The sequence below is a fragment of the Falsiroseomonas sp. genome, assembly GCF_030695085.1.
Classification (GTDB): Bacteria; Pseudomonadota; Alphaproteobacteria; order Acetobacterales; family Acetobacteraceae; genus Falsiroseomonas.
The window spans coordinates 1-55,056 of record NZ_JAUYTS010000235.1 but is presented as its reverse complement, the minus strand read 5'-3'; the positions used below and the strand labels follow the sequence as shown (position 1 = coordinate 55,056).

Annotated in this window: 58 protein-coding genes (1 of these 58 only partly in view); 27 read left to right on the top strand and 31 right to left on the bottom strand. The window is 70.8% G+C overall.

The features are described from left to right. The 3 genes from Q8S40_RS24770 to Q8S40_RS24760 all read left to right on the top strand — a co-directional run. Positions 1-1,107, top strand: part of the annotated coding region (locus Q8S40_RS24770) for a hydantoinase/oxoprolinase family protein (protein WP_305672543.1) (this coding region is incomplete at its 5' end). Its footprint begins 936 nt before the window's first position; 1,107 of its 2,043 annotated nt are in view. Beyond that, the gene (locus Q8S40_RS24765) at positions 1,104-2,060 is read left to right on the top strand and encodes a branched-chain amino acid transaminase (RefSeq protein WP_305672542.1); all 957 of its coding nucleotides are present in this window, start codon (positions 1,104-1,106) and stop codon (positions 2,058-2,060) included. The genes Q8S40_RS24770 and Q8S40_RS24765, both read left to right, overlap by 4 nt. Then, positions 2,057-3,721 (top strand): thiamine pyrophosphate-dependent enzyme, encoded by a 1,665-nt coding sequence (locus Q8S40_RS24760; RefSeq protein WP_305672541.1) that lies wholly within the window; start codon positions 2,057-2,059, stop codon positions 3,719-3,721. The genes Q8S40_RS24765 and Q8S40_RS24760 overlap by 4 nt, the downstream gene beginning before the upstream one ends. 18 nt (positions 3,722-3,739) lie before the next feature. Here Q8S40_RS24760 and Q8S40_RS24755 read toward each other — a convergent pair whose 3' ends face one another. The 3 genes from Q8S40_RS24755 to Q8S40_RS24745 are packed head-to-tail and all read right to left on the bottom strand — an operon-like array spanning position 3,740 to position 7,243. Next, a complete protein-coding gene (locus Q8S40_RS24755) occupies positions 3,740-5,326 on the bottom strand; it encodes an ABC transporter substrate-binding protein (protein ID WP_305672540.1) in 1,587 nt (528 codons plus the stop codon). Next, entirely contained in the window at positions 5,323-6,795 is a 1,473-nt protein-coding gene (locus Q8S40_RS24750; protein ID WP_305672539.1) for a M81 family metallopeptidase, read from the bottom strand. The genes Q8S40_RS24755 and Q8S40_RS24750 overlap by 4 nt, the downstream gene beginning before the upstream one ends. A gap of 34 nt (positions 6,796-6,829) precedes the next feature. After that, positions 6,830-7,243, bottom strand: a complete 414-nt coding sequence (locus Q8S40_RS24745; protein WP_305672538.1) for a nuclear transport factor 2 family protein — start codon at positions 7,241-7,243, stop codon at positions 6,830-6,832. 105 nt (positions 7,244-7,348) lie between these two features. Here Q8S40_RS24745 and Q8S40_RS24740 point away from each other — a divergent pair, with 105 nt between their 5' ends. Then, the gene (locus Q8S40_RS24740) at positions 7,349-8,095 is read left to right on the top strand and encodes a GntR family transcriptional regulator (protein ID WP_305672537.1); all 747 of its coding nucleotides are present in this window, start codon (positions 7,349-7,351) and stop codon (positions 8,093-8,095) included. A gap of 104 nt (positions 8,096-8,199) precedes the next feature. Beyond that, positions 8,200-9,306 carry an NAD(P)/FAD-dependent oxidoreductase gene (locus Q8S40_RS24735; protein WP_304811182.1) on the top strand — a complete coding sequence of 369 codons (1,107 nt, stop codon included), beginning with the start codon at positions 8,200-8,202 and terminating at the stop codon, positions 9,304-9,306. Here the strand turns inward: Q8S40_RS24735 and Q8S40_RS24730 are convergent. From Q8S40_RS24730 to Q8S40_RS24720, 3 genes are read right to left on the bottom strand one after another with little or no spacing between them, the layout of a single operon-like run. Then, complete coding sequence (locus tag Q8S40_RS24730; RefSeq protein ID WP_305672536.1) at positions 9,296-10,006, bottom strand: metal-dependent hydrolase; 711 nt, start codon at positions 10,004-10,006, stop codon at positions 9,296-9,298. The two genes, Q8S40_RS24735 and Q8S40_RS24730, sit on opposite strands and share 11 nt — an antisense overlap. 52 nt (positions 10,007-10,058) lie before the next feature. After that, on the bottom strand, positions 10,059-10,469 hold the full coding sequence (locus Q8S40_RS24725) for a PaaI family thioesterase (protein WP_304811178.1): 411 nt from the start codon (positions 10,467-10,469) through the stop codon (positions 10,059-10,061). A gap of 4 nt (positions 10,470-10,473) precedes the next feature. After that, a complete protein-coding gene (locus Q8S40_RS24720; protein ID WP_304811176.1) occupies positions 10,474-10,659 on the bottom strand; it encodes a DUF4169 family protein in 186 nt (61 codons plus the stop codon). A 39-nt stretch (positions 10,660-10,698) separates the two neighbouring features. Here Q8S40_RS24720 and Q8S40_RS24715 point away from each other — a divergent pair, with 39 nt between their 5' ends. Next, entirely contained in the window at positions 10,699-11,364 is a 666-nt protein-coding gene (locus Q8S40_RS24715; protein WP_305672535.1) for a dienelactone hydrolase family protein, read from the top strand. Between the two features lie 4 nt (positions 11,365-11,368). After that, a complete protein-coding gene (locus Q8S40_RS24710; protein ID WP_304811172.1) occupies positions 11,369-11,587 on the top strand; it encodes a hypothetical protein in 219 nt (72 codons plus the stop codon). A gap of 58 nt (positions 11,588-11,645) precedes the next feature. Here the strand turns inward: Q8S40_RS24710 and Q8S40_RS24705 are convergent, their stop codons facing one another. Then, positions 11,646-12,407: a YoaK family protein gene (locus Q8S40_RS24705; protein WP_305672534.1), complete on the bottom strand. Its 762-nt coding sequence runs from the start codon at positions 12,405-12,407 to the stop codon at positions 11,646-11,648. A gap of 210 nt (positions 12,408-12,617) precedes the next feature. Here Q8S40_RS24705 and Q8S40_RS24700 point away from each other — a divergent pair, with 210 nt between their 5' ends. Beyond that, positions 12,618-13,433, top strand: a complete 816-nt coding sequence (locus tag Q8S40_RS24700) for an SH3 domain-containing protein (protein WP_305672533.1) — start codon at positions 12,618-12,620, stop codon at positions 13,431-13,433. A gap of 24 nt (positions 13,434-13,457) precedes the next feature. On the opposite strand, the gene Q8S40_RS24695 is transcribed toward Q8S40_RS24700, so the two are convergent. The 4 genes from Q8S40_RS24695 to petA all read right to left on the bottom strand — a co-directional run bounded on the left by Q8S40_RS24695 (position 13,458) and on the right by petA (position 17,223). Further along, positions 13,458-14,354, bottom strand: coding sequence for an S-methyl-5'-thioadenosine phosphorylase (locus tag Q8S40_RS24695; RefSeq protein ID WP_305672532.1), 897 nt, complete (start codon positions 14,352-14,354; stop codon positions 13,458-13,460). A gap of 129 nt (positions 14,355-14,483) precedes the next feature. After that, on the bottom strand, positions 14,484-15,281 hold the full coding sequence (locus Q8S40_RS24690) for a cytochrome c1 (RefSeq protein WP_305672531.1): 798 nt from the start codon (positions 15,279-15,281) through the stop codon (positions 14,484-14,486). Next, a complete protein-coding gene (locus Q8S40_RS24685) occupies positions 15,281-16,552 on the bottom strand; it encodes a cytochrome b/b6 (RefSeq protein WP_304813254.1) in 1,272 nt (423 codons plus the stop codon). Before Q8S40_RS24685 ends, Q8S40_RS24690 begins: the two co-directional genes overlap by 1 nt. Positions 16,553-16,614: 62 nt before the next feature. After that, positions 16,615-17,223 (bottom strand): ubiquinol-cytochrome c reductase iron-sulfur subunit, encoded by a 609-nt coding sequence (petA, locus tag Q8S40_RS24680; RefSeq protein ID WP_304813252.1) that lies wholly within the window; start codon positions 17,221-17,223, stop codon positions 16,615-16,617. Positions 17,224-17,614: 391 nt separating this feature from the next. On the opposite strand from petA, the gene hemF reads away from it, so the two are divergent. The 7 genes from hemF to Q8S40_RS24645 all read left to right on the top strand — a co-directional run bounded on the left by hemF (position 17,615) and on the right by Q8S40_RS24645 (position 23,977). Next, positions 17,615-18,508: an oxygen-dependent coproporphyrinogen oxidase gene (gene hemF / locus Q8S40_RS24675; RefSeq protein WP_305672530.1), complete on the top strand. Its 894-nt coding sequence runs from the start codon at positions 17,615-17,617 to the stop codon at positions 18,506-18,508. A 330-nt stretch (positions 18,509-18,838) separates the two neighbouring features. Further along, positions 18,839-19,348, top strand: a complete 510-nt coding sequence (locus Q8S40_RS24670) for a hypothetical protein (RefSeq protein ID WP_305672529.1) — start codon at positions 18,839-18,841, stop codon at positions 19,346-19,348. 67 nt (positions 19,349-19,415) lie between these two features. Continuing rightward, on the top strand, positions 19,416-20,414 hold the full coding sequence (locus tag Q8S40_RS24665; protein ID WP_305672528.1) for a tripartite tricarboxylate transporter substrate binding protein: 999 nt from the start codon (positions 19,416-19,418) through the stop codon (positions 20,412-20,414). A gap of 207 nt (positions 20,415-20,621) precedes the next feature. Further along, complete coding sequence (locus Q8S40_RS24660) at positions 20,622-21,074, top strand: tripartite tricarboxylate transporter TctB family protein (RefSeq protein ID WP_304813246.1); 453 nt, start codon at positions 20,622-20,624, stop codon at positions 21,072-21,074. Between the two features lie 2 nt (positions 21,075-21,076). Beyond that, the gene (locus Q8S40_RS24655) at positions 21,077-22,615 is read left to right on the top strand and encodes a tripartite tricarboxylate transporter permease (protein WP_305672527.1); all 1,539 of its coding nucleotides are present in this window, start codon (positions 21,077-21,079) and stop codon (positions 22,613-22,615) included. Positions 22,616-22,623: 8 nt separating this feature from the next. Then, a complete protein-coding gene (locus Q8S40_RS24650; protein WP_305672526.1) occupies positions 22,624-23,244 on the top strand; it encodes a DedA family protein in 621 nt (206 codons plus the stop codon). Positions 23,245-23,314: 70 nt separating this feature from the next. Beyond that, positions 23,315-23,977: a tyrosine-protein phosphatase gene (locus tag Q8S40_RS24645; protein WP_371136883.1), complete on the top strand. Its 663-nt coding sequence runs from the start codon at positions 23,315-23,317 to the stop codon at positions 23,975-23,977. 10 nt (positions 23,978-23,987) lie between these two features. On the opposite strand, the gene Q8S40_RS24640 is transcribed toward Q8S40_RS24645, so the two are convergent. The 9 genes from Q8S40_RS24640 to Q8S40_RS24600 form a co-directional block, all read right to left on the bottom strand. Then, positions 23,988-24,671 (bottom strand): CatB-related O-acetyltransferase, encoded by a 684-nt coding sequence (locus tag Q8S40_RS24640; RefSeq protein ID WP_305672525.1) that lies wholly within the window; start codon positions 24,669-24,671, stop codon positions 23,988-23,990. A gap of 25 nt (positions 24,672-24,696) precedes the next feature. Then, complete coding sequence (locus Q8S40_RS24635; RefSeq protein ID WP_305672524.1) at positions 24,697-26,451, bottom strand: ABC transporter ATP-binding protein; 1,755 nt, start codon at positions 26,449-26,451, stop codon at positions 24,697-24,699. 42 nt (positions 26,452-26,493) lie between these two features. Further along, positions 26,494-27,819 carry a CCA tRNA nucleotidyltransferase gene (locus Q8S40_RS24630; protein ID WP_305672523.1) on the bottom strand — a complete coding sequence of 442 codons (1,326 nt, stop codon included), beginning with the start codon at positions 27,817-27,819 and terminating at the stop codon, positions 26,494-26,496. Continuing rightward, positions 27,816-28,058 (bottom strand): hypothetical protein, encoded by a 243-nt coding sequence (locus Q8S40_RS24625; RefSeq protein ID WP_304813235.1) that lies wholly within the window; start codon positions 28,056-28,058, stop codon positions 27,816-27,818. Before Q8S40_RS24625 ends, Q8S40_RS24630 begins: the two co-directional genes overlap by 4 nt. Positions 28,059-28,124: 66 nt before the next feature. Further along, positions 28,125-29,123, bottom strand: a complete 999-nt coding sequence (locus Q8S40_RS24620) for a tripartite tricarboxylate transporter substrate binding protein (RefSeq protein WP_305672522.1) — start codon at positions 29,121-29,123, stop codon at positions 28,125-28,127. A 62-nt stretch (positions 29,124-29,185) separates the two neighbouring features. Beyond that, entirely contained in the window at positions 29,186-30,238 is a 1,053-nt protein-coding gene (locus tag Q8S40_RS24615; protein WP_305672521.1) for an NAD/NADP-dependent octopine/nopaline dehydrogenase family protein, read from the bottom strand. Beyond that, positions 30,235-31,686: an NAD(P)-binding domain-containing protein gene (locus Q8S40_RS24610; protein WP_305672520.1), complete on the bottom strand. Its 1,452-nt coding sequence runs from the start codon at positions 31,684-31,686 to the stop codon at positions 30,235-30,237. The genes Q8S40_RS24615 and Q8S40_RS24610 overlap by 4 nt, the downstream gene beginning before the upstream one ends. Positions 31,687-31,753: 67 nt before the next feature. Continuing rightward, on the bottom strand, positions 31,754-32,380 hold the full coding sequence (locus Q8S40_RS24605; RefSeq protein ID WP_305672519.1) for a CoA pyrophosphatase: 627 nt from the start codon (positions 32,378-32,380) through the stop codon (positions 31,754-31,756). Beyond that, complete coding sequence (locus tag Q8S40_RS24600) at positions 32,377-33,009, bottom strand: DUF1285 domain-containing protein (protein ID WP_304813229.1); 633 nt, start codon at positions 33,007-33,009, stop codon at positions 32,377-32,379. Before Q8S40_RS24600 ends, Q8S40_RS24605 begins: the two co-directional genes overlap by 4 nt. 293 nt (positions 33,010-33,302) lie before the next feature. On the opposite strand from Q8S40_RS24600, the gene Q8S40_RS24595 reads away from it, so the two are divergent. Genes Q8S40_RS24595 through Q8S40_RS24565 form a run of 7 tightly spaced genes read left to right on the top strand, consistent with a single transcriptional unit; the run spans position 33,303 to position 41,913 of the window. Beyond that, positions 33,303-34,334 (top strand): AAA family ATPase, encoded by a 1,032-nt coding sequence (locus Q8S40_RS24595; protein ID WP_370690803.1) that lies wholly within the window; start codon positions 33,303-33,305, stop codon positions 34,332-34,334. After that, positions 34,327-35,187 (top strand): DUF58 domain-containing protein, encoded by an 861-nt coding sequence (locus Q8S40_RS24590; RefSeq protein WP_305672518.1) that lies wholly within the window; start codon positions 34,327-34,329, stop codon positions 35,185-35,187. Before Q8S40_RS24595 ends, Q8S40_RS24590 begins: the two co-directional genes overlap by 8 nt. A gap of 27 nt (positions 35,188-35,214) precedes the next feature. Further along, positions 35,215-37,977: a DUF4159 domain-containing protein gene (locus Q8S40_RS24585; protein ID WP_305672517.1), complete on the top strand. Its 2,763-nt coding sequence runs from the start codon at positions 35,215-35,217 to the stop codon at positions 37,975-37,977. 3 nt (positions 37,978-37,980) lie between these two features. Beyond that, complete coding sequence (locus Q8S40_RS24580; protein ID WP_305672516.1) at positions 37,981-40,143, top strand: hypothetical protein; 2,163 nt, start codon at positions 37,981-37,983, stop codon at positions 40,141-40,143. A gap of 52 nt (positions 40,144-40,195) precedes the next feature. Further along, positions 40,196-40,561, top strand: a complete 366-nt coding sequence (locus Q8S40_RS24575; RefSeq protein WP_305672515.1) for a hypothetical protein — start codon at positions 40,196-40,198, stop codon at positions 40,559-40,561. 41 nt (positions 40,562-40,602) lie between these two features. Then, the gene (locus Q8S40_RS24570) at positions 40,603-41,331 is read left to right on the top strand and encodes a hypothetical protein (protein ID WP_305672514.1); all 729 of its coding nucleotides are present in this window, start codon (positions 40,603-40,605) and stop codon (positions 41,329-41,331) included. A gap of 3 nt (positions 41,332-41,334) precedes the next feature. Further along, the gene (locus Q8S40_RS24565; RefSeq protein ID WP_305672513.1) at positions 41,335-41,913 is read left to right on the top strand and encodes an invasion associated locus B family protein; all 579 of its coding nucleotides are present in this window, start codon (positions 41,335-41,337) and stop codon (positions 41,911-41,913) included. Positions 41,914-41,932: 19 nt separating this feature from the next. Here the strand turns inward: Q8S40_RS24565 and Q8S40_RS24560 are convergent, their stop codons facing one another. The 4 genes from Q8S40_RS24560 to Q8S40_RS24545 form a co-directional block, all read right to left on the bottom strand. After that, a complete protein-coding gene (locus Q8S40_RS24560; RefSeq protein ID WP_304813219.1) occupies positions 41,933-42,142 on the bottom strand; it encodes a hypothetical protein in 210 nt (69 codons plus the stop codon). A gap of 19 nt (positions 42,143-42,161) precedes the next feature. Beyond that, positions 42,162-43,355, bottom strand: a complete 1,194-nt coding sequence (locus tag Q8S40_RS24555) for a multidrug effflux MFS transporter (RefSeq protein ID WP_305672512.1) — start codon at positions 43,353-43,355, stop codon at positions 42,162-42,164. A 73-nt stretch (positions 43,356-43,428) separates the two neighbouring features. Next, on the bottom strand, positions 43,429-44,292 hold the full coding sequence (locus Q8S40_RS24550; RefSeq protein ID WP_305672511.1) for a TIGR01459 family HAD-type hydrolase: 864 nt from the start codon (positions 44,290-44,292) through the stop codon (positions 43,429-43,431). Further along, positions 44,289-45,356 carry a quinone-dependent dihydroorotate dehydrogenase gene (locus Q8S40_RS24545; protein ID WP_305672510.1) on the bottom strand — a complete coding sequence of 356 codons (1,068 nt, stop codon included), beginning with the start codon at positions 45,354-45,356 and terminating at the stop codon, positions 44,289-44,291. Before Q8S40_RS24545 ends, Q8S40_RS24550 begins: the two co-directional genes overlap by 4 nt. Before the next feature lie 145 nt (positions 45,357-45,501). On the opposite strand from Q8S40_RS24545, the gene Q8S40_RS24540 reads away from it, so the two are divergent. Beyond that, positions 45,502-46,377 (top strand): DMT family transporter, encoded by an 876-nt coding sequence (locus Q8S40_RS24540; protein WP_305672509.1) that lies wholly within the window; start codon positions 45,502-45,504, stop codon positions 46,375-46,377. 60 nt (positions 46,378-46,437) lie between these two features. Here Q8S40_RS24540 and Q8S40_RS24535 read toward each other — a convergent pair whose 3' ends face one another. From Q8S40_RS24535 to Q8S40_RS24505, 7 genes are all read right to left on the bottom strand, one after another. Then, positions 46,438-47,097 (bottom strand): MBL fold metallo-hydrolase, encoded by a 660-nt coding sequence (locus tag Q8S40_RS24535; protein WP_305672508.1) that lies wholly within the window; start codon positions 47,095-47,097, stop codon positions 46,438-46,440. A 68-nt stretch (positions 47,098-47,165) separates the two neighbouring features. After that, entirely contained in the window at positions 47,166-47,966 is an 801-nt protein-coding gene (locus Q8S40_RS24530; protein ID WP_305672507.1) for a hypothetical protein, read from the bottom strand. Between the two features lie 45 nt (positions 47,967-48,011). Next, on the bottom strand, positions 48,012-48,407 hold the full coding sequence (locus tag Q8S40_RS24525) for an RT0821/Lpp0805 family surface protein (RefSeq protein ID WP_305672544.1): 396 nt from the start codon (positions 48,405-48,407) through the stop codon (positions 48,012-48,014). 21 nt (positions 48,408-48,428) lie between these two features. After that, on the bottom strand, positions 48,429-49,796 hold the full coding sequence (locus tag Q8S40_RS24520; RefSeq protein WP_305672506.1) for an amidohydrolase family protein: 1,368 nt from the start codon (positions 49,794-49,796) through the stop codon (positions 48,429-48,431). A gap of 265 nt (positions 49,797-50,061) precedes the next feature. Further along, entirely contained in the window at positions 50,062-50,490 is a 429-nt protein-coding gene (locus tag Q8S40_RS24515) for a BLUF domain-containing protein (protein ID WP_305672505.1), read from the bottom strand. Positions 50,491-50,567: 77 nt separating this feature from the next. After that, complete coding sequence (gene mutL / locus Q8S40_RS24510) at positions 50,568-52,391, bottom strand: DNA mismatch repair endonuclease MutL (protein ID WP_305672504.1); 1,824 nt, start codon at positions 52,389-52,391, stop codon at positions 50,568-50,570. Between the two features lie 172 nt (positions 52,392-52,563). Continuing rightward, positions 52,564-53,175 (bottom strand): YqgE/AlgH family protein, encoded by a 612-nt coding sequence (locus tag Q8S40_RS24505; protein WP_305672503.1) that lies wholly within the window; start codon positions 53,173-53,175, stop codon positions 52,564-52,566. Between the two features lie 117 nt (positions 53,176-53,292). Here Q8S40_RS24505 and Q8S40_RS24500 point away from each other — a divergent pair, with 117 nt between their 5' ends. The 4 genes from Q8S40_RS24500 to Q8S40_RS24485 form a co-directional block, all read left to right on the top strand. Further along, positions 53,293-53,775, top strand: a complete 483-nt coding sequence (locus Q8S40_RS24500; protein ID WP_305672502.1) for a peroxiredoxin — start codon at positions 53,293-53,295, stop codon at positions 53,773-53,775. After that, a complete protein-coding gene (locus tag Q8S40_RS24495) occupies positions 53,772-54,041 on the top strand; it encodes a hypothetical protein (RefSeq protein WP_305672501.1) in 270 nt (89 codons plus the stop codon). Before Q8S40_RS24500 ends, Q8S40_RS24495 begins: the two co-directional genes overlap by 4 nt. Positions 54,042-54,147: 106 nt before the next feature. Beyond that, a complete protein-coding gene (locus tag Q8S40_RS24490) occupies positions 54,148-54,723 on the top strand; it encodes a GbsR/MarR family transcriptional regulator (RefSeq protein ID WP_305672500.1) in 576 nt (191 codons plus the stop codon). Positions 54,724-54,727: 4 nt separating this feature from the next. Further along, positions 54,728-55,056: cytochrome ubiquinol oxidase subunit I (locus Q8S40_RS24485; RefSeq protein ID WP_305672499.1), on the top strand; the 329-nt coding region annotated here is incomplete at its 3' end.

Sequence of the window (55,056 nt, the reverse complement as noted above, 5' to 3'; positions counted from 1 at the left end):
AAGGTGCCGGTGATCGACCTGATCGAGATCGGCGCCGGGGGTGGTTCCATCGCCCATGTGAATGCGATGGGGCTGCTGAATGTCGGGCCGGAATCCGCGGGCTCCGTGCCTGGCCCGGTCTGCTACGGCCGCGGCGGCACGCGGCCGACGGTGACGGATGCGGATCTGCTGCTGGGCTATCTCTCGCCCGCGTATTTCCTGGGTGGCGAAATGGCGCTGGACCTGGCGGCGGTGGAAGGCGCGATGCAGGAACATCTCGGCCAGAAACTCGGCATGACGGCGCTGGAAGTGGCGGCCGGCATCCACAGCATCGTCAACGAGAATATGGCCGCGGCGACGCGCATGTATGTGGCGGAGAAGGGCCGCGATCCGCGCCGCTACGCCATGCTCGCCTTCGGCGGCGCAGGCCCGGTGCATGCCTATGGGTTGGCGAAACTGCTGAAGCTGTCTCGCGTCATCGTGCCGCAGGGCGCGGGTGTGGCCTCGGCGTTGGGGTTCCTTGTCGCGGCGCCGGCCATCGACCTGGTGCGCTCCGGCGTGCAGCGGCTCACGGCGGTGGAGTGGGACGGCGTCGCGCAGAAATTCGCGCAGATGGAAGCGGAGGCGCGCGCCGTGCTGCTCGATGCCGGCGCCGCGCCGGGCGATGTGCAGTTCCGCCGCAGCGCGGATATGCGTTATGCCGGGCAGGGTTTCGACATCAGCGTGCCGATCCCCGCCAGCGCCGATGCGGAATCCGTCGAAGCCGCCTTCCGCGAAACCTACTTCGGGCTTTTCGACCGTCGCATCACCGGCGTCGCGATGGAGGTGCTGTCCTGGCGCCTGCACGCCACCGCATCCCGCCCCGCAGTGCCGGAGGGTTTCACCCCGCCGGAAGGCGAGGGCGCGGCGTTGAAGGGGCATCGCAACGTGTGGTTCGCGCAGACCGGCCTCGCCCCCTGCGCCGTCTATGACCGCTACCGCCTGCCCGCGGGCCAGCGCATTGCCGGCCCGGCCGTGGTGGAGGAACGCGAATCCACCGTCGTCATCGGCCCCGACGCGCACATCACCCGCGACATCCACGGCAACCTGCTGATCGACATCACCTATCCGGAGGAGACAACCCCATGAGCAAAGCGGCGGATTACGCCTGGCTCGACGGCAAGCTGGTGCCCTGGGCCAATGCCACCATGCACATCTCCACCGAATGCGTGCTGCGCGGCGAGAATGTGTTCGAGGGCATCCGCGCCTATTGGAACGAGGAACAGCAGGAACTCTACACGTTCCGCCACGCCGACCACATCGCGCGCCTGCGCCAGGGCGCGCGCATCATGCGGATGACGATCCCCTACAGCGATGCGGAGATCGAGGCGGCGAGCCTGGAGCTCATCCGCGCCTGCAATTACCGCGAGACCATCCACTACCGCCCCGTGGTCTATTTCGCGGAAGGCGAGCTGACGCATTACCTGCCAAGCGAAATCCGCACCGGCTTCTTCATCCTGGCCTTTGCCATGCCGTCGAAGAAGGTGCAGGAGACGGGCGTGAAAAGCGCCATCAGCACCTGGCGCCGCAACAGCGACCTCGCCTCGCCGTCCCGCATCAAGTCGGGCGCGAACTACCACAACTCGCGGCTGGCCTATATCGAGGCGCGGATGAATGGCATGGGTCCGCCGGTGATGCTGAATGCGGCCGGCAAGGTGGCCGAGGGCCCCGGCGCCTGCGTGATGATCGTCCGTCACGGCAAGCTGATCACCCCGCCCGTCACCGCCGACATCCTGGAATCCATAACGCGCGAGACGCTGATGGAACTGGCGCGGGAGGAACTCGGCATGGAGGTGGTGGAGCGCGATGTCGACCGCTCCGAACTCTACGTCGCCGACGAGGCCTTCTTCTGCGGCAGTGGGGCGGAGGTGCTGCCGATGGTCTCGATCGACCATTACGACATCGGCGACGGCACGCCCGGCGCCGTGACCCGCAAGCTACAACAGCTCTACAACGACGCGGTGCGGGGAAAACTCGAGAAATACCGGCATTGGCTGACACCGGTCTGGCGCAGCAACGCGGCGAAGGCGGCCGCCGAATGACGCGCAGCGTCGGAAGGCTGGTCGCCGAAAGCCTCGCCGCGCATGGCGTGGATCTGCTGTTCTGCGTGCCGGGTGAAAGCTTTCTCGGCCTGACGGATGCGCTGGTCGATGTGCCGGCCTTGAAGCTGGTGGTGTGCCGGCATGAGGGTGGCGCCGCCTATATGGCCGCCGCCGATGGCCGGATGCGGGCCGGGCGTGCCGGGGTGTGCATGGTCTCGCGCGGCCCTGGCGTTTCCAACGCCATGATCGGGCTGCACACGGCGTTGCATGACGCCATCCCGATGGTGCTGATCATCGGCCAGGTCGAACGCCGCGACCGCGGCCGCGGCGCCTTGCAGGAACAGGACTACGGCAAATACCTGGCGGATACGGTGAAGGCCGTGATTCCGGTGGACCTGCCGATCCAGGCCAGCGAGGCCATCGCGCGCGCCTTCCACCTCGCCGAATCCGGCACGCCCGGCCCGGTGGCGGTGGTGCTGCCGGAGGATGTGCTGGATGAGCCGGCCAACGACATCCCCCTCGCCAAACCACGCATCCGTGCCACGCCCGGCCCCGCGCCGGCCCAGGTGGAGGAACTGGCAAAACGCCTCGCCGCCGCGCAGCGCCCGGTGGTGCTGGTCGGCGGCGCCATGGATGGGCCGCCCGCCGCGCTCTCCGCGCTGAAGCGCCTGGCGGAGGAATGGTCGCTGCCCGTGGCACCGACGCATCGCCGCCCGCATCTGTTCGACAGCCACCACCCGAACTACGCCGGCTATATCGGCAACCGCGTGCAGCCGCCGCTGATGGCGGCGCTGCGCGAGGCCGATCTACTGGTCGCGCTGGGCGAGCGGATGACCGATGTGGTCAGCCAATCCTACACCTGGCCCACGGCGCCGGACCCGCAAATGCCGCTGGTGCATGTCTGGCCCGACCCCTCCGAACTCAACCGCGTCTTCCGCGCCGACCTGCCCATGGCCTGCGACCCGGCCCTGCTGGTCGAGGCGCTGCTGGCCCGCAAGACGCCGCCGGCGCCGGCGGGCCGCGCCGCCTGGATCGCGCGGCTGCACGGGCTGCACCGGGATCTGACGGCGCCGCGCTGGGACCCGGCGCCGGATGGCGTGAATTTCTCCGCCGTCTGCGTCGCGGTGGCGGAACGCATGACGGCGGATGCGGTGCTGACAACCGATGCCGGCAACTTCACCAGCTTCGTGCACCGCCATATTCCCTTCCGCCCCGGGCAGATGTTCCTGGGCTCCGCCGTGGGCGGCATGGGGGCGGGGATGCCGATGGCGGTCGCCGCCAGCATCCGGCATCCGGGACGGCAGGTGATCGCGGTGGTGGGTGATGGCGGCGCGTTGATGACGGGCAACGAAATCGCCACGGCGATGCGCCACGGCGCCGCCCCGGTGCTGCTGGTGGCGGATAACCGCACCTATGGCTCGATCGGTATGCACCACGCCAACCGCTACCCGGGGCGGAACTACGCCGATGCGGCCGATCTGGTGAATCCCGATTTCGCCGCCTGGGGCCGCGCCTTCGGGGCGGAGGGTTTCACCATCCGGACCGAGGCCGAAATCGCCCCGGTGCTGGATGCCGCGCTGGCACCACGCAGCGTGCCGGCGGTGGTGCATGTGCATGGCTCGGCACTTCAGGTCACCGCCTGGCGGCGCCTGAAGGGCTGAACCGGCCGGCCGCGCGCCTCAGCCGGGCGCGCGGGCCAGCCAGAACCGCATCCGGCCATCCGCGAAGGCCGGAATTTCGAAGCCCTTGCGGGAGGCCAGCAGCATCGGGTCGCGATACAGCGGGATCATCCAGTAGTTCGCGCGCTCGATGGCGAAGGCCTCGGTCAGCATCGCGGTGCGCCGCGCCGGGTCCATCTCCACCGCAATTCTCTCAACCAGCGCATCCAGCGTGGGGTCGGAGGTGTTGCCGGCATTCCAACTGCCACGTCGCTGCGTGCGGGTGTGCATGACGTTGTTGAGGATGGAGAAACCGTCGAGCTGCGGCGTATTTGCCCAGCCCATCACGTAGATGTCCTGGCTGCGCTGCTGGAAGGCCTGCATGTAGGCCGCGAAGCGGACCCCGCTGTAGTTCACCCGCACGCCGATGCGCGCCCACATCGCCGCCGTCGCCTGGCAGACCCGGTCAATATTCACGAAGCGGTCCACCGGGCATTGCATCGATATGGTGAAGCCGTCCGGGTAGCCGGCCTCGGCCAGCAGGCGCTTCGCGCCCTCCGGGTCGAAGGGGGCGCGCTGCACGGATTGGGCGGGGTCGTAGCCATTGATCTGCTCGGCGATCATCGCATGCGTCGGCTGCGCCAGGCCGCGCATGACGGCGCGCGTGATGCCCGGCACGTCCAGCGCCATGGTCATCGCCCGGCGCACCCGCACATCCGCCAGCGGGTTGCGGTCGCCGCCGCCGCCGATGCGGTGATTCTCGGCGACGTTGAAGCCGTAATACATCACGCGCAGATCCTGCGCCTCGACCAGGGTGATGTTCGGATCGCGCCGCAGCCGCTCCGCATCCTGCAGCGGCGTCGGCGTGATGACGTCGACCTGGCCGGACAGCAGCGCCGCCAGGCGCGTGGCATCATTCGGCAGGGGGCGGAAGGAGACTCGGTCGATATTGTGTTCGCGCTTGTCCCACCAACCGGGAAAGGCCTCCAGCACGGTTTCCGAATCGAGCTCGCGGGAGACCAGGCGGAAGGGGCCGGTGCCGTTGGTGTGGATATTGGCGTAGCTCGCCGCGCCGCGGGCCGGGTCGGTCGGCAGCATCGCATCATGCGCCTGCATCCATCGCTCGCTGAGGATGGCGACGCCGGCGAGGTCGTTGATCAGCACCGGGTAGGGGCCGCGCAGCAGCACATCAACCGTGTCCGGGCCGCTCTGCTCGATCGCGCTGATCATGTGGGTGACGGAGGCATAGGGCGAATTCGGCACGCTGGCGCGGCGGAGCGAGGCGACGACATCCGCCGCCGTCATCGGCGTGCCGTCATGGAAACGCACGCCCTGGCGGATGGTGAAGCGGTAGCGGTCCGGTGCCAGCACCTCCCAGCTTGTCGCCAGGCCGGGTTCGAACTTCAGGTTGCGGTCGAGCCGCACGAGCGTGTCGTAGATGTTGCCGAGCAGGGCCGCATTGGCGGTGCTGAATACGCCCTGCGGGTCCATGGTGGTGACCTCGCCATTATTTCCCCAGCGCACCGTGGTCTGCGCGACGGCGGGAGGGACGAGGCTGAGGGAAAGCACGGCGGCACCCAGCGCCCGGCGCCATGGAAAGCGGGTCATGCGTTGCTCCTGTCCAGCGGGAAGATCGGCCGGCGCACGCGCCGGAAATCGAGGGAATGCAGGTCGAGTGTCGCGACGCCCGGCCCCTGGCAATCGACATGACCTTTGGCCAGCGGCAGGAAGGCCGGGCGATGGTTGGTCTTGGCCTTCAGGATGATGGTGCGGAAGCGCGTCGGCTCCAGCCCGAAGATGCGGTACTGCAGCGGGTCCAGCGCTTCCACCCGGCCCTCACTGACCAGCAGTGTCAGTCGCCCGGTCTCCAGCACCGCGCAGCGGCCGAGATCGACGGGCATGCCGGTGAAGATCGGCCCCTCCACCGTGAAGCGGCCCATCGCCAGCGTGCGCACCGTGCCGGTCAGCCGCAGCGGCACCAGCGGTTGCTTCAGCGCGGGGATCGGCATCTTGGCGCCGATGTCGAGGGTGATGGTGGCGCCGATGCCGGCCTCGATCATGCGCGCCACAGCCTCCGGATCGCATATCGGCCCGGCGAGAATATCCGCCATGCCACGATCGAGCGCGGCGGCGATGACCGCCATGGAATCCATGGTGCCGCCCGAATGGCAGTTGTCCGAGAAGTCGGCGAGGATCACAGGCCCCTCCGTCATCGCCGCCGCGCGGTCCATGGCAGCTTGGAGACTCTCGAAGGGCGCGGGGAGAAATTCCTCCCGCAGCGACCAGGCCTGGTCGGCAACGGTTTGCGCCGCGGCGCGCGCGCGGGCCGCGTCGCCGTGGGCGGTGGCCAGCACCGTCATGCAGGTGTCCTGCGTATCGGCCAGCGGGAATCCGGTGAAGACGGTGACGCTGGGCAGCCCATCGCGCTCCGCCGCATCGGCTGCCGCGATCAGCCGCGACATGGGTTCGCGATCGGTCAGGCACTTCACCATGTCGGGCAGCATCGGCACGCGCGCCGCGACCGTCACCGGGTTCAGCCGTCCCTCCAGCACGTCTCGCAGCAACTGCCCCGCCTTGCGGCCCGTCTCCGGCATGTCGGTATGCGGGAAGGTGCGGTAGCCCGGCATCACCGTGCAGTTCGCGATGAACAGATCGGAGAGATTGGCGTGGGAGTCGAGCGAGGCGCCGATCGGCAGGCCGGGCCGGATCTGGCGGATGCGCGACAGCAGCTCGCCCTCGCCATCCTCCGCGCCCTCCGCAACCATGGCACCGTGCAGGTCCAGCATCATCGCGTCGCATTCCCGCGCCGCGGCACACAGGATGTCGCACAGCCGCTCGAAGACATCGCGCTGCACCGGGCCGGAGGGCAGGCAGCGCGCGGCGATCGGCACCGTCACCTCCGCCCCCATCGCCTCCGCCACATCGAGCAGGCCGGACAGGCTGTAGCCGGAGTGGCGGAAGGCGCGGTAGGCGGCCTCGCCGAAGATCGGGCCGCCGGGGCCGAAATCCTCCCACCGCGTCGGCACGGGCGAGAAGGAATTGGTCTCGTGCTTGAACATGGCCGCGGCGATCTTCATGCGAATCATCCCGGATGGTTGCGGTGGCGGCGGATCAGTCCGGGCGGACGATCTTCCAGTAGGTGTCCTTGTTGTGGACCAGGCCGTCGCGGAATTCCCACAGGTCGCAGCCCTGGTAGTTCAACTCCGTGCCATCCGCGGATTTGCCGGTGACGCGCCAGACGGATACGGCGCGGTCGCCGGCGACGTATTCGTATTCATGGGTCCAGGCCATGTCCGGAATGACCTTGAAGCGATCGGCGAGCACCTTCCGCACCGCCTCCTTGCCGCGCACCGCGCGCCCCACCGGCTCCGGCCCGCTGGCCATGAAGAAGGTGCAGTCCTCGGTGAAGTAGGACATGATCCGGTCGGCGTCGCGGCTGTTGAAGGCGTCGGCGATTTCCAGGATCAGCGCGACATCGACGGTCCGTCCGGCGCGCCCGGTCGGCACGGCTGCGGTCTGGCTCATGGCAATTCCTTGCGTCATAGGGTCCGGTGGCTGGCGGATGGGACTGTGCTGCTGCGATCCGGTCCGGTCAATGTTTTTGAAGACAATCTCCGCGATGAGCTTTCCATGACCCGTGCGCCCTATCTCAGCCTGCCCGCGATGCCCCCCGAGCCGCCCGATCAGCCGGGCGGCCTGCCCGACTTCGTGGCGGCAAGGCTGCGAGACGCAATCCTGTCCGGCGCGATCGAGGCGGAGGCGCTGCTGCGGCAGGAGGATATCGGCCAGCGCTTCGGCGTCAGCCGCCCGCCGGTGCGGGAGGCGCTGCGCCAATTGGAGGCGGAAGGCCTCGTCGTCTCCCGCCCCCGCCGCGGCTACGTGGTCGCGCGGCTCGATCCGTCAGAGATCGCCGAGATCTTCGACATCCGCATGGTGCTGGAAGCCCAGGCGGCAGAGCACGCGGCGCTGAAGCGCAGCGAGGCGGATCTGCGTGCCATGGAGGGACTGGTCGTGCAGATGGAGCAGATCCGGATCGAAAGCGCCGAGGATGGCCAGCGTTTCGCCCTGCTCAACCGGGACTTCCATGCCCGGATCTGCGAGGCCGGCGGCCGCCGCTTCTCCGGCCAGGTGCTGGTGACCTTGCGCAACCAGGTGGAACGCTATGTGCGGCTGGGCTCGGCCCTGATCGGCAATGTGGATCGCGTGAACCGCGAGCATCGTGGAATCCTGGAGGCCTGCCGCGCCGGCGACGCGTCCCGCATGGCCGCCCTCAGCCTGTCCCATGTGCAGGAGACGGGGCGGCGCCTGCTCGCGGGGCTTGCCCATGCGCGGGAGGATGCCGCGGTGCCGGAAGCCCGGGCGGATGGGGGCCGATAGGCACCGCCGGCCCGGATCGGGCGTTCGGACTGCTGTTGGCCGCCTACCCCCTCCCCGAAGGCCGCGTTTTGCCATACCCATCGCTCAACAGGTTGGGGACGCCAATGGACCAGGTGGATTGCGTGGTGGTGGGGGCGGGCGTCGTCGGCCTCGCCGTGGCCCGGGCGCTGGCCCAGGCGGGGCGGGAGGTGCTGGTGCTGGATGCGGCGGAGGGCATCGGCACCGAGACCTCCTCCCGCAATTCGGAGGTGATCCACGCCGGCATCTACTACAAGGCCGGCAGCCTGATGGCGAAGACCTGCGTCGCCGGCAAATGGAAGCTGTACGACTACTGCGAGAGCCACGGCGTGCCGCATCGCCGCTGCGGCAAGCTGATCGTCGCGACCAGTGACGCGGAAGCCGAGCAGCTTGAGGGCATCCGCCAGCGCGCCGCCGCCAATGGGGTGGACGACCTGCGCTTCATCTCGGGCGCCGAGGCGCGGGCGATCGAGCCGCATCTGTCCTGCACCGCCGCGCTGGTCTCGCCCTCCACCGGCATCATCGACAGCCACGCCTATATGCTGGCCCTGCAGGGCGATGCCGAGGATGCCGGCGCCATGTTCGCCTTTCACGCCCCGGTGCTGCAGGGCCGCGTCGCCGGCCGGCAGATCGAGCTGCAGGTGGGTGGGGCGGAGCCGATGGCGCTGTCCTGCAACCTGCTGGTGAACTCGGCCGGCCTGCATGCGCCGGGCCTGGCGCGACGGATCGAGGGGGTGCCGGAAGCGCACATCCCCGGCGCCTTCTACGCCAAGGGCAACTACTTCAGCCTGACCACGAAATCCCCGTTCAGCCGGCTGATCTACCCGGTGCCGGTACCGGGGGGCTTGGGCACGCACCTGACCATAGATCTCGGCGGCCAGGCGCGCTTCGGGCCGGATGTCGAATGGATCGACCGCATCGACTACAATGTGGACCCGCGGCGGGGGGAGCTGTTCTACGACAGCATCCGCCGCTGGTGGCCCGGCCTGCCGGATGGCGCGCTGGCGCCCGGCTATTCCGGCATCCGGCCGAAGACCGTGCCGAAGGGCGCGCCGGGGCAGGATTTCGTCATCCAGGGCCCGGCGACCCATGGCGTGCCGGGGCTGGTCAACCTGTTCGGCATCGAAAGCCCCGGCCTCACCGCCTCCCTCGCCGTGGCGGAGGAGGTGATGGCGGTGGTCCCTACAGCGTAAACGCCACGCCGATCTCCGGCACCAGGACCTTCGCCTTGGCGCCCGCCATCTCCCGCTCGAAGGCGGAGGCATCGGGGGCGATCATCGGGAAGGTGCCGAAATGGCACGGGATGGCGGTGGTGACGGTCGGCAGGAAGCGCTTGACCGCCAGTGCGCCGCGCTTGCCATCCATGGTGAAGCGGTCGCCCACCGGCACCATCGCCACCGTCGGGCTGTGCAACTCCCCGATCAGCGCCATGTCGCCGAAAACCTCGGTATCGCCCATGTGGTAGACCACCGGCTCGCCCTTCGCCTTCGGCGTGATCACCAGCCCGCCCGGCAGGCCGAGATCCTGGGTGATGCCGTTCTCGTCCATCACGGCGGAGGAATGGAAGGCGATGGTCAGGGTGACCGAAAAATCATCCTGCTGCGTGGTGCCGCCGGTGTTCATCGGGTCCATGGCCTTCAGCCCCTGGCGGGCGAGCCACATGCAGATTTCGAAATTCGCCACGACCTTGGCGCCGGTGCGCTGATGGATCGCCATGGTGTCGCCGACATGGTCGCTATGGCCATGCGTCAGCAGGATGTGGGTGGCGCCCGCGCTCGCCGCCTCGACATCGCCCTTGAACACCGGGTTGCCGGTCAGGAAGGGGTCGATCAGCACGACCGAATTGCCGAATTCCAGGCGATAGGCCGAATGCCCGAACCAGGTAATTTTCATATGTCGTCTCCGTCTGTCGCTGGCGCTTCTTAGCCCGGACGGGCGCGCCACGTCACCGCGGGGCGAGCAGCTTCCAGATGCCGGTGGCCGCGATCACGGTGGTATCCCCCGCCCGCAGCGTGCCGCGCACGAAGACTACGCTGCGGGTCTGCCTTGTGATCTCGCCCGCGCCCACCAGGAACATCCCCGGCATGGCGGCGGCCAGGTAGTGCAGGTCGAGCTGGATGGTGGCCAGGTTCATACCGCCCCCGGTCGCGGCGCGGACCATCAGCCCCAGGCTGTGGTCCATGAAGGTGGCGAGAATTCCGCCATGGATCACGCCGCGGCCATTGGCGTGGTCCGCCCGGGCCTGGAAGCCGTATTCGGCGCCGCGCTGCCATAGCGGGTTGGCGGTCTCCGGCAGGCCGGAGGGGGTGACGATGTGCCAGCCATGTTCGGCCGGGTCGAAATCAGGGTTCTGCATCGGCTCAGTCTTCCGCGGATTCCCGCTTCGCGCCATCCAGCAGCGCCGCGCGCCTTGCCTCCGCCGCACGGTCCGCCAGCTTCTCCGCCCTGGTGCGGCCGTGCTTCACGCGGTTGGCGGCGGCCTCGGCCTCCGCCTGCCGCTTCGCCTGCGCCTTGCGCGCATGGTTGAGGTTGACGAGCTTGCCCATACGGGAACACTAACGCGCGAAACCTGCGCGGGAAACGTCATGCAGATCGAGCTGAATGCCGCCGATGGCCACCGCCTGAACGCCTACCGCGCCGGCCCGCCGGACGCCAAGCGCGCCCTGGTGGTGGTGCAGGAGATTTTCGGCGTGAACCGCCACATGCGCCATGTCTGCGATGCCTTCGCAGCCCAGGGCTACGCGGTGATCTGCCCGGCCCTGTTCGACCGCGTCGAGCGCGGCGTCGAGCTGGGCTACGCGGCGGAGGATGTGGCCCGTGGCCGCGACCTGCGTGCCAAGGTGGATGAGAAGGGCACGATGCTGGATATCGAGGCCGCCGCCGCCGCGCTGCCGGGCAGCGCCGCGCGCGGCATCGTCGGCTATTGCTGGGGCGGCACCATCGCCTGGTGGGGCGCGACCCGCAGCACCAGTTTCAAGGCGGCCTGCGGCTGGTATGGCGGCGGCATCGCCGGCACCCGCACCGAAACCCCGTCCTGCCCCGTGCAACTGCATTTCGGCGAGGTCGATGCCTCCATCCCGATGACCGATGTCGATCTGATCCGCCAGGCGCAGCCGGGCGTCGAGATCTTCGTCTACAAGGGCGCCGGCCACGGCTTCGGCTGCGAGGAGCGCGGGTCCTACAAGCCGGCCGATGCCGATGTGGCGCAGGCCCGGACGCTCGCCTTCTTCGCCAAGCATCTGGGGGGCTGACGCCATGCTCGGCTACTACATCACCTCCGGCATCTGCCTGGGCTTGCTGGTCATGATCCCGATCTGGAGCCCGAATGGCGCGCAGCCGGCCTATCCCTTCTGGGTGATCCTGCTGCTGGCGCTGATCGTCCTCATCGTCCCGGTCGTGCTGCGCCGCCGCAAGCGGGAGGGCGCGGCCCAGGCCGGCGATCTGGCCGTGCGGCTGGAGGAAGTGAAGGACTGATCCGTCGGGGCCGCATCCGCGGCCTCGGCCATCGCCGATGGCCGCAGCCTGCGGCCGGTCACGGCGCGCGCCGCCGCAGCACCGCCGCGGCGGCGGCCGGCGCGGTGCCAAGCAGGCCGAGCAGCAGCGCCAGCGGCAGCGCGGCCGCGGCGCCGACATGGCTGAATCCCAGCGCGCCCAGCACACCGCCGCCGATGAAGGCGCCGAGCATCGCCGACAGCAGCCGCAGCTTGGCACGGTCCGCCCTGACGCGCGGCGCATCGCCCCGGTTTTCCAAGGCCCGGTTCCAATAGGCCAGCTTGCCGAGTTCGATGCCGATATCCGTGACGATGCCGGTCACATGCGTGGTCCGCAGCCGGGCGCCGGAGACCTTGGTGATGGTGGCGTTCTGCAACCCCATGATGAAGCACAGCACCGGCACCCCGACCGCCGCCGCATAGGGGCTTGCCCCCACCACCATGCCCGCCACACCCAACCCCGCGAGAACCACCCCTTCCAGCAGCAGGGGCAGGGCGTATTGCCGCCGCCTGTCGTTTCGCCGGCCCCAGTTGATCAGCCAGGCGGAGCTTGCGGCGCCGGCCGTGAAGCTGAACAGCGCGACCAGCCCGGCGCCCACCAGCACCCAGGCGCCAAGCGCGGCGAAATCCGCGATGGCGGAGACGATGCCCGACATGTGCGAGGTGTAGTGCCCGACGGCGAAGAAGCCGCCGGCATTGATGGCACCGGCGATGAAGGCCAGCGCCAGTGCCAGGTTGCGGTCCCCATCCTCGCTGCGCTGACGCGCCACCAGGCGGTGGGCGAACAGGATCGCGGGGGCCATCGGAGGCAGCAGTCGGGCCGGCATCAGCCCGTTGCCGGCCTCTGCCGCGTGGAAGGTGTCGCGCGGGACATGGAGCGATACGCCGTGCGGTGAGGCCGCCGAACCTACGCGCCGGCTTCCGATGCGGCAACCGCGCGGGCTTCGCACGGAACCTTTGGCGTAACGGTGCGTCTTTGGCAGCAGCACCAGCCAGGAAGCGGCCCAGCCAGCATGCACAAGGCCATTCCACCCATTCTCGCCGTCGCCCTGCTGTCGGCCGGCGCCATAGCCGCGATTTCCCTGGAATGGGGCAGCGGCCCCGCCGTGACGCCGGAAGTGGCGCAGCCCGGCCAGGCGAGCCGCACGCCGGAGGAGGCCGCGATCGCCGCATTGCGCGCGCATCTGGGCGGCCAGGGTGGCGAGACGCTGACCGCCATCCAGACCTATCCGCTGGAGGAGCCTGGCGCCTTCGCGGTCTGCGCCCGGATGGGCGGGCCGTCCGGGCCGGATGTGGTGGCGCGGGTGATCCCGGCGCTCGGCATCCTGCCCGGGGCGGGCGGGCGGCAGCCGGAGCGGGACCTGGCCCGCAGTTCACGCAGCATGGTGGTGATGGAGGATGGCCCCGGCCTCTGGCGCGGCGGCGCGCCGGGCCTGCCGAGGCAGCGCTACTGCCAGGCCGTTCCATCCGCCGCGACGGCGTCGGCCGCCGGATCCCTGGCCGTCCACGTGACAACCCCACCGGCCCGCAGCGCGGCCGAGGATCTCGCCCCGGTCCCGGGCCAGGTTCCGGTCCCGGTCCCGTCCCCGGTCCCGGCCCAGGCCACTGCCACCACGGCCGATCCGGGCGGGGCCGGCGGCAGTGTCACCGTGCTCAGCCCCGTGCGGGTGCGCGCGGCGCCGAGCGGCCAGTCGGAGATCCTGTGGGTCGCCGAACGTGGCCGGGCCTTTACCGTGCATGGCCATGCGCCCGGCGGCTGGGTGCAGATCGGCGATGCGGGGGCACCGGCCGGCTGGGTGCATTCCAGCCTGCTGGATTCCGACATGTAGGTGGCCAGTGTCCTGCGGGCGCCCTCAGCCCCGCAGCACCCGCCCGGCCACCGCATCCAGCTTCGCCAGCAGGGCGGGGTCGCGCATCTCGGGTGCCGTGATCAGCGCATGTTCCAGCGCCCGGTCGCAGCCGGCGGGGCAGGGGCCGCGCGGCGCGCCGAGGCGCGGCACCACATCGGCAACCAGGCCGCGCGCCTTGTCGGCGTTGCCGAACAGCACCTTCACCACCTGGTCCACCGTCACCGCCTCATGGTCCGGGTGCCAGCAGTCGAAATCCGTCACCATGGCAACGGTCGCGTAGCAAAGCTCGGCCTCCCGCGCCAATTTGGCCTCCGGCATGTTGGTCATGCCGATCACGGAGCAGCCCCAGCTCCGGTACAGCAGGCTTTCCGCCTTGGTGGAGAATTGCGGGCCTTCCATGACCATGTAGGTGCCGCCGCGGGTCACCGGCAGGCCAAGCTTTTCCGCCGAGGCCTGCAGCGCATCGCCGAGCCGCGGGCAGACCGGGTGGGCGACGGAGACATGGCCGACGCAGCCGGTCTCGAAGAAGGATTTCTCCCGCGCGAAGGTGCGGTCGATGAACTGGTCGACGATGACGAAATGCCCCGGCGGCAGCTCCTCCTTCAACGAACCCACGGCCGAGAGGGAGATGATCTCGGTGCAGCCGGCGCGCTTCATCGCATCGATATTGGCGCGGTAGTTCAGACGGGAGGGCGGCGTCGGGTGGCCGCGGCCATGGCGCGGCAGGAAGCGCACCGGCACGCCGGCCAGCGTGCCATGCAGGATCGCGTCGGAAGGCTCACCCCAGGGGCTGGCGACGCGCTTCCATTCGCGGCCCTCGAGGCCCGGAATGTCATACAGGCCGGAGCCGCCGATCAGGCCGATGACGGGGGTGACGGTTTCGGCGAGAGGTTCGGACATGGGGAAGGCTCCTCGGTGCGCGGGGCTTCTACAATGGGATGCGCGCGGCTTGAAGCGCTGCCGCAAACAGCGAAAAGGGCCGCCCCCCTGCGGGAGCGGCCCTTGTGCAAACCGGCCGGGAGGCTGGCTTCAGTGCTTCACGTCGGCCCAGACCTTCCGCTTCACGGCGTAGGTCAGGCCGCCGAGGACGATCAGGAACAGCATCATCTTGATGCCCATGGCGCGGCGCTGCTCCGTCTCCGGCTCCGCCGCCCAGGCGAGGAAGGTGGTCACGTCGCGGGCCATCTGGTCCACCGTCGCCGCGGTGCCATCGGCGTATTCCACCTGGTCCGGGTTCAGGACGTTGGGCATGGCGATCTGGTGGCCGGGGAAGTAGGCGTTGTAGTGCATGCCATCCGCCAACGCGAAGCCGGGCGGCGGGTCGACATAGCCGGTCAGCAGCGCATGCAGGTAGTTGGCGCCGTTGGCGCGCGCCTTGGTGATGGTCGACAGGTCCGGCGGATAGGCGCCGTTGTTCGCCGCACGCGCCGCCAGTTCATTGGCGAAGGGGCGGCGGAAGCGGTCGGACAGGCGGGCCGGGCGGTCGAACATCTCGCCCATGTCGTTCGGGCCGTCCCGCACTTCCACCGATGCCGCGATGGCGCGGACCTGGTCCTCGCTCAGCCCGATCTCGGTCAGGTTGCGGTAGGACAGGTGGTACATGCCGTGGCAGGCGGCGCAGACTTCCTTGTACACCTGCAGGCCGCGCTGGGCGGCGCCGCGGTCGAAGGTGCCGAAGAAGCCGGCGAAGCTGAAGCCGGCATTCGGCAGCGGGATGGCTTCCCCGGCCGCCTGGGCCGGGGTGGGCAGGGTCGCGCCGAGGGTCGTGGCGGCGCCCAGTACCAGGGCGCCGATCAGGTTGCGGAAGCCCCGCTTGACGTCACGCATCAGGCTTTCTCCATCGGCTTCGCCGCGGCGCCCGCCAGGACCGGTCCGCCACCGCGGAGGACAGGCATGGCGATGCTCTCGGGCAGCGACAACGGCCGTTCGAGGCGGCCAAGCAGGGGCAGGATGACCAGGAAGTAGGCGAAGTAGTAGGCCGTCGCGATGCGGGAGATGGTCACATACGGCTCATCCGCCGGCTTGGCGCCGGCCCACATCAGCACGAAGAAGGACACCAGCCACAGATACAGCGACCACTTCGCCACCGGGCGGAACCGCATGGAGCGCACCGGGGAGGTATCCAGCCAGGGCAGCACGAACAGCACGGCGATGGAGCCGAACATCAGCAGCACGCCGCCCAGCTTGTCCGGCACCGCGCGCAGGATCGCGTAGAAGGGCAGGAAGTACCATTCCGGGACGATGTGCGCGGGCGTCACCAGCGGGTTCGCCGGGATGTAGTTGTCCGCATGGCCGAGGTAGTTCGGCATGAAGAACACCAGGAAGGCGAAGACGATGAAGTACACCACCAGGCCGACGCTGTCCTTCGCCGTGTAGTACGGGTGGAAGGGCAGGGTATCCTGCGGGCCCTTCGGGTCGATGCCCAGCGGGTTGTTGGAGCCGGTGATGTGCAGCGCCGCCACATGCAGGAACACCACGCCGGCGATCATGAAGGGCAGCAGGTAGTGCAGGCTGAAGAAGCGGTTCAGCGTCGGGTTGTCCACCGAGAAGCCGCCCCACAGCCAGATCACGATGCTCTCACCCACCAGCGGGATGGCGGAGAACAGGTTGGTGATCACGGTGGCGCCCCAGAAGGACATCTGGCCCCAGGGCAGCACGTAGCCCATGAAGGCGGTGGCCATCATCAGCAGGAAGATGACAACGCCCAGGATCCACAGCAGCTCCCGCGGTGCCTTGTAGGACCCGTAGTACATGCCGCGCCAGATATGGATGAACACCACGATGAAGAACATCGAGGCGCCGTTCATGTGCACGTAGCGGATCAGCCAGCCATAGTTCACGTCGCGCATGATGCGCTCGACGCTGTCGAAGGCGTGGGCGGTGTGCGGCGTGTAGTTCATGGAAAGGAACACGCCGGTCGCGATCATGATCATCAGCGTGACCATGGCGAGGGCGCCGAAATTCCAGAAGTAGTTGAAGTTCCGGGGCGTCGGGAACGTCCCGTATTCCTTCTGCATCATGGTGAACACCGGCAGGCGCTGGTCGACCCAGCGAAGCACGGGGTTCTGGATGGTGCTGTCGTGAAGGCCGATGGCCATCTTGCCTGGCTCCCCAGTGGATGCCGAAGGGCGGGCGCGGAGGATACCGCGCCCAGGCGCCTTCAGCCGATCCGGATTTGCGTGTCAGATGTAAAGGTGTAGTCCGGAACCGGAAGGTTCAGCGGCGCGGGACCGATGCGAATTCGTCCCGAGGTATCGTAGTGGCTGCCATGGCAGGGGCAGAACCAGCCATCGAAATTGCCCTTCGCATCCGTCGGCCGCTGCCCGAGCGGGACGCAACCGAGATGGGTGCAGACGCCGACCACCACCAGCCACTGATCCCGCTGCACCCGGGACTGGTCCGGCGCAGGGTCCTTCAGTTCCGAAAGCGGCGTGGCGCGCGCGGCCTGGATGTCCTCCGCCGTGCGGTGGCGCACGAAGACCGGCTTGCCGCGCCAAACCACGGTGACCGCCTGGCCGACCGCGATCGGCGACAGGTCGACTTCCGTGGAGGCCAGCGCCAGCACGTCCCGCGCCGGGTTCATCGAGCTGATGAACGGCCACACCACCGCGCCCACGCCAACCGCTGCGAAGGCGGCTGTCGTCAGCGTCAGGAAATCGCGCCGCGTCTCGCCTTCCGCGGCGCCGCCATGCGAACCGTGGGGCGCGCCATGTGGTGCCCCGGCGGGCCCACCAGAGGTCACCCCTGGGGGCACCATTGTTTCGGCCATCTCGTCGTCCTTCTCCGCCTGCCGCCTGCGGGGCCTGCCGACCGGCTGGACCCCGACCGGCCTGACCCGCTGTCCAGGGCACCATGCCGGTCCATCCTGGGGACCCGCCGGGCGACCCGCATCGCCGCGAAACATCCGCACCAAACCGGGCTGTCGGGTGGCTCCTCGCTTGCGCGATGGGTGCCGGGGACCTCCACTGCCGGAATTGACGCTGCGCCGCATATAAAGGGTGGGTTGTGGCGGTGTCCATCCGCTGTCGTGCCTGAATTCTTGGGCGCAGCCCGCCGGGGAGCATCCTGGGCCCGGAAGGGTCGCCATCCGGTTAAGCCCCTGCCAATCTTGCGCCGGCGCGCGCCCCGCCAGGGGGCGTCCATCCGAGGAAAGTCCTGCCATGCCTGAAACGCCCGCCCAGCCCCCCAGCCATCCGATGGTCGAGCCTGCCCGCGCCTGGTTCGAAAGCCTGCGGGACCGGATCTGCGCGGCGTTCGAGGCGATCGAGGATGAACTGGCCTCCGGCCCGCATGCCGGCCTGCCCGCGGGCCGCTTCGTCCGCACGCCCTGGACCCGCCCGGAAGGCGGCGGCGGCACCATGGCGGTGATGAAGGGACGGGTGTTCGAGAAGGTGGGGGTCAACGTCTCCACCGTCTTCGGCGAATTCTCCCCTGACTTCCGCAAGCAGATCCCGGGGGCGGAGGAAGACCCGCGCTTCCTCGCCACCGGCATCAGCCTGGTGGCGCACCAGCGCAGCCCGCGCGTGCCGGCGGTGCACATGAACACCCGCTTCATCCTGACCACCAAGGCCTGGTTCGGCGGCGGCGGCGACATCACGCCGATGGACCATGCGGCGCCCCACAGCATCGAGGACGCCGCCCACTTCCACGCCGCCTACAAGGCGGCCTGCGACCGCCACGACCCGACCTACTACCCGCGCTTCAAGCAGTGGTGCGACGAGTACTTCTTCCTGCCGCACCGGAACGAACCGCGCGGCCTCGGCGGCATCTTCTACGATTGGCTGGGCGACCGCACGCCGGGCCATGGCGTGGAGGCGGATTTCGCCTTCACCAAGGATGTCGGCCTGGCGTTCCTGGAGGCCTATCCCGGTATCGTCCGCCACCGCATGCATGAGCCCTGGACCGAGGCCGAGCGCGCCCACCAGCTGATGCGCCGCGGCCGCTATGTGGAATTCAACCTGCTGTATGACCGCGGCACCATCTTCGGGCTGAAGACCGGCGGCAATGTCGAGGCCATTCTGATGTCGCTGCCGCCGGAGACGGGTTGGCCCTGAAGGCCTGGCCCCGGCGCGCCTCCTCTGGCTGCAAAGAGTTGCTCGACAGCACGCCTGGCGTGTCGGCAATCTGGGTACCAGAGGGGCCGCAGGAAGGCCCGCTCCAGGAGGCTCCGATGGTCGAGCTCACTGTGAACGGCGCGTCCCCGCCAGGTGGATGTGGACGGTGGTATCCCGGTGTTCCGGGTGCTGCGGGACAGGTTGTGCAGCGCGCCGCCAAGCAAGGACCGGGACAGGCTAACAAACGCCAAGTTACCGGATTACGCGCCGGCAACCTTGATGCGGCCGCGTACGTTACCAAATTTACATCCAAATGGAGGATCGACTCGCATGGCCATGACTCGCAGGGAAGAACAGCGCCTTCTGTCGCATGAGGAGGCGACGATGGTGGCACCGAGCCATCATCCGGAGCTGGGCCAGCTTTCGGCCGATGACCTGCGGGCCCTGGCGGAGCGGATTCGTGCCCAGCAGCGCCGCGCCCGCGACCTGGTGCGGGAAGCCCAGCGCGCCCGCCGCGGCAAGGGCGAAGCGCGCGGCGCGGCGAATGCGGCCGAGCGGCTTTCTGAGAAGAAGCAGGTCTTCGCCGCCGCGCTGCGCCGGGTGAATGCCCAGTTCGCGCGGGCCGAGGATGCCCGCAAGCAGACCCGCGCCGCGCAGGGCCTGCGCCAGGCGCTGGAACGCCGCCGCGCGGCGCGCCCGCATCACCCGCAGCCCGGCCGCACGGCCGGCAATGGCATGCGCGACACCAGCCATACGCAAGCGCATCCGGGTCCGGACCCGCGCGCCATCGGCAGCATTTCGCAGGCCACGCGGAACAACCAGGCGCGCCGCGACGGGTGAGTGGTAGCGGCGGCGGCAAGCTGCCGGTATCCTGCGCCTCGCCTACCACGTCCAGGAGACACCAATAATGACCATCAGCCGCCGCGCCCTTCTGGGCACGACGCTCGGCGCGCCCTTCGCCGCCACCCTGCTGCCGCTCGCAAGCCCCGCTCTGGCGCAGGTGCAGTGGCCGAGCCGGCCGGTTCGCGTGATCGTGCCGTGGCCCCCGGGCGGGTCCACCGACGTGCTCGCGCGGCTGCTGTCGGAGCAGCTGTCCCAGAAGCTCGGCCAGCCCTTCGTGGTGGAGAACCGGCCTGGCGCCGGCGGCAATATCGGCCACGACGCCATCGCCAAGAGCAACCCGGATGGCCACACCATGGGCCCGGTGACGGTGGGCGGCTGGTCGATCAACCAGTATCTGTATGCCCGCCTGCCCTATGACCCGGAGAAGGACATCCAGCCGATCTCCATGCATTGGGAACTGCCCAATGTGCTGGCGGTGCCCGCGGCGCATATTCCCGCAACCAACCTGCGGGACTTCGTGACCTGGGCCAAGGCGAAGCAGGGCGGGGTGAATTATGGCTCGCCGGGGGTCGGCACCACGCCGCATCTCTCGGGCGCCATGTTCACCAGCCGCCTGGGAATCAACGCCGTGCATGTGCCGTTCCGCGGCGCGGCGCAGACCATTCCGGCGCTGCTGGGCGGCGATATCGACTTCGCACTGGACAACCTGGCCTCCTACGTCCCGACCATCGCCGGCGGCCAGATGCGGGCGCTGGCGGTGACCAGCGCGGAACGTTGGCCGACCCTGCCGGATGTGCCGACCATGGCGGAAGCTGGGGTGCCGGATTTCGTCGTCACCTCCTGGTGCGCCATGGCCTTCCCGGCCGGTGTGCCGGCCGCCATCACGCAGCGCGCGGCCGCGGCGATCAAGGAAGTGTCCGAGACGCCTGCGATGCAGGAGCGCTTCCTGCGTACCGGCGCCCGCGCCCTGTACGGCACGCCCGAGGAAGCCGCCGCCCGTGCGGCGCGCGAGCGGCCGATGTGGCGCGAGGTGGTGCAGCTTTCGGGCGCACGCCTGGAATAGCTTTGGTTCCAGCGGCCTTGCGGCCGGGCGCGCTGCCGATCGGCAGCGCGCCTTTTTTATGTCCGATGCGGCCAGGGCTGCGAAGCCGACATGACCGGTCGCTGGACAACCTTCACACTTTCCACTTTGCAATGCGTGGCCCATGTGGCAGGGACGTTATCCCCTGGGAGTAGCCCCCCTACGGGCAAGCAATGCGTGAGGACTGGAATGTATCGGCGCGACTGGACTGACATCATCGGGGGGCTGCTGCTCCTGGTCTTCGGCGTGTGGTTCCTCTGGCACGCGCAGACCTATTACAATCTGGGTGAGATGCGCCGCATGGGTCCTGGGGCCTTCCCGGCCGGCCTCGGGGTATTGATGGCCATTTTCGGTTTGCTGATCATGATTCCGGCCTGGTTTCGCCCAGGCGATTTGCCAGTTCCCGCCATCCGGCCGCTGATCTGCATCATCGGCGGCGGGCTGGGCTTCGCCCTTGTCGTCGAGCCGTACGGCCTGGTGCCGGCGACCTTCGCGGTGGTCTGCATCTCCGCCCTGGCGGAGCGTGAACTGAGGCCGGTCCGAACCTTTATCCTGGCCGTGGCGCTTGCCATCATGGCCGTCACCGTCTTCTCGAAGGGCCTGGGCATTCCCGTGCCCGCCTTCCGCTGGGGGAGCTACTGAGCATGGACACCCTTGGCATGCTCGGGATGGGGTTCCTCGTCGCCCTGTCCCCGGAAAACCTGTTCTACTGCTTCCTCGGCGTCTTCCTCGGCACCTTCATCGGGGTGCTGCCGGGCATCGGGTCGCTGGCCACCATCTCGATGCTGCTGCCGCTGACCTTCCATGTGCCGGCGACCACCGCGATCATCATGCTGGCGGGCATCTACTATGGCGCCTCCTATGGTGGCTCCACCGCCTCGATCCTGCTGAACTTACCAGGAACACCATCAGCCGCGGTGGCCTGTCTGGATGGCTACCCGATGGCGAAGCAGGGACGCGCCGGTGTGGCGCTGTTCATGACCACCATCGCCTCCTTCGTCGGCGCCAGCCTCGGCATCGTCATCCTGACGCTGTTCGCGCCGGGCCTGGCGGAAGTCGCGCTGTCCTTCGGACCGGCTGACTACTTCGCCATGATGCTGCTGGGCCTCGTCGCGGCGGCGACGCTGACGCAGGGCTCGCCGGCCAAGGGCATCGCCATGGTGCTGTTCGGCCTGTGCCTCGGCATGGTCGGCACCGATGTGCAGACCGGCCAGCAGCGCTTCACCTTCGACATCCCCTATCTGTCGGATGGCGTCAGCCTGGTGGCGATCGCCATGGGCATCTTCGGCGTGGCGGAGGTGATCGGCTCCATCGGCCGGGTCACCAACCGGGAAGTCACCTCTCAGAAGATCACCATGCGGTCGATGATGCCGACCAAGGCCGATTGGAAGGCCTCGTGGAAGCCGATGCTGCGTGGCACCGGCGTCGGCAGCTTCTTCGGCGCGCTGCCGGGCGCGGGTGGCACCATCGCCTCCTTCATGTCCTACGCGGTGGAGAAGAAGGTCGCGAAGGATCCGTCCCGCTTCGGCAAGGGCGCGATCGAGGGCATCGCCGCACCGGAATCGGCCAACAACGCCGCCGCCCAGACCGCCTTCATCCCCACGCTGACCCTCGGCATCCCGGGTGACTCGGTGATGGCGCTGATGCTCGGCGCGCTGATCATCCAGGGCATCCAGCCCGGTCCGCGGCTGATGACGGAATACCCGGAACTGTTCTGGGGCCTGATCGCCAGCTTCTGGCTCGGCAACATCATGCTGCTGGTGCTGAACATCCCGCTGATCGGCCTGTGGGTGGCGATGCTGCGGATTCCCTATTCCATCCTGTACCCGGCCATCCTGCTGTTCATCTGCATCGGCGTGTTCAGCATCAACAACAGCCATTTCGACGTGCTGGTGGTGATGTTCTTCGGCGTCCTCGGCTACATCATGATCAAGCTGAAGTTCGAGCCGGCACCCTTGCTGCTGGGCTTCATCCTCGGCCCGCTGATGGAGGAACACCTGCGGCGCGCCATGCTGCTGTCGCGCGGCGACCTCGCCGTGTTCTGGGAGCGGCCGATCAGCGCCGGCTTCCTGAGCGTCACCGCGGTGCTGCTGTTGTTCGCGATCTATGCCACCATCCGCGGCCGCAACGTTGCCGCGGCGCTGCGGCGGTCGGCGGCCAACAACCCGCCGGCGGGGGCCTGAACCGGTAGATGGAAGCCTTCACGGCATCGGTGATCGCATGGGCCGAGGCCCATGCGGCCTGGGCGCCGCTGATCGCCTTCGGCATCGCCTTCATCGAATCCCTGCCGCTGATCGGCATCTTCCTGCCCGGCTCCGCCCTGTTGCTGGGGCTCGGGCTGCTGATCGGCACCGGGGTGGTGCCGGCCTGGCCGGTGCTGCTGGCCACTATCCTGGGCGCGGTGGTGGGGGATGCGCTGGGCTTCTGGCTTTCCCGCTGGCTGGGTCCCGGCTTCGTGCGGACCCATCTGCCGCGCCGGCACCGGCGCATGTATGGGCGCGGCGTGCTGGCCTTCCGCAAATGGGGCATCTGGGCGGTCTTCGTCTCCCGCTTCATCAGCCCCTTGCGGGCCGTCGCGCCGATCATCGCCGGCGTGTCTCGCATGCGGGAATGGCGCTTCCAGGTGGCCAATGTCACCTCCGCGCTGATCTGGGCGCCCATCCTGCTGCTGCCCGGCACCCTTGCCGGGTATCTGGCGACGGTGCTGGATGACCGGGGCGATACGCTGCTGCTGGTGGGCCTGGTGCTGGCCGTGCTGGCCGTCTGGTGGGGGCTGCGGGCCTACTGGAACCGGGCGACCGCGCCGCAATAGGGCATTACGGTTCGGACGCGATCCAGCTTGGCGTCTGGCCTTCGGGGCGCGCAGCGGCCATATCGGGGCGGTGAACCTATTCTCCTCTGCCGGGCGCCGCGCCGCCTGGATCAACAGCCTGCTGGTGGACCACGCCGCGTTGCGCATTCCCTGGCGCAATTGGGGGGTGGTGGAGGCCGGGCGGCTGTACCGGTCGAACCACCCGCTGCCCTGGCAGCTGGATGCCGCCAAGCGCCGCTTCGGCCTGCGCGCCGTCATCAACCTGCGCGGCCACCGCCAGGATTGCGGCAGCGATGCGCTGGCACGGGCACGGGCCGGGGAGCTTGGTCTGATCCATGCCGATGCACCTTTCGAAAGCCGCGGCGCACCGCATAAGGACCGCATCCTGCGCCTGGTGGATCTGCTGGCGGAGGTGCCGGAGCCACTGCTCATCCACTGCAAATCCGGTGCCGACCGCACCGGCCTGATCGCCGGCATCTGGCTGCTGCTGCAGGGCCGCCCGGTGGAGGCGGCGCTGGATCAGCTGCACTGGCGCTTCGGCCATGTCTCGGCCAGCCGCACCGGCATCCTGGACGCCTTCTTCCGTGACTATGCCGCCTTCCAGGCCAAGCACGGCCCGAAGCCGTTCCTCGACTGGCTGCGCCAGGATTATGACGAGGCCGCGCTTCGCGCCGCCTTCCAGAGCCGCCCCTGGGCGGACCGGCTGGTGGATGGGGTGCTGCGGCGGGAATAGCGGCGCCGGGCTACGCCTCGGCCGCCGCAAAATCCTCCAGCGCCGTGACACCGCCCTTGGCCAGCACCGGAATGGCGCGCGCGATCCGCGCCGCCGGCCAGTCCCACCAGGCCAGCGCCACCAGCCGCGCGGCGTCTTCCTCGGCAAAGCGCCGCCGCCGCACCACCGCCGGGTTGCCCGCGGCCACGGCGTAATCCGGCACATCCCGCGTCACCACCGCCCGTGCGCCGATCACCGCGCCATGGCCGATGCGCACGCCGGGCATCACCAGCGCCTCCATCCCCAACCAGATGTCATGGCCGAGCACCGTGTCGCCGGATTCCCGCCACGGGTAGTCCGCCAGCGGCAGCGCGCTGGCGAAGGCGCCGCCCATGATGCCGAAGGGATAGGTGCTGGGGCCGGCCATCGCGTGCATCGCATCCGGCATCATGAAGCGCACGCCGGTGGCCAGGGCGCAGAATTTGCCGATCTCCAGCCGCGCGCCGCTGGCCTGGAAATTGTAGATCACGTTGCGCCGGAAGAAGTCCTTCGCGTGCAGTGGGTCGTCGTAATAGGTGAAGTCGCCGACGGCGCAGTTGGTGATGCCGGGCATGGTGGCCAGCAGCGGCTTCAGGAAGACGATGCGCGGCTTGTTCGGCACCGGGTGTAGCGCATCCGGGTCCGGCAGCGCCGCCGCTTCGGCCTTGGATCTCATGCCGCGAACGATCCTTTGCAGTTTCTCAAGCGGCGAAGGCCTGGGTCCGTACCAGCCGGGCATAGAGGCCATCGGCCGTCATCAGCTCCGCATGGTTGCCCTGTTCCACGGCGCGCCCGCCCTCCATCACCACGATCAGATCGGCATCCCGCACCGTGGACAGGCGATGCGCGATCACCAGCGTGGTGCGGCCCTGCCGCAGCCGGGCCAGCGCCTGTTGTACCAGCGCCTCATTCTCCGCATCCAGCGCGCTGGTCGCCTCATCCAGCAGCAGCACGCGCGGGTTGCGCAGCAGGGCGCGGGCGAGCGAGACGCGCTGGCGCTGGCCGCCGGAAAGCCGCGACCCCTGGGTGCCGAGCGGCGTCGCATAGCCCTGCGGTAGCGCCGCCAGGAAGTCATGCGCCGCCGCCGCGCGGGCCGCATCCTCCACCTGTCCGGGCGTGGCGCCAGGGCGGCCGCAGGCGATATTGGCGAAGGCCGTGTCGTCGAACAGCGTGGCGTCCTGGCCGACATAGGCGATGGCATCGCGCAGGCTGGTCAGCGTCACGTCCCGGATATCCGCGCCATCGATCACGATGCGCCCCGCCGTCACCTCATACAGCCGCGGCACCAGCGCCAGCGCGGTGGATTTCCCGGCGCCGGAGGGGCCGACCAGCGCCACGGTCCGGCCGGGCGCGGCGGCGAAGGACAGGCCCGACAGGGCGGCGTCCGGCACGCCATCATAGGCGAAGCCCACCGCCTCGAAGGCCACGCGGCCCTCGCCGGCCGGCAGCGGGCCGGCGCCGGGACGGTCGGTGATGCTGGGCGCCTCGTCGATACTCGCAAAACTGCGGGACAGGCCGGCGAGGCCCTCCTGCAACGCCGCGTTCAGATTGCCCAGCGCGCGCGCCGGCTGTGCGGCGATCAGCAGCGCCGCGACGAATCCCGTGAAATCGCCGATGGTGCCGAGGCCGGTCGAAACCCGCCAGCCGACGAAGCCGAGCACGGCGGCCACTGCGATGCCGCCCATCGCCTCCAGCACTGGGTCCAGCCGGGCGCGGGACCGGGCGATGGCCAATTGGCTGTCGCGCAGCCGCTCAAACGCCTGGGCGGCTCGGGCTTCCTCGGCGTCCTCCAGCCGGAAGGCGCGGACCACGCGGGCGGCGGCGAAGCTCTCGACCAGCAGGGCCGAGGTCTCGCCCACCCGGTCCTGCATGCCCGAAGACGCACGGCGGATGCGCTTGCCGATGCGGAGGATCGGCACGGCGGCGATCGGGTACAGAAGCGAGGCCAGCAGCGCCATCTGCCAGTCGATCCACAGCATGGAGCCCACCAGCCCGAGCACGGTCAGCACATCCGCGATGCCGCTCAGCGACTTCGACAAGGCCTCCCGGATCAGCGCCGCATCGGTGGTGAAGCGGGCGGCGTGGCGGGCCGGCGCGTCGCGGGCGACGGCGGCGAGGTCGGCGCGGGTCAGGGCGGTGAACAACTGCCGCTGCAACCCGGCGATCACGCCGAGCACCACGGATTGGGTGGCCAGCGCCTTGCCATACATGGTCAGCGCCCGGGCCAGCGTGACGGCGATGATCAGCGGCGGCAGGATCCAGACCACCCCGGCCTCGCCGGCGGCGAACAGGTTGAAGGCACGCTGGATCACCAGCGGGTACAGTGCCGTGGTCGCCGCCACCCCCACCGTGCAGATCGCGGCCAGCGCCAGGGCGCGCGGATGGTGGCGCACATGCTCGCGCCACAGGCGGCGGATCAGCGGCAGGGAGGCAGCATCGAAGGCAGGGCGGGCCATCCGCGCCGTGTAGAGCAGGGATGGGCGGAGGGCGAGGGGTCGTCAGGCCCCGCCGGACTTCCCGAGGCGCCGCGCGGCTTCGGCCAGCAGCGCATCCCGGTCCGCCTGGCAATCCCCGGCCAGCCACCAGGTCCGCAGCGTGCCGAGCAGGCTGCCGAGGCCAGGCCCGGGCGGCAGGCCCAGCGCCATCAGGTCGCGGCCGAGCAGCGGGAATTCCGGCTCCGCATCGCCCGGCGTCACAAGCTGGCGCAGCGCATCCCAGCCATCGGCGCCCCCGTCTTGCCCCCACTGGCGCGCCTGGGCCACCCAGAGCGGCTCCGCCGGCGCCACCTGGTGCGTGGCGGCATGCAGCCGTGCCCGCCAGGCGCGCAGCGGAAAGCCGGCGGCGCTGGCCGGCGTGGGCGGGTCGGGCGGCCGGTGCAGCAGCGCCAGCCGTGCCCGTTCCTCACCCGACAGGCGCAGCCGGGTGGCCAGCGCGCCGCACTCCGCATCCTCCGCCAGCAGCACCGCCAGGCGCAGCAGCGGGTCCGTGGGCAAGCCAAGCGGGATCATCCGCCGCAGCCTTTCCGGCACCGTGCCTTCCGGCAGCACCGCATCCAGCAGCCCGCACGCCGCCATCAGCGCCAGGGAGCCGGAGGGGTCGGGCGCCGGCAGCAGCCGCTTCAGCTCCATCCAGATGCGCTCCGGCGCGATGCGGGCGCGGAATCCCGGTACCGCATCGGCAATCGCGGCCAGCGCGGCCGGGTCCGGCGCCCCTTGCCCGTAGCGCGCCCAGAAGCGGAAGAAGCGCAGCGCGCGCAGATAATCCTCCGCCAGCCGGGTCGCCGCATCGCCCACGAAACGCACCCGGCCAGCCGCGAGGTCGGCGCGGCCGTCGAAATAATCCCAGAGGTTGCCCTCGGCATCCATCGACATGGCGTTGAACGAAAAATCGCGCCGCGACGCATCCTCCCGCCAATCGGTGGTCCAGGCGACCTCCGCATGGCGGCCATCGGTCACCAGGTCGCGGCGCAGCGCGGTGACCTCCACCGGCTGGCGGCGCAGCACGGCGGTGACGGTGCCATGCGCGAGGCCGGTCTCGAACACCTTCAGCCCGGCGGCGCGCAGCCTTTCAGAAATGGAGTCCGGCGGCAGGGGCGCGGCCACATCCACATCATGCACCGGGCGGCCCGCGAGGGCGTCCCGCACGCAGCCGCCCACCGCCCGCGCCCCGGGCAGCGCGGCCAGCACGGCGGCCGGCGCGGCCTCGGCCAGGAAGGCGGGCGGCGGGATGCGGTCCTGCGGCGGGTCGTTCACCCGGCCGTCCACCGGGCCATCCACGGGGCCGTCCACCGTGCCGCCCACCGGGCCGTTCACGGGGCCGTTCACGGGGCCGGTTCAAGCCGGCTGGGCAGCACCCGCCCATCCGGGCCGAGGCTGGGCGGGGTGTAGATGCCGCCGGTGATGTCCTGCTGGTTCAGCCGGACCCACAGCGCGGCCCCGGCGCCGATCACCACGACAATGCCGAGAGCCAGAAGCTGCGCGCGGGAGGGTCGCCAACCCGGTGGGCCAAGCCAGAGCCAGAGCAGCCAGGCGAGGAGCGGCAGCAGGAGCAGAAGAATGGCCATGCCGCCACCTTACCGCAGGCGCGGCCGCGCGGGCAGTGCGGAGGTCCGCCGCTTAATTACCCATTCTCAGTCCATCGAAATCGACAGCGGCGCCGCCACCCGGGTCCAGCGCTCCAGATCCGCCTGCAGCAGCGCGCCGAATGCCTCGGCCCCCGCGCCATTCGGCACCGCGCCGAGTGCCGCCAGCCGGGTCTTCACCAGATCCGAGTCCAGCGCCGCGGTAAATTCCGCGCGCCAGCGTTCCACCGCCGCCGGCGGGGTGCCGGCCGGGGCGACCAGGCCGGTCCAGATCGAGGCCTCGAAATCCGCCACGCCGCCTTCGATCAGCGTCGGCACCTCCGCCACCGCGGGGAAGCGGGTCCGCGACGTCACCCCCACCACCCGCAACTGCCCGCCGGAAAAGCCGAGCACGGAGGGGACGGAGACGAACATCATGGCGATGCGCCCGGCCATCAGGTCATTCAGGGCGGCGGCGGCGCCGCGATAGGGCACATGCTCCAGGTTCAGCCGCTCCCGCGCCTTCAGATCCTCCATGATCAGGTGGGTGTTGGTGCCGATGCCGGTGCTGGCATAGGGCAGGGGCTGCGGCGCCCGGCGTGCCATCTCCAGCAGCCCGGCGAGGTCCTGCACCGGCAGGTTGGGCGCGGCGATCAGCGCCACCGGGCTGTCGGAGATGTGCAGGATCGGCGCGAAATCGGCGATCGGGTCATAGGGCAGGCGCCGGCCGATGGCCTTGGCGATGGTAAGCTGCCCGGCGGTGGCCAGCAGCAGCGTCGTGCCATCCGGCGCGGCGCGCGCCACCGCCTCCGCCCCCAGCAGCCCGCCCGCGCCGCCGCGGTTCTCCACCACCACATTCTGCCCGACCGTGGCGCCGACGGCCTGGGCAAACAGGCGGCCGAGCACGTCCTGGCTGCCGCCCGGCGCGAAGGGCACCACCAGCCGCACCGGCCGGTCCGGCGCCCAATTCTGCGCGGCGGCGGGACGGGTCACGCTGGGCAGCGCCAGGGCTGGCAGCGCCAGGGCGCTGGCGAGCAGCAGGCGGCGGGTCGGGCGGGGGGCCGGCATGGCATGCATCTCCTGGAACCACGAAAGCCTGCCGCGACGGCGCGAACAGGGCAAGCGCAGCCCTAGCGGCCGACGCCGTCGCGCAGCGCGGTGGTGAGATCGAGCCCGGCCAGCGCGGACAGCAGCGCATTGTCCCGCAGGTCGCGCGCCCACAGCGTCTCCAGCACCGTGACCACCGCCTCCGTCTGCGGCATGGCCACGCCGCGGCGAGCGGCGAGCCACAGATAGAAGGACAGGCCGAAGGGCACATCCTCCGTCACATAGCGCGTCTCCATCTGCGCCGGGCCGTTCACGCTGCGGCCGCTGGCGGCGATCGCCAGGCCCATCTCATGCAGCGGGGCGCGGGGCACGCCGCTGGCCCGGTGCAGCGATTCGGCCAGGGACATCACCTGCAGCCCGCAGGAATCGGCCAGCGCGTCACGCTCCGCCTGCAGGGCCTGCATCAGCCGGCCGGAGGCCTCGGTCATCAGCTCATATTGCGGCCAGGCCTCGGCGCGCTCGATCCGGGTGACATTGGCCAGCGCCAGCACCGCATGGATGATCGGGTTGGCATTGGCCAGCGCGGGGTGCAGCACATCCGGCGCCACCGGGCAGGCATGGCCGAACAGCGCGGTGGCACAGGCCGCGATCTGCGGGGCCGCGGCGGCGGGAATGGCGGCGACATCGACGGCGGCGCGGATCGCGGGAATCCGCACCCGCCCCGGCGCCAGGCGGCGCGCCGTGGTGGGGGTGGTGGCCAGCCCGCCCACCGGGGCGCGCGGGCCGAGCGCCGCGCGCAGCGCCTCGAAGGCCAGGGGCGACAGCGCGGCGGCGGGAGCGATCAGCAATGGCATATTGGGCGGGATGGCGGCAGCGAGGCGCGGCAGCAGCGCCGCATGGGCATAGGCTGGCACCGCCAGCAGCGCGACCTCCGCCCCCTCCAGCGCCGCCTCCAGCGTGGCGGCGACGCGCAGCGGGAAGCGGCCCACCAGCGCGCCCTCCGCCTCGATATGGTCGGTCATGCCGGAAGTGCCCTGGCCGGAGGGCGACCACAGTGCGACGTCATGCGCGCGGGAGGCGGCAAGGGCGGCGGAGGCCGGGCCGATGGCGCCGGCGCCGAGGATGGCGACCTTCATGCCCGGTCCTGCTCTGCGCGCACCGGCCATTCATCGCCCTGCAATTCGGGCGTCTCATAGGCCTGCAGGTTCATGAAGTGCTGTTCCTTGTCCTCGACGAAGAAGGCGCGGGCGATGAAGCGGGCCAGCCGCTTGGCGCCGGCGCTGACGGCCGGGATATCGCCCGAGAGCTTCCCGTGGCTCAGCGTCGCCGGGTAGTTGAAGCAATGCAGCCGGGCCAGCGCCGGGCAGGTGCCGGGCTGGCGTTCCTGGAAGGCGAAGCCGGGGTCGAGGTCGGGCGAGGTCGCCAGTTCCTCATTTGGCCGCGCCGCCTGGAAGCGGTCGCCCCAGAGGCGGATATGCGGCGCGAAATGCGCCAGTTCCGGCCGCCCCGCCACATCGACGCGGAAGCCGGTACCGAAGATCAGGAAGTCGAGTTCGAAGGCACCCTGCGGCGTCTCCAGCCGGATCACGCCATCCCGGGCCGAGAGCGCCCGGATCGGGCTGCCCAGATGCAGATGGGCGTGCGGGAAGCGGGAGACGCGCAGCGTGGAATCGCGCGGCGGCGGGGTCTGCGCGCTCAGCACCAGGTCGAGGAAGCGCCATTTCCAGTCATCCGGCAGCCCCGCGAAACCATGCACCACGCCGGGGCTGCCGATGCCGGTGAATTTGTTCACCCGCGGAAGCTCCATCCGGCGCACGAACATGTCGAGCCGCCCGCAACCCGCCTCCAGCGCCGCCGCCGCATTGTCCATGGCAGAGGCGCCGGCGCCGACCACGCCCACCCGCCTGCCGGCCAGCGCGGCGAAATCGATCATGTCCCGCGAATGGGCGCGCAGTTCGGGGGGCAGATTTTGCGCGATCTCCGGCAGCCAGGGGCCGCCCAATCCATCCCGCCCTGTCGCCAGCACCACGCGCCGCGCCAGGATGCGGCCGGCGCTGGTCTCCAGCGCGAACAGATCCCCGGCCGCCGGACGTATATCGGAGACGGCGACCCCGTTCTCCACCGCGATGCCCATCACCTGGCGGTACCAGATCAGGTAATCCATCCACATGCCGCGCGGAATTTTGCCAAGCGCCTCGAAGGCGGCGGCGCCGTGCTGGTGTTCGAACCAGGCCCGGAAGGTCAGCGCGGGCAGGTCCAGCGCCGGGCCGGCGAGGGTCTTGGTGGAACGCAGCGTTTCCATCCGGGCGAAGGTGACCCAGGGTCCCTCCTGGCCCGCGGGCGCGCGGTCCAGCACCCGGATATTCGCGATGCCGAGCAGGCGCAGCGCGGCGGCCACGGCCAGGCCGCACATGCCGGCGCCGATGATCACGACATCGGCTACCTCCTGCCCATCCTGCCGCCGCGGCGGGACCCAGGGCTTCGCGGGCATTTCCAGCCAGGCGAGGTCCTGGCGCAGCCGCGCTTCGAGCGCAGCGAGTCCCAGGGGGGCGGAGATGGGAGGGGTGGAGAAGGAATCCAGCATGGGCAGGGCCTGAAACGAGGAGGATCTTCTCCCTAGAGCATTATCATGCCCGGCGGACCCACCCGAATCAGCCGCGCAGCACCCGGGACAGGTTCACCAGGATGGTGGCGGTGGCGCCCCAGACCAGATGTTCCGCATGCGGCCAGACCCAGTAATCCCGCATCCGCCCGCGCCATTCGGTGCGGCGGCGGGTTGGCGCGGTGGCGTCGAAGAGCAGCGCCAGCGGCAATTCGAACACCGTCTGCACTTCGGAGGGATCGGGCGTGAACACCACCGGCGGGTCCAGGAAGGCGACAACGGGCGTCACGCGGTAGCCGGTGCCGGTCATGTGATCGGGCAAAGTGGCGGCGATCACCGGCAGGCGCGGGTCGAGCCCCACCTCCTCCGCCGCTTCGCGCAGCGCCGCCTGTTCCGCGGTCTCGCCGGGCTCGATGCGACCGCCCGGGAAGGCGACCTGGCCGGCATGGGCCGAAAGCCGGGCGGAGCGCAGGGTCAGCAACACGCCCGGGCCGGTCTCATGCCAGATGATCGGCACCAGCACGGCGGCCGGCACCGGGCCGCCGGGGCGCTCCGGCGGGTCTTCCGAATCGTCGAAGGCGGTGGCACCGGCGCGGGACAGGAAGGCGGGGTCGGACAGCCGCGCGGCGATGTCCTGACGCGAAGGCAGCGTGCGGAAGGGTAGCAGCAAGGTCACTCGGCCGCCGGAACCCCGGCAGTGCGATCCCCGTTGCGGGCCCCATTGCGAACCGGGGCGCCACGGCCGCGGCGGGCGGGCGGAGGCTCCACGGCCAGCACCGGCACGTCGTCGATCGGGAAGAACACGCCCTGCGACCAGACGCCGAGCTTGGCGCGGCCATCCACCTCCTCCTGCTCCGCCAGCGCCACCAGTTCGTAGAAGACGGCGCGGTTGATGCGGGCCTCAAGCCCCGGGCGGACGGTGATGTAGGGGCGCGGCTCCCGCGTGCGGGGGTCGATGGTGACGCGGATCGGGTGGTCCTGATCGGCGGTGACCATCTCATCGAGGTTGGTGCGGAAGGTCAGGCACTGGCGCGGTTCGGCGGCGGGAACGCCGGCGGGCACGAAGGGGTCGGCGCAGCTGCGCCACCACATCTCGACGGCGACGAAGGGGGCGTCCTCCACCTCGATCCGGCCGCGTTCCACCGGGGTTTCCAGCCAGAAACTGCCGTCTTCCTCCCGCTTCAGGACGGAGGCGAAAAGGCAGACCAGCTCCTTCCGGCCGATGATGCTGCCTTTGTAGAACCAGCTTCCGTCACGCGCGATCCGCATGGAGAAGTCGCCACATTCGGTCCTGAGCGCCGGCATGCGGCCGGCGCCCGGCTTGGCCGAAGCCTGTTTCTCGGCCCCGTCTTTCGTGGATCGGGCCGGGCGCGCGGGGGGGTGACCCTGCATCGCACCGTTACCCATCCCTTCGGCTCGTGCTTCGCTCATCGATAAATTCCGCACCTGTGACCGTGGGCACACGCCGCGGCCCCTGGGCCGACGACCGATCCGCCCCGGTTCCTTCTCCGCCGCCCCGCGTGTCACCGATCTCGCGATTGATGCACTGCGATGTGGCATCCGGGATGGGTGGAGTGGATACTCGACCCATATCGGACCTGACGCATATAGGGAGCCTGACCCGCATGGTGGAAGTGGCGGACAGCGCGGAGGCGGAATCTCTGCTGAAGGAGGCCGATTTCCTGGCCTCGCGGCTGGCGCGAGTGCGCGAAGGTGTCGGCCGTGTCATCTTTGGCCAGGAACAGGTGGTGGAGCGCACGCTTATCACCCTGCTCTCCGGCGGCCATCTGCTGCTGGTCGGCGTGCCGGGTCTCGGCAAGACCAAGCTGGTGGAGACGCTGGGCACGGTGCTCGGCCTCGATGCCCGCCGGGTGCAGTTCACGCCGGATCTCATGCCGTCGGACATCCTGGGCAGCGAGGTGCTGGAGGAGGATGTGCATGGCAAGCGGTCCTTCCGCTTCATCAAGGGGCCGGTTTTCTGCCAGTTGCTGATGGCGGACGAGATCAACCGCGCCAGCCCGCGCACCCAATCCGCGCTGCTGCAGGCGATGCAGGAGCAGAAGGTGGCCATCGCCGGGGAGGTGCACGCCCTGCCGGCGCCCTTCCATGTGCTGGCGACGCAGAACCCGATCGAGCAGGAGGGCACCTACCCGCTGCCCGAAGCCCAGCTCGACCGCTTCCTGCTGGAGATCGACGTCACCTACCCCGACCTCGCCGCGGAGCGCGCCATGCTGCTGGCGACGACCGGCGCGAAGGAGGCGAAGGCGGTGCCGGCGATGACGGGGGCGGAACTCGCCGCCGCGCAATTGCTGATCCGCCGCCTGCCGGTGGGCGAGCAGGTGCTGGAGGCGATCCTCCGCCTGGTTCGCAGCGCCCGGCCCGAAACCACGGAGATCGAGGCGGTGCGGCGCCACCTGGCCTATGGCCCCGGTCCCCGCGCGGCGCAGGCGCTGATGCTGGCAACCCGGGCGCGGGCGGTGCTCGAAGGCCGGCTTTCGCCTAGCCTCGAGGATGTTCACGCGCTGGTGGAGCCGGTGCTGCGCCACCGCATGGCGCTGAACTTTGCCGCGCGCGCCGATGGCGTGCATCTGGGCGAGGTTCTGGACGTGCTGAAGGCGCAGCTTGGTTAGCCCGGCGCGCCTCAGTGTTCCCTGGGCCGAGCAGCTCGGCGCCCGGCTGCCGCCGCTGCTGGTGCAGGCGGAGCGTGTGGCGGCGACGGTGATGCCCGGCGTGCATGGCCGCCGCCGCTCCGGCCCCGGGGAGGCGTTCTGGCAATTCCGGCCCTATGTCGCGGGCGACCAGGCCAGCCGCATCGATTGGCGGCAATCCGGCAAGTCGGACCGGCTGTTCATCCGTGAGACCGAATGGGAATCGGCACAGACCGTGGCGCTGTGGCGCGCCGCCGATCCCGGCATGGCCTGGCGCAGCGGCCGCGAATTGCCGACCAAGGCGGACCGCGCCGATCTGCTGCTGCTGGCGCTGGCGGCGCTACTGCTGCGCGGCGGCGAACGGGTGCGGCTGTTCGGCCTGCCCCGCCCCTATGCCGGCCGCGGCGCGCTGCCGCAGATTGCCGATGGCCTGAGCAGCATGGCGCCGAAGCCGGAGGATGCGCGGCTGGCGCGGCATGCGCGGGCGGTTCTGCTGGGGGATTTCTGGGACCCGCTGGAAGACACCCGCCGGTTGATCTCCCGCCTCGCCGGCCAGGGGGTGCGCGGCCATCTCCTGCAGGTGATCGACCCGGCGGAGGAAACCCTGCCCTATGCCGGGCGTATCCGCTTCGAATCGGTGCTGCCCGGCGCCCCCGGCACGCTGGTGCCGCGCGTGGAATCGGTGCGCGAGGTCTATGCGGAACGTGTGGCCCGCCACCGGCAGGGCCTGGCCGCCCTGGCCTCCGCCGCGGGCTGGACCATGGCGACGCACCGCACGGACCAGCCGCCGGAAGCCGCCCTGCTCGCCTTGCACCAGCGTCTCGCACCAGCATGAGGACACCAGGATGCTGAGCCTCGGACCATGTTGAGCCTGGGCCCGATCACCTTCGCCGCCCCGTGGCTGCTGCTCGCCCTGCCGGCCCTGCCGGTACTGTGGTGGCTGCTGCGCGTCACCCCGCCGGCCCCGAAACGCCAGGACTTCCCCGCGCTGCGCCTGTTGCAGGAGATGCCGGCGCCGGAGGAAACCCCGGCCCGCACGCCGTGGTGGCTGCTGGCGCTGCGGCTGGCGGCGGCGGCGCTGATGATCTTCGGGCTGGCACGGCCGATCTGGGGGCCGGTGGCGGGTGGCGGCGGGCAGGGGCCGCTGCTGGTGGTGGTGGATGATGGCTGGGCCGCCGCCGCCGATTGGCCGGACCGCATGGCCGCCGCCGAGGCGGAGCTGGACGCCGCCGCCCGCGAGGGCCGCCGCACCGCCCTGCTGCTGACCGCGCCGCCCGCCCTGGCGGAGACGCCGCGGATCACCGCGCTGATGCCGGCGGAAGAACTGCGCGGACGGCTGGTGGCGCTGCGCCCGAAGCCCTGGGCGCCGGATCGGGCCGGCGCCCTGGCCGCGCTGGCCGAATGGCGGGCGCAGCAGGGCGCGCGTTTCACCGCGCTGTATGTGGCGGACGGCATCGAACATGCGGCGGAGGGCGATGCCTTCACCCCGCTCGCCGCCGCCTTGGCCGAGGGCGGCGCGCTGGTTGTGGCGCGCAGCGAGGGCCGCCCGACGCGCCTGCTGCCGCCGCCGCGCGCCGAGGCCGACCAGCTGGCCCTCACCCTGCTGACCACGCCGCTGCCGGTGCCGAGCCAGGCGGCCGTGCTGGCCCGCACCGGCGATGGCCGCACCCTGGCGCGCGCCGAGATCACCGTGCTGGCCGGCGCCACCCGGGCGGAGGCGGCGCTGCCGCTGCCGCTGGAGATTCGCAACCAGGTGGTGCGGCTGGATCTGGAGGGCATCGCCGGGGCCAATGGCACGGTACTGCTCGATGAACGCTTCCGGCGCCGCCCGGTCGGGCTGATCGCGGGCGGCGAGGCGACGGCGGCCGATGTGCCGCTGATCGGGGAGCTGTTCTACCTGGACCGCGCCCTGGCCCCCCATGCCGAGCTGCGCCGCGGCAGCGTGCCGGAATTGCTGGCGCGGCGGCTTTCCGTGCTGGTGCTGGCCGACCGCCCGGTGGAGGCGGGGCGCGAACGTGATGAGCTGACCGCCTGGATCGAGGCCGGCGGCACGCTGGTGCGCTTCGCCGGGCCGCGGCTGGCGGAGAATCCGGACGGGCTGCTGCCGGTGCCGCTGCGCGCCGGGGAACGGCAACTGGGTGGCGCGCTGTCCTGGGACCGGCCGCAGGCGCTGGCTCCCTTCCCGGATGGCTCGCCCTTCCAGGGGCTGGAGCCGACGCCGGAGGTGACGGTGGAGCGCCAGGTGCTGGCCGAACCCTCGGCCCGTCTGTCCGGGCACACCTGGGCGCGGCTGGCGGATGGCACGCCGCTGGTCACCTGGGACAGTCGCGGCGCCGGGCGGATCGTGATGTTCCATGTCACGGCCAATGCCGAATGGTCGTCGCTGCCGCTTTCGGGCCTTTTCGTGGACATGCTGCGCCGGCTGGTGGCGCTGTCCGCCGGCATCGGCGGCGCGGATGGGGAGGCACCCTTGGCACCGATGGAGACCCTGGACGGTTTCGGCCAGCTCGGCCCGCCCTCGCCGGGCGCGCAGCCGATCCCGGCCGCGCGGGTGGAGAATGAGGCGCCGTCGCCGCGGCATCCGCCGGGCTGGTACGGCACCGGCACCAGCGGCGATGGCGCGCATCGGCGGGCGCTGAATCTCGGCGCGGGCGTGCCGGCGCCGCGGCTGGCTGCCGCGCCACCTGCCGGGACCACGATGCGGGCGATCGGCGGCGTGCCGGCGGAACGCGACCTCGGCCCCTGGCTGCTGGCGGCGGCGATGCTGCTGCTGGTGGTGGATCTGCTGGTTTCGCTCGGGCTGCGGGGCGTGCTGGCCCGGCCCGGAAGGGCGGTGGCGGGGGTGCTGCTGGCGCTCGGCCTGCTGGCGGGGCCGGCCCAGGCTCAGGCCCAGGCCCAGGCCCAGGCCCAGGCGCAGCAACGCGGCGATCCGGCGCTGGCGACGCGGCTGGCCTATGTCGTCACGGGTGATCCGCAGGTGGATGAGATCAGCCGCGCCGGGCTTCTCGGCCTGTCCGATTTCGTCAATCGCCGCACCGCGGCGGCGCTGGCCGAACCTGCCTCCGTGGTGCCGGGGCGGGATGACCTGTCCTTCTTCCCGCTGCTGTACTGGCCGGTGACCGGCGATTCGGTGCAGCCGGATGCAGCGGGCGTGGCGGCGCTGAACGGCTTCATGCGCAACGGCGGCATCATCCTGTTCGACACGCGGGACGAGGGCTCGGGCGCCGGCTTTTCACCGGGCGCTGGCGCCGCGCTGCGCCGGCTGACGCGGGACCTGACCGTGCCGCCGCTGGCCCCGGTGCCGGAGGACCACGTGCTGAAGCGCGCCTTCTACCTGCTGGCGGACCTGCCCGGCCGCTTCGCCGGCGGCACCGTCTGGGTGGCACGCGACCAGGACCGGGCGAATGACAGCGTCAGCCCGGTCATCATCGGCGGGCATGACTGGGCCTCCGCCTGGGCGATCGATGCGCGGGGCAACAACCCCTATGCGGCGATTCCGGGCGGCAACCGGCAGCGCATCCTGGCCTATCGCTTCGGCACCAACCTCGTGATGTACGCGCTGACCGGCAACTACAAGGGCGACCAGGTGCATGTGCCGGCCATCCTGGAAAGGCTGGGGAATTAGTCCATGAATCAGGCCCTTGCCGGCATCGATTTCGCCCCGGTCATCCCGCTCTGGCTGCTCGCCGGCCTGGCCGGGCTGGCGTTGCTGGCGCTGCTGCCCGCCCTGCTGCGGCTGACGCGGGATGCGAATGGCGCGCGGCGCTGGCAGCCGGCGCGCGGCGCCTTCCTGCGGGCGCTGGCCTTCGCCGCGCTGCTGCTGGCACTGGCCAATCCCAGGCTGGTGGAGGAAACCCGGCAGATGCGGCCGGATATCGCGCTACTGCTGGTGGACCGCAGCGCCAGCGCAGGGCTCAGCGCCCGGCCGGAACAGATCACCGCCGCCCGCGACGAGATCGAGGCCCGCGCCCGCCGCCTGCCGGACCTCGAACTCCGTACGGTGGAGGTGCCGGAGGGCGGCAACCAGGGCACGCGGCTGTTCAGCGCCATGGAACGCGCCTTGGCCGATATCCCCCGCGCCCGCCTGGCTGGCGTGATGGCCCTCACCGATGGCCAGGTGCATGACGTGCCCCCCGCCCCGACGCTGGACGCGCCTTTCCACCAGATCCTGCCCGGCCAGCCCGGAGAGGTGGATCGCCGCATCCGCGTGATCGAGGCGCCGGGCTTCGGCATCGTCGGCCGCCCGGTGGAGCTCCGCGTGGTGGTGGAGGATCTGGGCGCGCGGCCGGATGCGAGTGGGGCGGCGCGGCTGACCATCCGCCGCGATGGCCAGCCACCGCGCGTGGAATCCGTGCCGGTGGGGCGCGAGCACCGGATTTCCGTGCCGATCGAACGCGGTGGCCAGACCGTGGTGGAGCTGACGGCGGAAACCCGCCCCGGCGAGGTCTCCGACCTGAACAACCGCACCGTGGTCTCCATCAATGGCGTGCGGGATAGGCTGCGGGTGCTGCTCGTGAGTGGGGAGCCGCATGCGGGACAGCGCACCTGGCGGCGGCTGCTGAAGGCGGATCCGAATGTCGATCTGGTCCATTTCACCATCCTCCGCCCGCCGGAGAAGGACGACCTGACCCCGCTGCACGAATTGGCGCTGATCGCCTTTCCGGTGCGTGAGCTGTTCCAGGTGAAGCTGCGCGAATTCGACCTGATCGTCTTCGACCGCTTCGGCAACCGGGGCCTGCTGCCGCCGGTCTATCTGCGCAACATCGCCGATTACGTGCGCGGCGGCGGCGCGCTGCTGCTGTCCGTCGGGCCGGAATTCGCCGGGCCGACCAGCCTGGCCGCCACGCCGCTCGGCCAGATCCTGCCGGCGCGGCCGCAGGTGGGGCCGGGCGCGGCGCAGGCCTCGCTGCTGGAACAGCCGTTCCGGCCCTTCGTGACGGAGCTGGGCGCGCGGCATCCGGTGACGGAGAATCTGCCGGGCGCGAACAGCTTCACCCCCGAGGGCGCCAATCTGGCGGAAGCCACCTGGGGCCGCTGGTACCGCGCGCTGCGCGCGGATGCGCGGGCCGGCAGCACCGTGATGCAGGGGCCGGGCGATACCCCGCTGATGGTGCTGGACCGGGTGGGGGAGGGCCGCGTGGCGCTGGTGCTGTCGGACCACATCTGGCTGTGGTCGCGCGGCCATGATGGCGGCGGCCCGCAGGGCGAATTGCTGCGCCGCATCGCCCATTGGACGATGAAGGAGCCGGAGCTGGAGGAGGAGGATCTGACGGCGCGGATCGACCACGGTACGCTGACCGTGACCCGCCGCAGCCTGGAGCCAGCCGCCGCGCCCGAGATCACCGTCACCGCCCCCGACGGCACCATCACCCGCCACGCGGCGGAGTTGCGCGGTGCCGGGCGTTCGGTGGTGGAGCGTCCGGCGATGCAGGCCGGCGTCTGGCAGGCCGGCGATGGCCGCCGCACCGCCTTCGCCGCCGCCGAGGCGCCGAACCCGATGGAGGTCGCCGATCTGCGCGCCGATGCCACGCCGCTGGCAGCCCTGGTCGCCGCCACGGGCGGGGCCACGCGCTGGCTCGGCACCGGCGCGGCGCCGCTGGTGCCGGAGTTGCGCCGGGTGGCGATCGGCCGCGATGCCCAGGGGGGCACCGGGGCGGGCTGGATCGGGCTGCGCCGCAATGGCGACCACAGCGTGACCGGCATCACCGCCCTGCCGCTGCTGCCGCCCTGGCTGGCGCTGCCCCTGGTGCTGGGCCTCGCCTTGCTCGCCTGGCGGCGGGAGGGGCGCTGAGCCTCGCAGCGTCCTGATTGGCCGGCAGCCCCGGGCGCCCCATATGCGGCGGATGCGAATGCTGCCCGCCCTTCTCCTGGCCCCCGCGCTGCTGCTTGGCTGCGCCCAGGGCCCCACGCTGGACCAGCGCCTGTCCACCTTCGTCGGGCGGGGGGAGGCCGATCTGGTCGCCGCCCTCGGCGTGCCGGTGCGGGTGCATGAGGCGGAGGGGCGGCGCTTCCTGCAATTCGAACAGCGCCGCGCCGTGGCCGTGGCGCAGCCGCCGGCGCTGTACGGCCCGGCCTTCGGCCCCTGGGGGCCGCGCTACGGGTATTGGCCCGCCCCGCCCGCCATTGCCGAGGTGGGCTGCGAGCTGACCTTCACGCTGCGCGATTCGCGGGTGGAGACATTCAGCTATCGCGGCCAGGGCTGCGGCTGATTCAGGTGGCCGGCTGCGTAAAAGCGGGCGAGGGGGGACGCATGCCCTTCCTCGCGGGCCTGAAACTGCCTAGTTTCACCACCATGCGCGCACCCCTTCGCCTTTCCCTGCTGGCCACGCTGATGGCCCCCCTGATCCTGGCCCCCCAGACGCCCCCGGCGCTGGCGCAAGGCATGATCCGGCCGGCCGATACGCAGCGGGCGCCCGGCGCCGCGGCCCCGGCCTTGCCCGGCCTGGCGGCGCGCAGCGCCCCGGCACCGATCCCGGCGGATCCGCAGGCGGCCGGGCTTTCCCCGAATGAGGCGCTGTTCGATGCCGTGGCCCGCGGCGACCTGCCCGCGGCGCGCGACGCAGTGGCGCGCGGGGCGAATATCGAATCGCGCAACGCGCTGGGCCTGTCGCCGCTGGATGCCGCGGTGGACCAGGGGCGCAACGAGATTGCCTTCTACCTGCTCTCCGCCCGCGACCGCACCCGCATGTCCGCCCCGCCGCCGCCTTCCGTGCCGGGCCAGCCTTCCCCGGCCGAGGCCATTGCCGCCCGCCTGGGCGCGGCGCCGCCGCCTGGTGCCACGGTGCGCGCGCCGATGAACACGCCGCCCGCACTGGCGGCGCAGCCGGCGGGGGCGCTGCCGGTGGGGGCGCGGCTCTGGGCCGGCAATGGCGGCGCGGCGCAGCCCGATATCGGTTTCCTCGGCTTCGATGCCGGCCGCCCGGCCGGGGCAACGCCGCCGGCGGCCGCAACCAGCACCACCCGCCGCCTGCGGCCCTGACCGGTGGCGCGGGCAGCTGCGGTTCTGCTGCTCGGGCTCCTGCTGGCCTCTCCTGCCCTGGCGCAGCGCGGCGCACCGACGCCGCTGCCCCTGCCCCCGCCACCCGCACCACCCTTCGAGCCCGCCGCGAGCGCGGCCTCGGCGGAGGCGGTGCCGAGCTGGGCGATGGCCTGCGTCGAGGCGACGGCGGAGGTGCCGCGCAGTTGCCGGGTTTCCACCACCGTGCTGCTGCGGCCGCAGAACACGCCGCTCGCGCAGATCCTGCTGACGCGGCAGCGCGAGTCGCGGTCCCTGGCGCTGATTTTCCAACTGCCGCACGGCACCTGGCTGCAGGGCGGCATCGCCTGGCAGACGGATGAGGCGCCACCCCAGCGGCTGGCCTTCCAGAGCAGCGATGCGGCCGGAATCTACGCCGCGACGGTGGTGACGGATGAGGTGCTGGCGACGCTGCGGGCCGCGACCACCCTGCGGCTGAGCTTCGTCGCCGCGGCGCAGCGGCAGACACTGGCGGTGCCGATCCCGCTGGAAGGCTTCGGCGAGGCGGTGGCGGCGATGCTCACCGCGGAGGCCGCCGCCCCCTGACATGCGACCTGGCGGGCGCTCAGCGGCCGCGGGTCTTGTGGGTGCCGAGATTCTCGATCCATTCGACCGGCAGGCCGTCCCAGCTCGCCAGTTGCTTGCCGGGCCATTTGCGGCGCAGGAAAACCTGGAAGCCATCCGCCGTGGCCTCGACATAGCCGGATTTGCCGTCCGTCAGCCGCAGATGCTGCGCCAGCGCCTCGGCCTGTTCCCGCATGTAGCTGTCGCCCATCGCCGCCTCCTGTCCTGTTTCAGCCGCCCGCCCGGCGCGCCCCGCGCAGCGCCATCAGGCAGGCCACGCCGGTTGCCGCCATGGTGACGGAGGTGCCGATCCCGCTGCCGAACTCCACCAGCCCGACCACGAAGGTCATCAGCGCACCGAAGCCCATCTGCAAGGCGCCGACCAGGGCGGAGGCGGTGCCGGCCAGCTGCGGCTTGGCGCTGAGGGCGCCGGCGATGGCGTTGGGCTGGGTCATGCCATTGCCCACCGCGACCACCGCCATCGGCACGAAGAATACCAGGATATGCGGCGGCAGCACGATCATGGCGATCGCCGCCCCCACCGCGCCGAGCGTGGTGATCATGGTGCCGACGCCCAGCATCCGCAGAATGCCGAGCTTGCGCGAAAGCCGCCCCGCCAGCCAGTTGCCGGCCGCGAAGAAGATGGAGATGGCGGCGAAGGCCAGGGCGAACTGCACCGGCGAGTAGCCCATGCCCTGCACCACCACATAGGGCGCACCGCCGAGGAAGGCGAAGAAGATGCCGGTGGCGCAGGCGGTCAGCGCCGTATAGGCGCGGAAGGCCGGTATCGCCCACAGGCTGCGATAGGCGCGGAAAATGGCACCCAGCCCGGGCAGCGGCTGTGGCGCCGGCAGCGTCTCCTCCAGCCGCAGCCAGGCGACCAGCGCCAGCGGCAGGCCGAAGCCGAGGCAGGCCACCATGCTGGCCCGCCAGCCGAAGCTCTGTTCCAGCAGGCTGCCGAGGATGGGCGCGATCATCGGTGCGATGGTCATGCCCATGGTGACGTAGCCGAGCACGCTCGCCGCCTCGTCCCGCGACCAGACATCGCGGATCACGGCGCGCACCAGCACCACCCCGGCGCAGGCACCGACCGCCTGGGCGACGCGCGCCACCAGCAGCTCCCCAATTCCGGGTGCCAGTGCCGCGGCCAGGCTCGCCACCGCATACAGTGCCAGACCGCCCATCAGCAGCGGGCGGCGGCCGAAGCGGTCCGATAGCGGGCCATAGATCAGCTGCCCGGCGCCGACGCCCAGCAGATACAGCGTGACGGTGAGCTGCACCGTCGCCGTGCTGGCGCCAAGGTCGCGCCCCATCGCCGGCAGGGACGGCACCAGCACCTGCATGGTGAAGGGGCCGATGCCAATGATCGCGACCAGCAGCCAGATCGGCGGGCGAGGGGGGGTGGCCGGATGGGGAGGGTTCACAAGGCGGGAGTGTAGGCCCGCCCGCCGCACCGGCCCACACCCCCCGGGCGCAACCCACCCCAGCGGTTGCTGGCTACCAGCGCAGCCCCATCAGCGCGGCGACCGGGCGCACGCCCTCACTCGCCGCCACCTGGGCCAGCACCTCCGGGTCCGGCTTCGCGCCATGGGCATGGGCGGCGAGGCCGGTCAGCGCCCAGACCGCATCGATGCCGGCGGATTGCGCGCCGGCCAGGTCCGTATGCGGGCTGTCGCCGATGGCGACCACGCGGGCGCGGTCCGTGATGCCGAGCAATTCCAGCACGGGCGGGTAGCAGGCCGGGTCCGGCTTGCCGATCTCGATCGCGGAGGGCCCGCCGAGTTCGGCATAGAGGTCCGCCAGCGCCCCGGCGCAGATCACGCGGTCATCGCCCACCATCACATGCCGGTCCGGGTTGACGCAGAGCATCGGCAGGCGGCGGGCGGCGCAGGCGGTGAGCGCGGCGCGATAGGGCTCGATATCCGTGTTGCCGCGGGCGGGCTCCGGCCCAGTGTTCAGCACGAAATCGGCTTCCTCCGCCGATCCGACCAGCTGCACGCCGGTCTCCGCCGGGACCGACAGATCCCGCTCCGGCCCGATATGCAGTGCCATCACGCCCAGCGCCGCGAAATCCGCCCGGTCCCGGTGCTTCAGATGCCGCCAGGCCAGCTCGCCGGAGGTCATGGTGCCGTCCCACAGCGCGCGGTCCAGCCCCATGCCGGTCAGCAGGTCATCCACCACGAAGGACCGGCGGGGCGCGTTGGAGAGGAAGGCGATGCGCTTGCCGCGCGCCTTCAGCTGGCCGAGCGCATCGGCCACGCCGGGATAGGGTTTGCGGCCATCATGCACCACGCCCCAGAGGTCCAGGATGAAACCATCATAGCGGTCCGCCAGGGCCGCCACCCCGTCCAGCATGATCATCGTGCATCCACCCCGATGGCCTCGGCCACATTCTTAAATCCGTCCCGCCGCAGCGCCGCGGCGAGTTCCCGCTTCAGGCGCGGGATCAGCGCCGGGCCGTCATAGGCGAAAGCGGCATAAAGCTGCACCAGCGCGGCGCCGGCCTTGATCTTTTCCAGGGCATCCGCCCCGTTGGAAACCCCGCCGCAGCCGATCAGCGTCAGGTCCCGCCCGGCGGCCAGCCGCGCGACGCGGCGCAGCAATTCGGTGGCAGCGGCGCGGAGCGGCGGGCCGGAGAGGCCGCCGGCCTGGGATTTCAGCGCGGATCGCAGCGGGGCGGGACGCGCGATGGTGGTGTTGGAGACGATGAGGCCGGCGATGCCATGCGCCACCGCCGCCTCCACGATCGGCTCCACCGCCGCTGGGGACAGGTCGGGGGCGATCTTCACCAGGATGGGCGGGCGCGGGCCCGTCAGCGCATCCCGCGCCTCGACCACGGCGCCCAGGATGTCCCGCAGCATCGCCTCCCCCTGCAGGTCCCGCAGGCCGGGGGTGTTGGGGGAGGAGACGTTGATGGCGACGTAGCCGGCATGCGGCGCGACGGCGGCATACAGCGCCGGATAATCCCGCAGCGGCGCCGCGCCATCCTTGTTGATGGCGATGTTCACGCCGAGCACGGCCGGGCGGTTGGCGGGCAGATGCGCCAGCCGCGCCAGGAAGGCGGGCAGGCCGGCATTGTTCATGCCCATGCGGTTGATCACGGCCCGGTCCTCCGCCAGGCGGAACAGGCGCGGCTTCGGGTTGCCGATCTGCGGTTTCGGCGTGACCGACCCGGCTTCCACGAAGCCGAAGCCCAGGCGCATCAGCGGGGCAATGGCCACCGCCGATTTGTCGAAGCCGGCGGCGAGGCCGATCGGGTTGCGGAAATCGAGGCCGAGGGCGCGCGTCGCCAGCACCGGGTCATCCGCGCTGCGATCCGCTCCGGCGAGGCCGAAACGCAAGGCGCGCAGGGCAATATCATGCGCGCGTTCGGGGTCCATGCCGCGCATCAGCGGCATCAGGACGGAGGCGAGTTGGGGGGTCATGGCGCCGCGGCTTGTGCCCTGTCTCGGGCCGGGTGGGAAGGTGGCATGCGCGGATGGGGTGCAGCCCTGCCATGCGCGGTGCCTCCGGTGGACTTGCAGGCCGCGCCACGGGCATACCCGCCCGACGATCCCGGGGGAGAACGACGTGCGCGGTCCGGTGCTGATGCTGGCAGGCATCGGGCTGTTCGGATTGCTCGATGCCAACAGCAAGCTGCTGTCGGACGGGCATGAGGTGTGGCAGGTGCTGCTGGTGCGCTTCGCCACGCTGCTGGCGGTGGTGTTCGGCCTGCGCGCGCTGATCCCCGGCTGGGGCGGGGCCTTGCAATCACGCTTTCCGCGGCTGCATGCGGCGCGGTCCCTGGTGATGCTGGGCAGCGCCATCTGCTTCTTCCAGGCCTTCAGCCTGCTGCCGCTGGCGGAGGGCTACCTGGTGTTCTTCACCTCCCCCTTCCTGGTGCTGGCGCTATCGGCCTGGCTGCTGGGGGAAAGGCCGCCGGTGGTGGCCTGGGCCTGGTGCGCGGTGGGCTTCGGCGGCGTCGCGATCGGGCTGGCGCCGGGGCTGGTGGAGCCTGGCGGCGGCGCGGGTGCGGGCGGCGCGGTGCCGTGGCTCGGCTACCTCTACGCGCTGGGCGGCACCTTCTGTTATTCGGCGGTCTTCGTGCTGAACCGGCAATTGCGGGCGGAGCCGGGGATCGGGCGGGTGATCGTGTGGCCATCGCTGCTCGGCTTCGCGGTGATGCTGCCGCTGGGGCTGAGCCACTGGTCCACGCCGACGGCGCTGAGCCTGGCGCAGATGGTGGGCAATGGCCTGATCGTCGGCATGGCCACCGTGTGCCTGGCGGAAGCCTTCCGGCACGCCACGGCGAGCCGCCTGGCGCCCTTCGGCTATTCCGGCCTGATCTGGAGCCTGACCTGGGATTTCGCCTTCTGGGGCCGCATCCCCCTGCCGGCGATGCTGGCCGGCGCGGCGGTGGTGGTCTTCGCCTGCATCATGAGCGAACGCGCGGCGGCGCGACGGTGACTGCTAAAGCGCTCCCCTGCTCTTCGCGGGGGAGGGTTGGGTGGGGGCTGTTGCGCCCCCCTACCGCGGCAAAAACGGGTTGGTCCGCCGCTCCTCCCCAAAATTCCCCCCCGGCCCATGCCCACACAGGAACCGCATCTCATCCCCCAGCGGCAGCAGCTTGGTGACGATGGCGTGGATCAGCGCCGCATGGTCGCCATAGGGGAAATCCGTGCGGCCGATGGAGCCGCGGAACAGCACATCCCCCACCACCGCGAAGCCGAGCGCCTGGTTGACGAAAACCACATGCCCCGGCGCATGGCCCGGGCAATGCAGCACGCCGAATTCCTGGCCGGCGATGGTGACGGTCTCGCCTTCCTCCAGGAACCGGTCCGGCGTGGCATTGGCGAGGCCGGGGATGCCGTATTGCTGGGATTGGGCGGCGATGCCGGACAGCAGGAAGGCATCATCCCGGTGCGGCCCGACCAGCGGCACCGGCGCGCCCTGGCTTTCCGTGAGAGCCGCCCGCAGCGCATCCGCACCGCCGGCATGGTCCAGATGGCCATGGGTGAGCAGGATATTCTCGACCGTCACGCCCGCCTTGGCGATGGCGGCGAGGATGCGCGGCACATCGCCGCCCGGGTCGATGACCGTGCCGCGCTGGGTCTCGGCATCCCAGATCAGGGTGCAGTTCTGCTGGAAGGGGGTGACGGGGATCTGGGTGGCTTGGAGCTTGGGCATGGGGGAAGTGGTGGAGGGGGAGGGGTGGTGTGTCAATCGGGCTGCGCCGGCCCGCTCACCCCACCCCATCAGAACCGGTAGGTCAGCCCCAGGATCGGCCCGGACAGGCTGAAATCCAGCCGCCTTCCACCCTCCCGGTAATCCGTCGCCAGGTGCCGATACCCGCCGGAGGCATAGAGGTTCTCCGAGAGCTGATAGTTCACCAGCCCCGCCAGCTGCCAGGTAAACCGCGCCCCCGCGCCGAAGCCGCCGATATCGCCGATCACATGGGCCGAAAGCCGCGGCGAGATATCGCCCCGGAGCCGCACGGCCAGGATCGGGTCAACCCAGTCGAGCGTCGCGGTCTGCCGTGCGAAGGGGGTGCCGGCGACGCGGGCCTCGGCCTCCGCCTCGATGCTCCAGGCGCGCAGGCCGCCCAGCAGGTCCAGGCTGAATCCGGGCTGTTCCACGGCCCGGTAGCCGGCCAGCAGCGTCGTTGAGAACTGGTCGAGCGAGCCCTTCGCCGAAACCGGCGGCGCGGCCAGCAATTCGCCCTTGCGGGAGGTCGCGACATAGGAAACATCGGCCGAGATCACGAAACGGTCGCGAATGGCCAGGCCGGTGATGAAGATCCCGGCATCCAGGTCGGACAGCACGTCACCGAAGGACTCGCTGAACTGCAGCGTCGGCGCGCGGGGGCTGATGGTCAGGTCGCCCGCGACACCTGACATCCACAGGTAGGGGGTGATCTGGAAGCGCCAGCCATCCGGCGTGGTGCCGGGCGCGGCCGCCTGCGCCACGGCCTCACGCGGTGGCCCGATCAGCGCGGCCAGGCCCAGCAGCAGCGCCCCCGCGACGCGCGGGAGAAAGCGGTGAAGGCGGCTCGGCATCGCCGCGCGCGGGTCAGGGCAGGGCGGCTCAGGGTCGGGCATGGCTCAGCCGATCTTCCACAGGCCGTCCGCGGCCCGGCACAGGGTGAAGGTCATGTCGACGGGCGCGCTCGCCTGTCGCGTGTCGATCTGGAAGCGCAGCCGGCGGCACGGCATCTGCCGCACCTCGGATGCGGTGAGCATCGTCACGGTGCCGCGTGCGCCGGTGCCCGGGTTGGACCATTGCTCCTCCTGCCCGATCGGCGGCGGCTCGGCGCGCACCAGGCGCAGGATCGCCTCGAGCTGGGTCTGCATGTCCTCGTCGGTCAGGGTGAAGCCGGGCGGGAACAGGTAGCGCCATTGCGCCGCGGCCGTGCCGGGCCAGAGCAGCGCCGTGGCCAGGATGGCCATGCTGGCAAGGGGTACGAAGCCGGGTACGCGCACGTGCTGATCCTTCTTCATCGCCACACCGCACAGGCTGTGTCAGAGCGTATTCTTGTGCATCCGGCCATCCTTCATGATGACCTTCAGGTTGCGGGCCGGATCGCGCAGGAAGTCGAGGCTGGTGGTCGGGTCGCCCTCGGCAACCAGGATGTCGGCCAGGGCGCCCGGCGCGATGACGCCGAGCGGGCCGTCATAGGGGTTGCGCTGGCCCGACATGCGCAGCAATTCGCCATTGCCGCCGGTCGCGATCTGCAGCGCCTCCAGCGGTTCATGAAACCGCGTCATCTTCGCAAGCTGACGGCCGTGATGCGGCAGCAGGTGCGGCGAGAACAGGATATCCGTGCCCCAGGCCACCTTCACTCCCAGGCGCTGCGCGAGCTCGTAGGCACGCACCGTGCCCTCGGCGACCTGGCGGCCCTTCTCCGCAGCCTCCGGCGTCTGGCGTTCGTTGGAATCCTCGTCGCCAAGGAAGGGCTGGAGGCTCCACCACACACCCTCGCCGGCCATCATCCGGGCGGTTTCCTCATCCGCCAACTGGCCATGCTCGATGCAGCGCACCCCGGCGCGGATGGCGCGCTGGATGGCCTGCGGCACATAGGCGTGGATCATCACATAGGTGCCCCAGTCGGCCGCCGCCTGCACCGCGGCGCGCTGTTCCGATTCCAGGAACTGCACCGTGTCGATCGGGTCATAGGTGGAGGCGACGCCGCCGCCGCCCATCAGCTTCACCTGGCTCGCGCCGAGCATCAGCTGCTCGCGCACCCGGCGCAGCACCTCCGCCTCACCATCGGCGATGGCCGCCATGCCGGCGAGTTCGGGGTGGCTGGCCGGGGTGGTGGCGCCGCGCGGCAATTCGTGGCGCAGGCGGAAATCGCCATGGCCCGAGGTCTGCGAGATCAGCGCGCCGGAGGGGTAGATGCGCGGTCCGTTCATGATGCCCATGTCGATCGCGCGCTTCAGCGCGAAGGATGGCCCGCCGGCGTCGCGCACCGTGGTGAAGCCCCGCAGCAGGGTGCGCTCCGCCTCCCGCGCCGCGACCAGGTGGATGAAGGCCACCTCCGCACCCATGGCGGCGGGCATGGTGATGCCGCAGAGCATGGTGTGGAAATGCGCGTCGATCAGCCCCGGCATCACCAGGCGCCCGCCGCAATCGATGGTCTGCGCACCGTCCACCGCCGCATCGGCGGCCGGCAGCGCCTCGATCCGCTTGCCGCGGATCAGGACATGCACACCTTGGCGCAGCGTGCGCGCCTGCCCGTCGAACAGGCGGAGGTTCGTCAGCAGCGTCGGGCGTTCGGAGGCGGCGGGCGGCACCGGCTGCGCGGCGCCGTCGCGCGCCGCGAGGAAGGGCGCGAGCATGGCCGCGGCACCGCCAAGCACCATGCGGCGCGACAGATCCGCCGTCACACGCCGGTTGAAATCCTGCGCCAGGGGGCCGCAGCAGGCGCAGGCTTCGCCGGGTGAGGCTGGCGTCGCGGATTCGCATCGAAGGAGTCCGCGCGCGGCACGTGAACTGAATCCGGCTGGTTGCCGAAACGGCATGACGCTTCCTTAGAACGCTTCGTTCGGCAAGGCGCGCGACGGATCGGCGATGGAGGATCCGCAAGCTGCCTCACTGCCGCGTGATTATGGGCGGGCCGACCACTGCGACAAGGTAATAAATCCGTGAAAATCAGCCGGTGGTAAGCTCCCCCGCCACCCGATCAAACACCGCCCGCGCCTCCGCCGCCGAGGCGCGCACCACCGCCCCGCCCCGCACATCCTCCCGGCTCCACATCCAGCTCCGCGCCGGGTCGTCCAGCATGTCCCACTCCCCGAACAGCCGCGCGGGCGCGTCGCCGGACCAGACCAGGGACACTTCCAGATGCCGGTCATCCCGCAGGATGCGGCCGAAGGTGGCGGTCACCTTGTCGCGCGGGCCTTCCAGCATCTGCAGGAACAGGTCGGCGCGGCAGACCAGGGCGCCGGTCAGCCCGTCCCGCCGGTTGTTGCGGCGCGCCGTCATCAGGATGTCGTCCAGCATGTCGCCGGAAAAGCCGAAGGGGCGGGAGGCATAGATCAGCTGCATCAGCGGGGCGGAGGGGGTTCCAGTGGGGATCACAGAGGGGGTCCCAGTGGGGGGCACAGCGGATGTCATCGGCACGTCTCCCGTATTCGTTGCGCCCATCCTGCCCGCAATCAGCGCCGCCCGAAAAGCCTCTCCAGCTCCGCCTTGCCGAAGCGCAGCACGGTGGGGCGGCCGTGCGAACAGGTGGCGGCGCGCGGCGTCGCCTCCATCTGGCGCAGCAGCGCCGCCATCTCCGCGCGCCCCAGCCGCCGCCCGGCGCGGATGGATCCGTGGCAGGCCAGCCGCGCCACCGCCGCATCCAGCCGCGCCTCCAGCGCCAGCGCCTCATCCATCTCGGCCAGTTCCTCGGCCAGGTCGCGCAGCAGCGGCGCCGGGTCCGGCGCGCCGAGCAGCGCCGGCATGGCGCGCACCAGCAGCGCGCCGGGGCCGCCAAAGCCCTCGATCTCCAGGCCGAGGCGGGCCAGCTCGCCGGCCCGGTCCAGCAGCCGCGCGGCGTCCGCGGCGGGCAGTTCCACCACCGCGGGCAGCAGCAGCGGCTGGGCGCGCACGCCGCCTTCCACCAATTGCGCGCGCAGCGCCTCATGCGTCAGCCGTTCATGCGCGGCGTGCTGGTCCACCAGCACCAGGGATCCGTCCGGCGCCTCGGCTAGCACATAGGTCTCGAGAATCTGGCCGAGCGGCCGGCCGAGCGGGCCTTCTGCGCCAAAATCTGGGCCGAACGCCTCGTGCGCTGGCGGCGGCTGGGCGGGGGCGAAGCCGAGCGGCAGATGCGCTGTTCGTGGGCGCTGCGGCAGCGGGAAGGCGGGGGGCGTCCAGCCGGGGAAGCTGCCGGCGGGCGGGCGAGACTCGTAGCCGGGCGCCGCCGCCTCCGCGAAGCCCCCCCCGTTCCAGGAACCGGCCCCCCAGGCGGGTGCCGCCACATCCTCCGGCGCCGCGCCGGAAGCGCCCACGGCCAGCGCCCGGCCGAGCGCCGAGATCAGCAGGCCGCGCACCGAAGCCGGGTCGCGGAAGCGCAGCTCCGTCTTCATCGGGTGGACATTCACATCCACCGCCTCCGGCGGCACTTCCAGGAACAGCGCGGCGACCGGGAAGCGCTTCGCCGGCACCATGTCCCGGTAGGCGACGCGCAAGGCCGTGCGCAGAAGCGGGTCGCGCACCGGGCGGCGGTTCACCACCAGATGCTGCGCGGCGCCGGTCGCCGTGTGGAAGGTCGGCAGGCCGGCGAGGCCGGACAGGTGCAGGCCGTGTCGCTCCGCCTCCACCGGCACCGCGGCGGCGGCGAATTCCGCGCTCAGCAAGGCGGCGATGCGGCCGTCCCGGTCCGTGGGCGGCAGGGCCAGGGCGATGCGCCCCTCCACCTCCACCCGGAAGGCCACTTCCGGCCAGGCCATCGCCAGGCGCCGCACCGCCTCCACCGCCTGTTCCGCCTCGTGCCGCGGCGTGCGGAGGAAGGCGCGGCGGGCCGGGGTGGCGAAGAACAGGTCCCGCACCTCAACCCGCGTGCCCGGCGCGCCGGCGGCCGGCCCGACCGCGGATTTGCGGCCGCCCTCGACGCTGATGGCATGCGCCGCGCCGTCACTCAGACGAGAGGTGAGGGTGAGGCGGGAGACGGCGCCGATCGAGGGCAGCGCCTCCCCCCGGAAGCCGAGCGTCGCGATGCGGAACAGCATCGCCTCCTCGGCCAGCTTCGATGTGGCGTGGCGTTCCAGCGCCATGGCGAGGTCGGCCTCGCCCATGCCGTGGCCGTCATCCTCCACCAGGATGCGGCCGATGCCGCCGTCTTCCAGCGTGACGGTGATGCGCCGCGCGCCGGCATCCAGCGCGTTTTCCACCAGTTCCTTCACCGCCGCGGCCGGGCGTTCGACCACCTCGCCGGCCGCGATGCGGTTGGCGGTGGTCTCGGGCAGCAGGCGAATCCGGGGCGCGGGGGCCATCCGGGTGGTGTGCGGCGTCAGACTGGTGAAGTCCAGCGCAGGCGGCGCGCCACCTGGCGAGCCGAGGCCGCGAAGGCGGCCCGCGCCCGGACCAGCCAGGTTGCCGGGCGCGTCAGTGCCTGGCGCGCAGGCAAGGCCGCGTAGCGGCCGCCCGCCGCCTGAGGGCCTGCATCTATGCGTGCCCGGCGCTGCCCGAAAGCGCGGAGGGGTCGATGCCGAGCCGGGCCATCGCCGCGCGCCAGAGCTGGTCCGGCTGTTCGGCAAACAGCAGCGCCTCATCCGCCGGCACGTTCAGCCAGGCATTGGCCTGGATCTCGTCATCAAGCTGCCCCGGCCCCCAGCCGGCGTAGCCGAGTGCCAGCACGCCTTCGCGCGGCCCGCCGCCCTCGGCGATCGCCTTCAGGATCTCGACGCTGGCGGTCAGCGCCAGGTCGTCGGCGACCTTCAGGCTGCCCTCCGTTTCCCAATCCGCCGTGTGCAGCACGAAGCCGCGGCCGCCTTCGACCGGGCCGCCCTGGGTCAGGCGGATGCGCCGCGCCGGCGGCACCGGGTCCAGCTTGAGCTGGGCCAGAAGGTCGTCGAAGGTCAGCTTCGGCAGGGGCTGGTTCAGCACGATGCCCATGGCGCCCTCCGCCGAATGGGCACAGAGGCAGATCACGCTGCGGGCGAAGCGCGGGTCGGACATGCCAGGCATCGCCACCAGCAGCTGGCCGGTGAGGTAGCCGTCCTCGCCCGCATCCGTGGCGAGGATTTCTTTCGGGGGGGAGGGATCGCTGCGTGCCATGATGCCGTTGAACATGGCGGCGCGCCCACGCCGCCGCAAGCAGCACACAGCGCTGTTGCATGGACGGATCGGGCCGATCTGCACTAAGCAGCCACATTGGCTGAGGAGATTCTGGGTATGACGATTCAGGTTGGCGATGCGATCCCGTCCGTGAAGGTCACGCAGGCCGGCGCCGAGGGCCCGAAGGAGATCGGGACGGAGGAGCTGTTCAAGGGCAAGACCGTGGTGCTGTTCGGCGTGCCCGGCGCTTTCACCCCCACCTGCTCCGCCAAGCACCTGCCGGGCTTCGTCACCAATGCGGAGGCGCTGCGGGCCAAGGGCGTCGACACCGTCGCCTGCATGTCCGTGAACGACGCCTTCGTGATGGGCGCCTGGGCCAAGGACCAGGGCATCACCGACCAGGTTGTGATGCTGGCCGATGGCTCCGCCGTGCTGACCAAGGCGCTGGGGCTGGAGCTGGACCTGACGGCGCGCGGCCTCGGCCTGCGCTGCCAACGCTTCGTGCTGGTGGCGAAGGACGGCAAGGTGACGCATGTGGCGGTCGAAGCGCCGGGCGCCTTCGAGGTTTCCAAGGCCGAAGCGGTCCTGGCGGCCCTGTGAGCAACCCCGCCGCCTACGCGCTGTTCGCCTGGCAGGCCGGCTGGGTGTTCGCGCTGCGCAGCATGCAACTGGGCAGCGACCCGGCCGGCGCCAGCGTGGCGCTGGCGGCGATGGTGGCCGAAAAGCAGAAGGCGTTCACCGATGGCGCCTTCGCCGCCGGCCGCGCCGTGATGGCCGGCGCCCGGCCGGATGTTGTGGCCGCCGCAGCCCTGCGCCCGGCGCGGCGCCGCGTTTCGGCCAATATGCGGGCGCTGAACAAGGGCTGATTACCCGGCGGGCGCAGGCCCGCCGCGAAGCCTCCCCACACCGGAACCCATTGACGGAATGCTGCGCTGATCGATATTTCAGAAATTCCTGAAATGTCGGATGGCCATGAAACTCCCACCCCTCGTCCAGGCCTTCGTGCTGCACTTCGGTGAGATGGGCAGCCGCTGGGGCATCAACCGCACCGTCGGGCAGATCTACGCCCTGCTGTATGTCTCGCCGGACCCGCTGAATGCGGAGCAGATCGTCGATGCCCTCGGCGTCTCCCGATCCAACGTCTCGATGGGGCTGAAGGAACTCCAGGCCTGGAACCTGGCGATCCCGAAGCACATCCCGGATGACCGGCGGGACCATTTCACCACCCCCGACGATGTCTGGCAGATCCTGCGCACCCTGGCGGAGGAGCGGAAGAAGCGGGAGGTGGACCCCACGCTTTCCGTGCTGCGCGAATTGCTGATGCAGACCCCGGGCAGCGCCGAGGAACGCCACGCCCAGCAGCGCATGGCGGAAATGCACGGCCTGATCGAGCAACTCACCACCTGGTACGACGACGTGAAGCGGCTCGAGACCGAACGTCTGGCATCCCTGCTGGCACTCGGCGCCCGCGTCACCCGGCTGCTCGAGGCGAAGGACAAGGTGGTCGGGCTGGTCCGCGGCCGGACCCCATCGGCAAAGGAGGGCTGAGACCGTGGACCCTATCCTGCTGGCGCGCATCCAGTTCGCGTCCAACATCTCCTTCCACATCCTGTTTCCCACCATCACCATCGCGCTTGGCTGGGTGCTGCTGTTCTTCAAGCTGCGCTTCAATGCGACGAAGAATGAAGCCTGGATGGATGCCTACCGCTTCTGGGTGAAGGTCTTCGCGCTATCCTTCGCGCTCGGCGTCGTCTCCGGCATCACCATGTCCTTCCAGTTCGGCACCAACTGGCCCGGATTCATGGAGCGTGTGGGCAATATCGCCGGCCCGCTGCTGGCCTATGAGGTGCTGACCGCCTTCTTCCTGGAGGCGACCTTCCT

Bases quoted from the DNA above. Each gene is read 5' to 3' on its own strand.
- Q8S40_RS24765 (WP_305672542.1), top strand. From the start codon at position 1,104: ATGAGCAAAGCGGCGGATTACGCCTGGCTCGACGGCAAGCTGGTGCCC.
- Q8S40_RS24760 (WP_305672541.1), top strand. From the start codon at position 2,057: ATGACGCGCAGCGTCGGAAGGCTGGTCGCCGAAAGCCTCGCCGCGCAT.
- Q8S40_RS24755 (WP_305672540.1), bottom strand. From the start codon at position 5,326: ATGACCCGCTTTCCATGGCGCCGGGCGCTGGGTGCCGCCGTGCTTTCC.
- Q8S40_RS24750 (WP_305672539.1), bottom strand. From the start codon at position 6,795: ATGAAGATCGCCGCGGCCATGTTCAAGCACGAGACCAATTCCTTCTCG.
- Q8S40_RS24745 (WP_305672538.1), bottom strand. From the start codon at position 7,243: ATGAGCCAGACCGCAGCCGTGCCGACCGGGCGCGCCGGACGGACCGTC.
- Q8S40_RS24740 (WP_305672537.1), top strand. From the start codon at position 7,349: ATGACCCGTGCGCCCTATCTCAGCCTGCCCGCGATGCCCCCCGAGCCG.
- Q8S40_RS24735 (WP_304811182.1), top strand. From the start codon at position 8,200: ATGGACCAGGTGGATTGCGTGGTGGTGGGGGCGGGCGTCGTCGGCCTC.
- Q8S40_RS24730 (WP_305672536.1), bottom strand. From the start codon at position 10,006: ATGAAAATTACCTGGTTCGGGCATTCGGCCTATCGCCTGGAATTCGGC.
- Q8S40_RS24725 (WP_304811178.1), bottom strand. From the start codon at position 10,469: ATGCAGAACCCTGATTTCGACCCGGCCGAACATGGCTGGCACATCGTC.
- Q8S40_RS24720 (WP_304811176.1), bottom strand. From the start codon at position 10,659: ATGGGCAAGCTCGTCAACCTCAACCATGCGCGCAAGGCGCAGGCGAAG.
- Q8S40_RS24715 (WP_305672535.1), top strand. From the start codon at position 10,699: ATGCAGATCGAGCTGAATGCCGCCGATGGCCACCGCCTGAACGCCTAC.
- Q8S40_RS24710 (WP_304811172.1), top strand. From the start codon at position 11,369: ATGCTCGGCTACTACATCACCTCCGGCATCTGCCTGGGCTTGCTGGTC.
- Q8S40_RS24705 (WP_305672534.1), bottom strand. From the start codon at position 12,407: ATGGCCCCCGCGATCCTGTTCGCCCACCGCCTGGTGGCGCGTCAGCGC.
- Q8S40_RS24700 (WP_305672533.1), top strand. From the start codon at position 12,618: ATGCACAAGGCCATTCCACCCATTCTCGCCGTCGCCCTGCTGTCGGCC.
- Q8S40_RS24695 (WP_305672532.1), bottom strand. From the start codon at position 14,354: ATGTCCGAACCTCTCGCCGAAACCGTCACCCCCGTCATCGGCCTGATC.
- Q8S40_RS24690 (WP_305672531.1), bottom strand. From the start codon at position 15,281: ATGCGTGACGTCAAGCGGGGCTTCCGCAACCTGATCGGCGCCCTGGTA.
- Q8S40_RS24685 (WP_304813254.1), bottom strand. From the start codon at position 16,552: ATGGCCATCGGCCTTCACGACAGCACCATCCAGAACCCCGTGCTTCGC.
- petA (WP_304813252.1), bottom strand. From the start codon at position 17,223: ATGGCCGAAACAATGGTGCCCCCAGGGGTGACCTCTGGTGGGCCCGCC.
- hemF (WP_305672530.1), top strand. From the start codon at position 17,615: ATGCCTGAAACGCCCGCCCAGCCCCCCAGCCATCCGATGGTCGAGCCT.
- Q8S40_RS24670 (WP_305672529.1), top strand. From the start codon at position 18,839: ATGGCCATGACTCGCAGGGAAGAACAGCGCCTTCTGTCGCATGAGGAG.
- Q8S40_RS24665 (WP_305672528.1), top strand. From the start codon at position 19,416: ATGACCATCAGCCGCCGCGCCCTTCTGGGCACGACGCTCGGCGCGCCC.
- Q8S40_RS24660 (WP_304813246.1), top strand. From the start codon at position 20,622: ATGTATCGGCGCGACTGGACTGACATCATCGGGGGGCTGCTGCTCCTG.
- Q8S40_RS24655 (WP_305672527.1), top strand. From the start codon at position 21,077: ATGGACACCCTTGGCATGCTCGGGATGGGGTTCCTCGTCGCCCTGTCC.
- Q8S40_RS24650 (WP_305672526.1), top strand. From the start codon at position 22,624: ATGGAAGCCTTCACGGCATCGGTGATCGCATGGGCCGAGGCCCATGCG.
- Q8S40_RS24640 (WP_305672525.1), bottom strand. From the start codon at position 24,671: ATGAGATCCAAGGCCGAAGCGGCGGCGCTGCCGGACCCGGATGCGCTA.
- Q8S40_RS24635 (WP_305672524.1), bottom strand. From the start codon at position 26,451: ATGGCCCGCCCTGCCTTCGATGCTGCCTCCCTGCCGCTGATCCGCCGC.
- Q8S40_RS24625 (WP_304813235.1), bottom strand. From the start codon at position 28,058: ATGGCCATTCTTCTGCTCCTGCTGCCGCTCCTCGCCTGGCTGCTCTGG.
- Q8S40_RS24620 (WP_305672522.1), bottom strand. From the start codon at position 29,123: ATGCCGGCCCCCCGCCCGACCCGCCGCCTGCTGCTCGCCAGCGCCCTG.
- Q8S40_RS24615 (WP_305672521.1), bottom strand. From the start codon at position 30,238: ATGAAGGTCGCCATCCTCGGCGCCGGCGCCATCGGCCCGGCCTCCGCC.
- Q8S40_RS24610 (WP_305672520.1), bottom strand. From the start codon at position 31,686: ATGCTGGATTCCTTCTCCACCCCTCCCATCTCCGCCCCCCTGGGACTC.
- Q8S40_RS24600 (WP_304813229.1), bottom strand. From the start codon at position 33,009: ATGCCGGCGCTCAGGACCGAATGTGGCGACTTCTCCATGCGGATCGCG.
- Q8S40_RS24585 (WP_305672517.1), top strand. From the start codon at position 35,215: ATGTTGAGCCTGGGCCCGATCACCTTCGCCGCCCCGTGGCTGCTGCTC.
- Q8S40_RS24580 (WP_305672516.1), top strand. From the start codon at position 37,981: ATGAATCAGGCCCTTGCCGGCATCGATTTCGCCCCGGTCATCCCGCTC.
- Q8S40_RS24575 (WP_305672515.1), top strand. From the start codon at position 40,196: ATGCGAATGCTGCCCGCCCTTCTCCTGGCCCCCGCGCTGCTGCTTGGC.
- Q8S40_RS24570 (WP_305672514.1), top strand. From the start codon at position 40,603: ATGCCCTTCCTCGCGGGCCTGAAACTGCCTAGTTTCACCACCATGCGC.
- Q8S40_RS24560 (WP_304813219.1), bottom strand. From the start codon at position 42,142: ATGGGCGACAGCTACATGCGGGAACAGGCCGAGGCGCTGGCGCAGCAT.
- Q8S40_RS24550 (WP_305672511.1), bottom strand. From the start codon at position 44,292: ATGATCATGCTGGACGGGGTGGCGGCCCTGGCGGACCGCTATGATGGT.
- Q8S40_RS24545 (WP_305672510.1), bottom strand. From the start codon at position 45,356: ATGACCCCCCAACTCGCCTCCGTCCTGATGCCGCTGATGCGCGGCATG.
- Q8S40_RS24535 (WP_305672508.1), bottom strand. From the start codon at position 47,097: ATGCCCAAGCTCCAAGCCACCCAGATCCCCGTCACCCCCTTCCAGCAG.
- Q8S40_RS24530 (WP_305672507.1), bottom strand. From the start codon at position 47,966: ATGCCGAGCCGCCTTCACCGCTTTCTCCCGCGCGTCGCGGGGGCGCTG.
- Q8S40_RS24525 (WP_305672544.1), bottom strand. From the start codon at position 48,407: ATGAAGAAGGATCAGCACGTGCGCGTACCCGGCTTCGTACCCCTTGCC.
- mutL (WP_305672504.1), bottom strand. From the start codon at position 52,391: ATGGCCCCCGCGCCCCGGATTCGCCTGCTGCCCGAGACCACCGCCAAC.
- Q8S40_RS24505 (WP_305672503.1), bottom strand. From the start codon at position 53,175: ATGGCACGCAGCGATCCCTCCCCCCCGAAAGAAATCCTCGCCACGGAT.
- Q8S40_RS24500 (WP_305672502.1), top strand. From the start codon at position 53,293: ATGACGATTCAGGTTGGCGATGCGATCCCGTCCGTGAAGGTCACGCAG.
- Q8S40_RS24490 (WP_305672500.1), top strand. From the start codon at position 54,148: ATGAAACTCCCACCCCTCGTCCAGGCCTTCGTGCTGCACTTCGGTGAG.